The sequence below is a fragment of the Haemophilus parainfluenzae genome (assembly GCF_003252755.1).
Classification (GTDB): domain Bacteria; phylum Pseudomonadota; class Gammaproteobacteria; order Enterobacterales; family Pasteurellaceae; genus Haemophilus_D; species Haemophilus_D parainfluenzae_N.
In genome coordinates this window covers 173014-213877 of sequence record NZ_QEPT01000004.1, presented here as the reverse complement: position 1 = coordinate 213877, position 40864 = coordinate 173014, and the positions used below count along the sequence as shown (strand labels likewise).

At 40.6% G+C, this 40864-nt stretch carries 41 protein-coding genes and 1 riboswitch (1 of these 42 cut by a window edge); of the genes, 20 read left to right on the top strand and 21 right to left on the bottom strand.

What is annotated here, in order from left to right:
• The coding region (locus DPV95_RS07000) for a 50S ribosomal protein L19 (protein ID WP_114989575.1) at positions 1-105 on the top strand (105 nt) is incomplete at its 5' end.
• A gap of 59 nt (positions 106-164) precedes the next feature.
• Here the strand turns inward: DPV95_RS07000 and rho are convergent.
• The gene (rho, locus tag DPV95_RS06995) at positions 165-1427 is read right to left on the bottom strand and encodes a transcription termination factor Rho (protein ID WP_005695393.1); all 1263 of its coding nucleotides are present in this window, start codon (positions 1425-1427) and stop codon (positions 165-167) included.
• A 230-nt stretch (positions 1428-1657) separates the two neighbouring features.
• On the opposite strand from rho, the gene argH reads away from it, so the two are divergent.
• On the top strand, positions 1658-3031 hold the full coding sequence (gene argH / locus DPV95_RS06990; RefSeq protein ID WP_049367225.1) for an argininosuccinate lyase: 1374 nt from the start codon (positions 1658-1660) through the stop codon (positions 3029-3031).
• Between the two features lie 58 nt (positions 3032-3089).
• On the opposite strand, the gene DPV95_RS06985 is transcribed toward argH, so the two are convergent.
• The 3 genes from DPV95_RS06985 to serB form a co-directional block, all read right to left on the bottom strand.
• Positions 3090-3500: a hypothetical protein gene (locus tag DPV95_RS06985; protein WP_049367231.1), complete on the bottom strand. Its 411-nt coding sequence runs from the start codon at positions 3498-3500 to the stop codon at positions 3090-3092.
• A 70-nt stretch (positions 3501-3570) separates the two neighbouring features.
• A complete protein-coding gene (locus DPV95_RS06980) occupies positions 3571-4062 on the bottom strand; it encodes a YajQ family cyclic di-GMP-binding protein (protein WP_005695407.1) in 492 nt (163 codons plus the stop codon).
• Positions 4063-4082: 20 nt separating this feature from the next.
• On the bottom strand, positions 4083-5027 hold the full coding sequence (serB, locus tag DPV95_RS06975; protein WP_049367224.1) for a phosphoserine phosphatase: 945 nt from the start codon (positions 5025-5027) through the stop codon (positions 4083-4085).
• 68 nt (positions 5028-5095) lie between these two features.
• Here serB and DPV95_RS06970 point away from each other — a divergent pair, with 68 nt between their 5' ends.
• From DPV95_RS06970 to hpf, 4 genes are all read left to right on the top strand, one after another.
• Positions 5096-5773: a YtjB family periplasmic protein gene (locus tag DPV95_RS06970; protein WP_041918191.1), complete on the top strand. Its 678-nt coding sequence runs from the start codon at positions 5096-5098 to the stop codon at positions 5771-5773.
• 85 nt (positions 5774-5858) lie between these two features.
• Complete coding sequence (tkt, locus tag DPV95_RS06965) at positions 5859-7856, top strand: transketolase (RefSeq protein WP_049367223.1); 1998 nt, start codon at positions 5859-5861, stop codon at positions 7854-7856.
• A gap of 310 nt (positions 7857-8166) precedes the next feature.
• Positions 8167-8287: riboswitch (glycine riboswitch) on the top strand.
• 88 nt (positions 8288-8375) lie between these two features.
• Positions 8376-9746, top strand: coding sequence for an alanine/glycine:cation symporter family protein (locus tag DPV95_RS06960; protein ID WP_049367222.1), 1371 nt, complete (start codon positions 8376-8378; stop codon positions 9744-9746).
• A 241-nt stretch (positions 9747-9987) separates the two neighbouring features.
• The gene (gene hpf, locus DPV95_RS06955; RefSeq protein ID WP_005695412.1) at positions 9988-10311 is read left to right on the top strand and encodes a ribosome hibernation-promoting factor, HPF/YfiA family; all 324 of its coding nucleotides are present in this window, start codon (positions 9988-9990) and stop codon (positions 10309-10311) included.
• 46 nt (positions 10312-10357) lie between these two features.
• Here hpf and DPV95_RS10435 read toward each other — a convergent pair whose 3' ends face one another.
• The 5 genes from DPV95_RS10435 to pnp form a co-directional block, all read right to left on the bottom strand.
• The gene (locus DPV95_RS10435) at positions 10358-10501 is read right to left on the bottom strand and encodes a hypothetical protein (RefSeq protein WP_005695413.1); all 144 of its coding nucleotides are present in this window, start codon (positions 10499-10501) and stop codon (positions 10358-10360) included.
• A gap of 55 nt (positions 10502-10556) precedes the next feature.
• Entirely contained in the window at positions 10557-11951 is a 1395-nt protein-coding gene (mltF, locus tag DPV95_RS06950) for a membrane-bound lytic murein transglycosylase MltF (protein ID WP_049367220.1), read from the bottom strand.
• A gap of 95 nt (positions 11952-12046) precedes the next feature.
• On the bottom strand, positions 12047-13885 hold the full coding sequence (locus DPV95_RS06945) for a DEAD/DEAH box helicase (RefSeq protein ID WP_111406858.1): 1839 nt from the start codon (positions 13883-13885) through the stop codon (positions 12047-12049).
• Between the two features lie 75 nt (positions 13886-13960).
• On the bottom strand, positions 13961-14902 hold the full coding sequence (nlpI, locus tag DPV95_RS06940; RefSeq protein WP_049367218.1) for a protease adaptor lipoprotein NlpI: 942 nt from the start codon (positions 14900-14902) through the stop codon (positions 13961-13963).
• A 64-nt stretch (positions 14903-14966) separates the two neighbouring features.
• Positions 14967-17105: a polyribonucleotide nucleotidyltransferase gene (gene pnp, locus DPV95_RS06935; protein ID WP_049367217.1), complete on the bottom strand. Its 2139-nt coding sequence runs from the start codon at positions 17103-17105 to the stop codon at positions 14967-14969.
• Positions 17106-17347: 242 nt separating this feature from the next.
• On the opposite strand from pnp, the gene nanQ reads away from it, so the two are divergent.
• Entirely contained in the window at positions 17348-17815 is a 468-nt protein-coding gene (gene nanQ / locus DPV95_RS06930; RefSeq protein ID WP_049367216.1) for an N-acetylneuraminate anomerase, read from the top strand.
• Between the two features lie 67 nt (positions 17816-17882).
• Here nanQ and DPV95_RS06925 read toward each other — a convergent pair whose 3' ends face one another.
• The 5 genes from DPV95_RS06925 to polA all read right to left on the bottom strand — a co-directional run bounded on the left by DPV95_RS06925 (position 17883) and on the right by polA (position 23771).
• Positions 17883-18104 (bottom strand): sulfurtransferase TusA family protein, encoded by a 222-nt coding sequence (locus DPV95_RS06925; protein ID WP_005631077.1) that lies wholly within the window; start codon positions 18102-18104, stop codon positions 17883-17885.
• 9 nt (positions 18105-18113) lie between these two features.
• Positions 18114-19157 carry a YeeE/YedE family protein gene (locus tag DPV95_RS06920; RefSeq protein WP_111406857.1) on the bottom strand — a complete coding sequence of 348 codons (1044 nt, stop codon included), beginning with the start codon at positions 19155-19157 and terminating at the stop codon, positions 18114-18116.
• A 166-nt stretch (positions 19158-19323) separates the two neighbouring features.
• Complete coding sequence (locus DPV95_RS06915) at positions 19324-20628, bottom strand: L-cysteine desulfidase family protein (RefSeq protein WP_111406856.1); 1305 nt, start codon at positions 20626-20628, stop codon at positions 19324-19326.
• A gap of 18 nt (positions 20629-20646) precedes the next feature.
• Entirely contained in the window at positions 20647-20961 is a 315-nt protein-coding gene (locus DPV95_RS06910; RefSeq protein WP_065285547.1) for a cupin domain-containing protein, read from the bottom strand.
• Between the two features lie 11 nt (positions 20962-20972).
• Entirely contained in the window at positions 20973-23771 is a 2799-nt protein-coding gene (gene polA / locus DPV95_RS06905; RefSeq protein WP_111406855.1) for a DNA polymerase I, read from the bottom strand.
• Positions 23772-23931: 160 nt separating this feature from the next.
• Here polA and DPV95_RS06900 point away from each other — a divergent pair, with 160 nt between their 5' ends.
• Positions 23932-24237, top strand: a complete 306-nt coding sequence (locus DPV95_RS06900) for a cell division protein ZapA (protein WP_049362360.1) — start codon at positions 23932-23934, stop codon at positions 24235-24237.
• Positions 24238-24285: 48 nt separating this feature from the next.
• On the opposite strand, the gene DPV95_RS06895 is transcribed toward DPV95_RS06900, so the two are convergent.
• Both DPV95_RS06895 and ispB read right to left on the bottom strand, forming a co-directional pair.
• Entirely contained in the window at positions 24286-25026 is a 741-nt protein-coding gene (locus DPV95_RS06895; protein WP_049367211.1) for an epoxyqueuosine reductase QueH, read from the bottom strand.
• Between the two features lies 1 nt (position 25027).
• Positions 25028-26017 carry an octaprenyl diphosphate synthase gene (ispB, locus tag DPV95_RS06890; RefSeq protein WP_005697829.1) on the bottom strand — a complete coding sequence of 330 codons (990 nt, stop codon included), beginning with the start codon at positions 26015-26017 and terminating at the stop codon, positions 25028-25030.
• 229 nt (positions 26018-26246) lie between these two features.
• Between ispB and rplU the strand changes: the two genes are divergently transcribed.
• From rplU to cgtA, 4 genes are all read left to right on the top strand, one after another.
• Entirely contained in the window at positions 26247-26558 is a 312-nt protein-coding gene (gene rplU, locus DPV95_RS06885; RefSeq protein WP_111406854.1) for a 50S ribosomal protein L21, read from the top strand.
• A 20-nt stretch (positions 26559-26578) separates the two neighbouring features.
• Positions 26579-26836 carry a 50S ribosomal protein L27 gene (gene rpmA / locus DPV95_RS06880; RefSeq protein ID WP_005539872.1) on the top strand — a complete coding sequence of 86 codons (258 nt, stop codon included), beginning with the start codon at positions 26579-26581 and terminating at the stop codon, positions 26834-26836.
• Between the two features lie 186 nt (positions 26837-27022).
• Positions 27023-27940, top strand: a complete 918-nt coding sequence (locus DPV95_RS06875) for a DMT family transporter (RefSeq protein ID WP_049367210.1) — start codon at positions 27023-27025, stop codon at positions 27938-27940.
• 27 nt (positions 27941-27967) lie between these two features.
• Entirely contained in the window at positions 27968-29140 is a 1173-nt protein-coding gene (gene cgtA, locus DPV95_RS06870; RefSeq protein WP_049367209.1) for an Obg family GTPase CgtA, read from the top strand.
• Between the two features lie 50 nt (positions 29141-29190).
• Here the strand turns inward: cgtA and ykgO are convergent, their stop codons facing one another.
• The 4 genes from ykgO to arcA form a co-directional block, all read right to left on the bottom strand.
• Positions 29191-29328 (bottom strand): type B 50S ribosomal protein L36, encoded by a 138-nt coding sequence (gene ykgO, locus DPV95_RS06865; RefSeq protein ID WP_005695435.1) that lies wholly within the window; start codon positions 29326-29328, stop codon positions 29191-29193.
• Between the two features lie 9 nt (positions 29329-29337).
• Positions 29338-29604, bottom strand: a complete 267-nt coding sequence (locus DPV95_RS06860; RefSeq protein WP_005695437.1) for a type B 50S ribosomal protein L31 — start codon at positions 29602-29604, stop codon at positions 29338-29340.
• 161 nt (positions 29605-29765) lie between these two features.
• Entirely contained in the window at positions 29766-30248 is a 483-nt protein-coding gene (smpB, locus tag DPV95_RS06855) for an SsrA-binding protein SmpB (RefSeq protein ID WP_014064114.1), read from the bottom strand.
• 112 nt (positions 30249-30360) lie between these two features.
• Entirely contained in the window at positions 30361-31074 is a 714-nt protein-coding gene (arcA, locus tag DPV95_RS06850; protein ID WP_049367208.1) for a two-component system response regulator ArcA, read from the bottom strand.
• A 180-nt stretch (positions 31075-31254) separates the two neighbouring features.
• On the opposite strand from arcA, the gene DPV95_RS06845 reads away from it, so the two are divergent.
• The 8 genes from DPV95_RS06845 (at position 31255) to DPV95_RS06810 (ending at position 40281) form a co-directional block, all read left to right on the top strand.
• Positions 31255-33021, top strand: coding sequence for a protein-disulfide reductase DsbD (locus DPV95_RS06845; RefSeq protein WP_049367207.1), 1767 nt, complete (start codon positions 31255-31257; stop codon positions 33019-33021).
• A 115-nt stretch (positions 33022-33136) separates the two neighbouring features.
• A complete protein-coding gene (locus tag DPV95_RS06840; RefSeq protein ID WP_005695441.1) occupies positions 33137-33535 on the top strand; it encodes a DoxX family protein in 399 nt (132 codons plus the stop codon).
• A gap of 171 nt (positions 33536-33706) precedes the next feature.
• The gene (purH, locus tag DPV95_RS06835) at positions 33707-35305 is read left to right on the top strand and encodes a bifunctional phosphoribosylaminoimidazolecarboxamide formyltransferase/IMP cyclohydrolase (RefSeq protein ID WP_049367206.1); all 1599 of its coding nucleotides are present in this window, start codon (positions 33707-33709) and stop codon (positions 35303-35305) included.
• Positions 35306-35457: 152 nt separating this feature from the next.
• A complete protein-coding gene (purD, locus tag DPV95_RS06830) occupies positions 35458-36747 on the top strand; it encodes a phosphoribosylamine--glycine ligase (RefSeq protein ID WP_049367205.1) in 1290 nt (429 codons plus the stop codon).
• 24 nt (positions 36748-36771) lie between these two features.
• Entirely contained in the window at positions 36772-37995 is a 1224-nt protein-coding gene (locus DPV95_RS06825) for a DUF711 family protein (RefSeq protein ID WP_049367204.1), read from the top strand.
• A gap of 63 nt (positions 37996-38058) precedes the next feature.
• Positions 38059-38628 carry a hypothetical protein gene (locus tag DPV95_RS06820; RefSeq protein WP_049367203.1) on the top strand — a complete coding sequence of 190 codons (570 nt, stop codon included), beginning with the start codon at positions 38059-38061 and terminating at the stop codon, positions 38626-38628.
• 115 nt (positions 38629-38743) lie between these two features.
• On the top strand, positions 38744-40006 hold the full coding sequence (glyA, locus tag DPV95_RS06815) for a serine hydroxymethyltransferase (protein ID WP_049367202.1): 1263 nt from the start codon (positions 38744-38746) through the stop codon (positions 40004-40006).
• On the top strand, positions 40006-40281 hold the full coding sequence (locus DPV95_RS06810; protein ID WP_049367201.1) for a DUF1294 domain-containing protein: 276 nt from the start codon (positions 40006-40008) through the stop codon (positions 40279-40281). The genes glyA and DPV95_RS06810 overlap by 1 nt, the downstream gene beginning before the upstream one ends.
• 75 nt (positions 40282-40356) lie before the next feature.
• On the opposite strand, the gene dsbB is transcribed toward DPV95_RS06810, so the two are convergent.
• Positions 40357-40864, bottom strand: the 3' portion of a protein-coding gene (gene dsbB, locus DPV95_RS06805) for a disulfide bond formation protein DsbB (RefSeq protein ID WP_111406853.1). The gene runs 26 nt beyond the window's last position; the window shows 508 of its 534 coding nt (coding positions 27-534); its start codon lies off the right edge, out of view; it ends in the stop codon at positions 40357-40359.

Sequence of the window (40864 nt, the reverse complement as noted above, 5' to 3'; positions counted from 1 at the left end):
TCTATTGCTGTTAAACGTAAAGGTGCAGTACGTAAAGCTAAACTTTACTACTTACGTGAACGTTCAGGTAAATCTGCTCGTATTAAAGAGCGTTTGGGCGAATAATTTCGCAAAGAAAAAGGCTTGGTTTTCCAAGCCTTTTTTGTTTTTAAGTGCGGTCAGAATTAAGACCGCTTCATAATTTCAAAAAACTCATCGTTGGTTTTCGCCACCATAAGTTTGTCGATAAGGAATTCCATCGCTTCCACTTCACCCATTGGGTTAAGGATTTTGCGAAGAATCCACATTTTTTGTAATTCATCTGGTGTGGTAAGTAAGTCTTCTTTACGCGTACCTGAACGGTTGAAGTCGATTGCTGGGAACACACGTTTTTCAGCGATTTTGCGAGAAAGATGTAATTCCATATTACCGGTACCTTTAAATTCTTCAAAGATAACCTCATCCATTTTTGACCCGGTATCTACAAGTGCAGTAGCAATAATGGTTAAACTACCACCTTCTTCTACGTTACGTGCAGCACCAAAGAAACGTTTTGGACGATGCAACGCATTTGCATCCACACCACCGGAAAGAATTTTACCGGATGCTGGTGTAACGGTGTTATAAGCACGTGCTAAACGCGTGATAGAGTCGAGTAAAATCACCACGTCTTTTTTGTGCTCAACAGAACGTTTTGCTTTCTCGATAACCATTTCAGCCACTTGAACATGACGAGCAGCAGGTTCATCAAAGGTAGAGGCAATCACTTCACCTTTTACTGAACGTTGCATTTCCGTTACTTCTTCTGGACGCTCATCGATTAAAAGCACAATAAGTTCACATTCAGGGTAGTTGTGCGTGATGCTTTGTGCAATATTTTGTAGCAACATGGTTTTACCAGCTTTTGGTGGAGCCACGATAAGACCACGCTGACCTTTACCAATCGGAGAGGCTAAATCCAAAATACGCGCAGTTAAGTCTTCGGTTGAACCATTACCACGTTCCATTCTTAAACGAGAATTTGCGTGTAATGGGGTTAAGTTTTCGAAAAGAATTTTGCTGCGAGAGACTTCAGGTTTGTCATCGTTGACTTGGTCGACTTTTAAAAGTGCAAAATAGCGTTCGCCTTCTTTTGGTGGACGGATTTTACCTTCGATTTTATCACCAGTTTGAAGATTGAAGCGACGAATTTGACTTGGAGAAACGTAGATGTCATCAGGACCAGCAAGGTAGGAACTGTCTGCGGAGCGTAAGAAACCGAAACCATCGGGTAAAATCTCCAACACGCCGCCGCCAAAAATATCTTCACCGCTCTTGGCGTGTTGTTTCAAAATAGCAAAAACAATATCTTGTTTACGTAAACGGGCAAGATTTTCCAAACCCATTTGTTCTTCGCCAAGTTTCACAAGATCAGAAACAGGCGTATTTTTAAGTTCTGTAAGATGCATAATTAATAATGTTGGAACGAATAAGAGTTGATAATACTGAAATGTTTGAATGGTGGGCAATGCCCTTAAGAATGGTGCGTAAATTACCACTAAAATTTAATACTGTCTAGTTTTTATTAGAAAAAACAGGGTAAAATAGCAAACTATGAAGAGATTATTATTGCATGTTGATTAATTATGCTTGATAATTGAATAATTAATCAATTTTAGTATTAAGAGAAGGATAACTTATGGCTCTCTGGGGTGGTCGTTTTACACAAGCGGCAGATAAACGTTTTAAAGATTTTAATGATAGCCTGCGTTTTGATTATCGCTTGGCAGAGCAAGATATTGAAGGCTCCATTGGCTGGTCTAAAGCTTTAGTCAATGTTGGTGTATTAAGTGCTGAAGAGCAACAACAGCTAGAAGTTGCCTTAAATGAATTATTAATCGAAGTGCGATCAAATCCACAAGCGATTTTACAAGATGATGCAGAAGATATTCATAGCTGGGTAGAAAGTAAGCTTATCGATAAAGTGGGTAATTTAGGTAAAAAATTACACACAGGTCGTAGTCGTAATGACCAAGTTGCACTCGATATCAAAATGTGGTGCAAACAGCGTGTAATCGAGTTACAAGAGTCTGTTCGTAATCTTCAACGCCACTTGGTACAAACGGCGGAAAATACGCAAGATGCAGTGATGCCGGGTTATACCCATTTACAACGAGCACAACCAATCACTTTTGCCCATTGGTGTATGGCTTATGTAGAAATGTTTGAGCGTGATTATTCACGTCTCGCCGATGCTTATAAACGCATGAATAGCTGTCCATTAGGCAGTGGCGCACTAGCGGGGACAGCCTATGCAGTCGATCGTGAACAATTAGCATCAGATTTAGGTTTTGCTTTTGCGACGCGTAATAGCTTGGATAGCGTCTCTGATCGTGACCATATTGTGGAATTACTTTCAACGGCGTCTTTAAGTATGGCGCACCTTTCTCGTTTCGCAGAAGATATGATCATTTTTAACAGTGGTGAAGCGAATTTTGTGGAATTGTCAGATCGTGTAACTTCAGGTTCCTCTTTAATGCCACAAAAGAAAAATCCAGATGCTTGTGAATTGATTCGTGGTAAAGCGGGCCGTGTAATGGGTGCATTAACCGGTATGTTGATGACCTTAAAAGGTTTACCGTTAGCGTATAACAAAGATATGCAAGAAGACAAAGAAGGGATCTTTGATGCGTTAGATACCTGGCAAGATTGCGTAGATATGGCGACTTTCGTGTTAGATGAGTTAAAAGTGAATACCGATCGTACTCGTGAAGCTGCTTTAAAAGGCTACTCAAATGCAACAGAGCTAGCAGATTATCTTGTGGCAAAAGGTGTACCATTCCGTGATTCTCACCATATTGTCGGTGAAACCGTGGTTTATGCCATTGAAAAAGGCAAAGCCTTGGAAGACTTAACTATTCCTGAATTCCGTCAATTCAGTGATGTGGTAGGGGATGATGTATATGACATTCTTTCGTTACAATCTTGCTTAGATAAACGTTGTGCGAAAGGTGGGGTTTCACCACTTCGTGTAGCAGAAGCGATTGCAGAAGCAAAAGCGAGATTTGCTTAATTGACATAAATAAAAAGAGCGGTCAAAAATGTTGTGTTTTTTGACCGCTCTTTCGTTTTTATGGTGTAGGTGGATCCATTAATTCAAGGATTTTATCGGTAGGCTCTTTTATATCGAAACTCGATTCCATTAATAGTGAAAAGGTATTACCATTTCGTTTACAAGCAGCATGAGAAATTCGCTTGCCTTTCTCATCACGCAAATCGATAGTAACTTGATTGATACCTGTTTTATCAGCCGCGTTCTCTTTTATTATCGTCCAAAAGTGATGACTTTTCGTTGGTGAAAGGAAAAGCGTCGCTTCTGTCGCATAAGATTGAAAGTATGCCTTATCGATTGTTTGAGAAACCATATTCGCATCATTTTTCATGTAAGTAAATGTTTTTAGATTATTTAGCGCGATCCAAAGTTTTTCCCCTTTAGTGCTTTCACATTTTACAACATCAATGACGCTATCACCGAGATTCATGGCATTCTCATTTGCGAACGAACATAGTGGAACGGCAGCCAAAAATACCCATAGATATTTTTTCATTAAATTAATCTCTAAAGTTATTAAATTGGAATGGTTGGCCTAATTCAGCGCCTTTCACTAATTGAATAACGGCTTGTAAATCATCACGAGATTTGCCGGTTACGCGCACTTGTTCACCTTGAATTTGAGTTTGAACTTTGATTTTTGAATCTTTCACTAATTTAGTGATTTTTTTCGCCATCTCTGTTTCAATCCCTTGTTTTAATTTGATTTCTTTGGTGTAAAGTTTACCGTGATGTTCACTTTCTGTTGGAATATCCAATGAGCTATGCTCAATGCCACGTTTTACAAACGCACCAATTAAGATTTCAATTAATTGCTCTAATTGGAAATCGGATTCGGTCGTCACTTTTACGGTTTCGCTTTTTTCATTTAATTCAATGACGGCTTCCACGCCACGGAAATCATAACGTGTACTTAATACGCGGTTTGCATTTTCAACCGCATTACGCACTTCGTGCATAGTAATTTCAGATACGATGTCAAAAGATGGCATAAATTTTCTCCCAAAATGAATTAAATTCGATCATTTGCGCTTAAAAGACATAAAAGTGCGGTTAAGTCAGCAAAGTTTACCACAATTTGCGCTTGTTGTTGCACCTTCGGTTTGGCATGGAATGCTACGCCCAATCCGGCGACATTCATCATCGCCAAATCATTGGCGCCATCACCAATGGCGAGGGTGTTTTTGCGTGGAATATGGTATTCTTCAGCGAGTTTTTGCAAGGTATTCGCTTTGTATTGTGCATCGACTACGCTACCTTTTACATTGCCGGTGAGCATGCCATCAATAATTTCAAATTGATTAGACGCCGCGAAGTCGAGGTTTAATAAACTTTTTAGGTAATCGGCGAAATAGGTAAAACCACCGGAGGCAATAGCGGTTTTCCAACCATGTTGTTGTAATGTCTTAATGGTTTCAATTAAGCCTGGCATTAATGGTAATTTTTCACGTACTTGCTGCAAAATACTTTCTGGTGCACCTTTAAGAGTTCCCACTCGACGACGCAAACTTTGTTCAAAATCGAGCTCGCCACGCATTGCGCTTTCAGTAATGGCAGAAACTAATTCACCCGTGCCAGCCAGTTTAGCGATCTCATCGATACATTCAATTTGAATGGCAGTAGAGTCCATATCCATCACCAATAAACCTTTTTCTGATAATTTTGCATCAAAATCCAGTTTAGCGATGTCTAATTGCAGGTCGTGAGCATGGGCAATAAAATCGGCTAGCCATTTGCCTTTTAAAAGGACAACGGTATTTTTTTCAACGTTCCATGCATCAAAACACTGGAAAGCTTGACCGCACTTTTGTTGAAATTCGAGTAATTTCGCTAAATTCAGCGTGGTGCCGTATAAAATAAACGCATGTGTTTCATCGGAATGAGGTAAATCAGACGAAAGTGCGGTGGGAAATTTGGGATATTTTTGGGTAATGCTTGCAAGGTTTTGAATTTGCATAGAAAATCCTGTAAATTGTGAATACTCATCTATTCTAGCCGATCTTGGCGAAAAAATGGAAAAACAACGTGCAATTAATTAAAGAAAAACTTCAAAAATCATTGATGTTTGGGCTCATCGTGCTGCTTTGTATCGGTGCCATGGCCGTGATTTTGTTTGGAGTGAAACAATTTAAGATTGGTTCACAGCTTTCAAGTGTGAATCAAGTGGCAAATTTATCGCATACTTTGGTTCGTCAACAGGCCAATTTATTTTCGGTTTTATTAACTAATAATGCGAAATCCGATCAGCTCGTCGAAAATCTTGATAATTTAGTTAAAGAAAACTTTGTGCTCGATGCGACCATTTATGATTATAACGGCAAGGAATTAGCACAAAGTACCAATACGGGTAATCTTCGTGAGCAACTTGGTCTAGAACATAAAAATGAAGGTGAGTTTTCAACACAACAAATTGTTGAGCCAATTTATTCTGCTTCCAATAATGCCGTTCGTGGCTTTTTGCGTGTGACATTTGACGCCCAATATGCTCAAACGACGCAGAGCAAAATCAATCAAGTTTTTCACCGCTTATATGGTGAAATTGTCGTGGTCTTTTTATTAGGCGCATTATTCGCCAGTTCCATTCATTATTTTTTAAGTCATTATCGTCGAACATATCGAAAACCAGTGGAAACTAAAACAGTCGTCAATTTACAAGGTAAATCAAGTAGCCAACGTTTCCATCAACGTCGTCGAAGAATTTGATCAAGGTAAATAAAATTGCAGATATTGCTCAAGTCAATCAGTAAATAAGGTAGAATACTCAGAATTATTTAGACAGGAGAAAAACATGGCAACTCGTAGACAACTCGCCAACGCAATTCGTGCGCTATCAATGGATGCAGTACAAAAAGCAAAATCAGGCCACCCTGGCGCACCAATGGGAATGGCGGATATCGCTGAGGTATTATGGCGCGATTTCTTAAAACACAATCCAAACAACCCTAAATGGGCTGATCGCGACCGTTTTGTGCTTTCTAACGGCCACGGTTCAATGTTGATTTATAGCTTATTACATTTAACAGGCTATAATCTTTCTATCGAAGATTTAAAACAATTCCGTCAATTACATTCTAAAACGCCTGGCCACCCAGAATATGGTTATGCACCAGGTGTTGAAACCACAACTGGTCCGTTAGGTCAAGGTATCACCAATGCTGTAGGGATGGCGATTGCTGAGAAAACCTTAGCGGGTCAATTTAACCGTGAAGGCCATGAAATCGTAGACCACCACACTTATGTGTTCTTAGGCGATGGCTGTTTAATGGAAGGGATTTCTCACGAAGCTTGCTCTTTAGCGGGAACATTAGGCCTTGGTAAATTAATCGCATTCTACGATGACAACAACATTTCGATTGATGGTCATGTAGATGGTTGGTTCAGTGATGATACCGCAGCACGTTTTGAAGCTTATGGCTGGCAAGTAATCCGCAATGTGGATGGCCATGATGCAGAACAAATTCGTGCCGCAACCATTCTTGCTCAGGCAGAAAAAGAAAAACCAACGTTAATTATTTGTAAAACCATCATTGGCTTCGGTTCACCAAATAAATCAGGCTCTCATGATTGCCACGGTGCGCCACTAGGTGATGAAGAAATCGCCTTAACTCGTAAAGCACTAGGCTGGGAATATGGTCCATTTGAAATTCCGGCTGAGTACTATGCTGAATGGTCTGCAAAAGAAAAAGGCGCTGTAGCAGAAAAATCGTGGGAAGAAAAATTTGCCGCTTATGCAAAAGCATACCCAGAACTTGCGGTGGAATTTACACGTCGTGTAAACGGTGAATTACCAGCAAATTGGGCAGCAGAATCTAAAGCGTTCATCGAAAAATTACAAGCGAACCCTGCGAGCATCGCAAGCCGTAAAGCATCACAAAATGCAATCGAAGCTTATGCACATGTATTACCTGAATTCTTAGGTGGCTCTGCAGACTTAGCAAGCTCTAACTTAACGTTATGGAGCGGTTCTAAACCAATTCGTGCACACGAAAACGTAGGTGGTAACTACCTTAACTATGGTGTGCGTGAGTTCGGTATGTCAGCGATTATGAATGGTATTGCTTTACACGGAGGGTTCATTCCTTACGGCGCAACCTTCTTAATGTTCTACGAATATGCACACAATGCGGTGCGTATGGCGGCATTAATGAAACAACGTGCTTTATTCGTTTATACTCATGACTCGATCGGTTTAGGCGAAGATGGTCCAACTCACCAACCGGTTGAGCAAACCACCTCATTACGCTTAATTCCAAATCTTGAAACATGGCGTCCTTGTGACCAAGTGGAGTCAGCTATCGCATGGCAACAAGCGGTTGAACGTCAAGATGGCCCAAGTGCGTTGATTTTTACCCGTCAAAACTTAGCACAAATGGACCGCACTTCTGCACAATTAGATGCAGTTAAACGTGGTGCTTATGTATTAAAAGACTGTGAGGGAACACCTGAGTTAATCTTCATTGCGACAGGTTCTGAAGTGGAATTAGCAGTGAAAGCAGCAGATGTATTGACTGCTGAAGGTAAAAAAGTACGTGTCGTTTCTATGCCAAGCACTAACCGTTTCGACAAACAAGATGCAGCGTACCGTGAAAGCGTATTACCTGCAGCGGTAACCAAACGTGTTGCGATTGAAGCGGGCATTGCGGACTTCTGGTATAAATACGTTGGCTTTGAAGGTCGTGTAGTGGGCATGAATAGCTTCGGCGAATCAGCACCTGCGGATCAATTATTCAAACTCTTTGGTTTCACCGTAGATAACGTGGTGGCAAAAGCAAAAGAGATTTTATAATTATAAAAATAGATAAGGGCAGGCCATTACCTGCCTTTCTTTTTTGATTTAAAAAAAGTGCGGTCAAAAAATAAGAAAATTTTTGACCGCACTTTGTTTTTATCTGCTTTCACCTTGTTATCTAAGCCTTTTTTCGTCAATCCATTGAGTTAGCCTTTCAAGTTTGCTAAAATTCGCAACACTTTTTGCGATAAAAAATAAAACGTAAAAAATGAGTTCGGAAGAAGGTAGCTGGAGAGTAGGGAATTGCCCCTACGCCGACGAGGTAAAATCTTTCAGGCGCAATTGCAAGATTGCAGGGACTGTTACTGGACGAACCCTTGGAGAGATCCATTGCATTTATTGATGTAAATGGACGCCGAAGGCGCAAAAGAGCGGTCGACTTTTCGATTGTTTTCCAAACGCTCAGGCAAAAGGACAGGGGCAAAAGACAATCCGTATTATCAAAAATATTTCTATCGGGATTCTTCTTGTCTCCTTGTCGAGTTTATTTGTATTTTAAGCGACGAGGAATCATCAATGTCATTACAGACAACCTTATCTGCGATTAGCAGCTTTGTGTGGGGACCACCCCTACTCATTCTATTGTCCGGAACCGGACTTTATCTCACCCTTCGTTTAGGTTTCTTACAAATTCGTTATTTGCCTCGTGCATTGGGCTATTTATTTGCTCGTGGTGCGAATAAAGGTAAGGGGGATGTGTCTTCTTTTGCGGCACTTTGTACGGCATTAGCGGCAACTATTGGTACAGGGAATATCGTGGGTGTAGCGACCGCAGTACAAGCAGGCGGACCTGGTGCGATTTTTTGGATGTGGCTAGTTGCATTATTAGGCATGGCAACTAAATACGCTGAATGTTTACTTGCCGTGAAATATCGTGTGCGAGATAAATACGGTTTTATGGCTGGTGGACCGATGTACTACATCGAACTCGGTCTTGGTATTAAATGGCTAGCCAAATTATTTGCGCTCTTTGGGGTATTGGTAGCCTTTTTCGGTATTGGTACCTTCCCTCAAATAAATGCTATTACGCATGCGATGCAAGACACATTCAATGTACCCGTTATTATTACGGCAACAGTGGTGACGGTATTGGTCGCTATGATTATTCTAGGTGGTGTAAGACGTATTGCAACAGCTTCTTCAGTGATTGTGCCTTTTATGGCAATCGGCTATGTGGCAACCTCAATTATCATCTTAGTAGTTAATTACGATAAACTGCCCGCTGCGATCGCATTAATTATTCACAGTGCATTTAATCCACAAGCGGCTTTGGGCGGAGCGGTTGGGTTTACAGTGATGAAAGCCATTCAATCAGGTGTTGCACGTGGTATTTTCTCAAATGAATCAGGTTTAGGAAGTGCACCAATCGCAGCCGCAGCAGCGCAAACGAAAGAGCCTGTTCGCCAAGGTTTAATTTCGATGACAGGGACATTTTTAGATACCATCATCGTATGTACGATGACGGGCTTAGTGCTTGTGATTACGGGAGCATGGAGTAATCCTGAGCTTTCTGGTGCAAGTGTGACCAACTACGCTTTTGCACAGGGCTTAGGCACATCAATTGGTGCAACTATTGTAACCGTTGGTTTATTATTCTTTGCTTTCACCACAATTTTAGGGTGGTGTTACTACGGTGAGCGTTGCTTCCTTTACTTAGTTGGTATCCGTGGTATTAAATTTTATCGTTTTGTCTTTATTGTTTTGGTTGGAGCAGGCTCATTCCTCACCTTAGATTTAATCTGGATCTTAGCGGATATTGTGAATGGTTTAATGGCCTTCCCGAACTTGATAGCATTAATTGGTTTGCGTAAAGAAATTATTTCAGAAACTAAGGATTACTTCGAACGTTTAAAAGCAACGCAACATGATCAAGATGAATTAGCCTAATTTATCTCATAAAAAGAAAAGGGAAGCCAAGTGCCTCCCTTTGTTGTTTACAGCTTTACATCATAACAAGTTTATACAGAAAGAAAATCATATTTTTGCAGAAATGAGATCACGATCATATTTTTGAACATTTGTTTTTTTATTTGCCTAAAAGCACTTGAAAAAGCAGTGTAAGGTCGATATGTTGTTATTAAAGATAAACTGAACTGAAGGGTTCATTTAACTAAAAGAGGTAAATGCTATGACACTCAATATCACAAGCAAACAAATGGAAATCACCCCAGCAATCCGTGAACATGTGGAGGGAAGACTTGCAAAATTAGAGAAATGGCACACTCAACTGATTAGCCCACACTTTGTTTTAAGTAAAGTGCCAAACGGCTTTTCTGTAGAGGCTTCAATTGGAACTCCATTAGGTAATCTGTTAGCCACTGCAACAGCTGATGATATGTATAAAGCGATCAATGAAGTCGAAGAAAAATTAGAACGCCAATTAAATAAACTTCAACATAAAGGCGAATCCCGCCGAGCAGATGAGCGTTTGAAAGATTCTTTTGAAAAATAAAGGATAATGAATAAATAAAAAGGGCGAACATGATGTTCGCCTTTTTTTAGATATCTTGAATCACTAATTGTAATGCATGGCGTTGGAACTGTTTTGCTTTACGATGTTTTAAGCGTCTTAAACGCAAGTTGCGTGAGGCAGAGATATCTCTTGATGTTTTTTTCTTTAAAAAAGTTTTTCTTTTTAACATCTTTTTCTCCTTGTTTTCTTTGAGTTCAATAAAACGTTGCTTTTTCTGACCGCACTTACTCTGTTGAAGCCGCTTGGTTTTCTTGAACGCGATGATAATTCACAATACTATTCATGTAACGGCGAATATTTTCGACATATTGATAGGCTTCATAACCGCGAGCGTAGCCATATTTTAAGTTTGAATAATGACGCTTTTCCGATAATAGTTGAAGATTATTTTTTACATCTAACCAATTATCTGGGTTGCCACCCAATTTTTTTGTTAAACGACGAGCATCTAAAATATGCCCTAATCCCATGTTGTATGCTGCTAAAGAATACCAAATTCGATCCTCTTCTGGAATACTGTCAGGTATTTGAGCGAGTAGCCAATGCAGGTATTCAGATCCCGCTTTAATACTTTGTTCAGCATCTGTACGATTGTTAATATTCATACGTGCAGCCGTATCTTTGGTAAGCATCATCATCCCGCGAACACCAGTTGGAGAGGTGGCATAAGGGTCCCAATGCGATTCTTGATAGGCTACAGCGGCTAATAATCGCCAGTCTAAATTCCCTTTATATTTTTCAAAGAGCGGTTGATATTGAGGGAGAATTTTTTCAACTGCCTCTAAATAAGCCTGAGTATCCACATAATCAAAGGCAGTAATATGGCGGAAATATTTCTCCTCAATGCGATCAATTAACCCTGTTTCAATGGCATTATTCATAAAATCTAACAAGCCTGCTTGTAGCTCATTATAGGATTTATTGGAAAGATACCAATGCACAGTCATTTCATCTGTTAGGTCAAATGCAATCGCTAAGTTAGGACGAATTTGTTGTGCCGCAGCCACGTCAATACTATTTGCAATGGTGTAAGGAATTTTCCCTTCTGCCACTTGAATCAGTAATTCTTCTTGAGTCAGCTGCTTATTGTTTTGCCATTTGAGTGCAGGGAGTTTTTTCTGTGCTTGGGATAATAATTTTTCTAAGTCTTCTCCCGCAGAAATAATAATTTCTTGCTGTACTTGCGCTAAATCTTTCGGACGATTTTCACCTTTTTTATACACAAGCTGCCAAGAGGCAGAAGTATAAGAGGGCCCTAACTGAAATTTTTCTGCACGTTGAGGCTGGAATAAAAGATTCGCAGCTGCAATATCAATATTGTTGTTCTCTAATTCGTTAAAAAGTTGATCGTTATTTTCTAAGGTTTTAATTTGTAAGCGAACCCCTAAGTAATCAGCAAAGTTTTTTGCTAATTCGTATTCCAAGCCAGATTCGCCCTCATTCCCAATAAAATAGTAAATGGGATTGTTAATGGTGCCGACAATCAGGCTACCGCGATTTTTGATCGCAGTGTAAGGGTTTTGCTCCGATTGCATAATTTTTTGCCAAGGGAAGACCATATCAATTGCCCAAAGTAATAATGCAAAAGCAGCAATAATACGTAAAAATAGACCTTTCAATAGATAAACCTTATAAATTGAGATAAGAGACGATTGTAACGAGAATTAAGACAATAAAAAAGCCCCTTTTACTTCAAGGGGCTGTTAAATAAGGATTAACGTTGGCGATCTCGGCGACCTCGTTCATTAAAAGTGCGGTCGTTTTTATCGTTAAATTTACGCTGACGACGTTCACCATTACGTTCACTACGGAAGCGATCTTGACCTCGGTCTCCACGTTCATTACGGCGACCTTTTCCACCAAAGTCATTGCCTCCACGTCTGTTGTCTGACTGCGCAGCACCCATAAAGCTCATTTGCATTTGTTTATTTAAAACGCGAGTTTTACCGAACTGTTGAAGCAATTCTTTTGGCATGCCTTGTGGTAATTCAACGGTAGAGTAGTCATCATAAAGTTTGATATGGCCAATATAACGGCTGTTAATATCACCTTCATTTGCGATAGCGCCTACGATATGACGCACTTCTACGCCATCTGCACGGCCAACTTCGATACGATATAAATCCATCGGTTGTGGTGTGCCATAGCCTTTACGTTCACCACGACGTTCAGCCGAACGTGGATTTTCACGGCGATCACCGCGATCATTACGGTCACGACGGCGTTTATCCACCGGAGGATCAGGTGGAAGAATGAGCTTTTGTTTACCTTGAAGCAACATCAACATGGCTGCTGCAATATCTTCTTGATCTTGATCTGCAGTGAATAAATCTTCCAATAGGCTACGATACATTTCGAGATCGTGATGTTCCAATTGTTTGGTAATCTTGTCTTGGAATTTCTTACGACGACAGGCTTGTAACACTTCATGATTTGGCAATTCAACTTCATTGATTGGTTTTTTCATCAAGTGTTCGATATTGCGAAGTAAACGGCGTTCACGTGGTTCAACGAATAATAATGCGCGACCAGAACGACCAGCACGACCGGTACGGCCGATACGGTGAACGTAAGACTCTGCATCAAGCGGTATGTCATAGTTCACTACAAGGCTTATTCGTTCAATATCAATACCGCGCGCAGCCACATCGGTTGCAACGACGATATCAAGACTGCCATTACGTAAGCGATCTAAGGTTTGCTCACGTAATTGTTGAGTCATATCACCGTTTAATGCCGCAGCACGGAAACCGTGTTTTTCTAATAATTCAGTCACATCAAGTGTGCCCGTTTTAGTGCGAGTAAAAATGATTGCCGCATCAAACTCTTCTACTTCCAAGAAACGTAATAACGCATCATTTTTACGGAAACCTTGAACATACCAACAATTTTGTTCAATATCAGGTGCATTATCGTTATTTACTTTGATTTTCACTTCTTGTGGATTATTCATGAAGCGTTTTGTGATGCGACGAATTGGCTCAGGCATAGTTGCTGAGAAAAGCGCAGTTTGGTGCTCTTCCGGTAATTCAGCCATAACGGTTTCTACATCATCAATAAAGCCCATACGAAGCATCTCATCGGCTTCATCAAGTACGATAGCTTTTAATTCAGATAGATTTAATGTGTTACGACGGATGTGATCCAAAATACGACCCGGTGTACCCACAACAACTTGTGCACCTTGTTTTAATGCACGTAATTGAATGTCATAACGTTGGCCACCATAAAGGGTCACGATATTGATGCCTTTGGCATATTTCATGAAGTGTTCGCAAGCATCGGCAACTTGAATTGCAAGTTCACGTGTTGGTGCCATCACCAATAATTGTGGATGTTTTGCGGCAGGATCAATTTTTGCCAAAATAGGTAAAGAGAATGCGGCAGTTTTACCACTACCGGTTTGCGCCATACCAAGTACATCTCTGCCTTCTAAAAGAGCAGGAATACAAGCTTGTTGGATTGGCGAAGGTGTTTCAAAACCAAGGTCAGAAACGGCTTTTAGAATGAATTCAGGCAAGCCTAAATCATTAAAAGTGATTTTGTCTGTCATTAAAATGCTCGAATATAAGTAAGGAAAGCTCAATTTCGCTTTCAGGTTTATTTGTTACAAAAGAAAGAGGCAAGTCTAAAAAACAGCAGTTTTTGTGACCGCACTTTTTTCTTCTTTTTCGTCTTCAGTTTGAGCCGGTTTCAATTTCATCAGCTCTAACACGGCAAAACGATACTCAACAAAGTTATACACCTGATTCGCAATAGCAAGTTTGAATAAAGCCGCAGCTTCATCAATTTGCCCCAAATTGAGTTTTTGTTTTGCTAGATAAAAGTAGGTTTCGGTTAATATTTCTGCATATTGTTGCGAGTTTTCTGCAAATTTGGTTGCCCGCTCTTGCAAGTCACTCACGGAAATATTACCTAAATAGTATTGAACGATATTTGTTCCCCAGAAGTCCTTAGATAGCCCTTTAGCTCGTTCAACAAGGTTGGCATGGGCTTCTTGTGGTTTTAATTTTTGTTCGTTCAAATAGAGCCAGAGTACGCGATAGGGATCTTTAGTATCGGCTTCGTAAAACTTCATCAAATCGTCTTCAGCAAGATTATAGCGTTCGACGTAATAAAAATTTAAACCACGATTAAGGTGGGTATAATCATAACTTGGGTCCAATTCAAACACCGCATTAAAGGTTTCTAATGCGCTGTCGTAATCTTCCTCAAGAAGTAAGTAAAGCCCTAAATAATTGTAAACGGAAGCCATCTTTGGCTGTAACGCGAGGGCTTGTGTAAAGTCATAACGTGCGAGACCCCATAAACCGAGGGAATCGTATAATACGCCACGTTCAAAGTGAAGCGTCGCCCGTTCTTCATTACTCATTTTACCAACTAATAAAACTTGGCTGATTCGGGTAATCATCACTTCTTGTTCGAAGTGTGTATTCGGAGTTTGATCCGCGAGTACGACTTTATTTGGTGCGACAAACACGTTTCCCGATTGTACACAACCGGAAATAAATAAAGTCAGACTTAGGCTAGATAATGAAACTAGAAAACGGAATAACCGAAAATATTGCATTGTTCTATAAGTTAGTTTGATAATCAAAACGGGTGTGTAAATCGAATTCACACACCCTGTGAGATTATTCTTGTTCTTCTGAAATGTCTTCTGCTGGTGCAGATTCTGCTTCAGTTTCTTGTTTTGGTGCAAGATCTTTCATGGTTAAGCGGATACGACCTTGACGATCGATTTCAACCACTTTAACAGTTACTTCTTGACCAACTTGAAGATAATCACTCACTTTCTCTACACGCTCTTCAGCGATTTGAGAAATATGAACTAAACCTTCTTTATTTCCTACGATAGCGACGAATGCACCGAAGTCAGCAAGACGAGTCACTTTACCTTTGTAAATTGCGCCTGCTTCAACTTCAGCAACGATTTCTTCAATACGTGCCATCACATTTTTCGCTGCACTGCTATCTACTGCAGCAATTTTCACTGTACCATCATCATCGATATCGATAGAAGTACCAGTTTCTTCAGTTAATGCACGGATAGTTGCACCACCTTTACCGATAACATCTTTGATTTTCTTCGGATCAATTTTCATGGTGTGAATACGCGGCGCGTAGTCAGAAATATCTGCACGTGGTGCAGGGATTGCTTGTTCCATTACGCCAAGAATGTGCATACGTGCACCTTTTGCTTGGTTTAATGCAATTTGCATAATTTCAGGGGTGATACCTTCAATTTTGATGTCCATTTGAAGTGCGGTGACACCTTCACGTGTACCTGCTACTTTAAAGTCCATATCACCTAAGTGGTCTTCATCACCTAAGATATCTGAAAGAACCACAAATTTTTCTTCTTCTTTCACTAAGCCCATTGCAATACCAGCAACAGCGGCTTTGATTGGAACGCCCGCATCCATTAATGCTAAAGACGCACCACATACAGAGGCCATAGAAGAAGAACCGTTAGATTCAGTGATTTCAGATACGACACGCACCACATACGGGAACTCTGCAAGGCTTGGCATAACCGCAGCGACACCGCGTTTTGCTAAACGACCGTGACCGATTTCACGACGTTTTGGCGAGCCGATCATACCGGTTTCACCTACAGAGTATGGAGGGAAGTTGTAGTGGAATAAGAAGTGATCTTGACGTTCACCTGTTAATTCATCAATGATTTGTGCATCACGTTCAGTCCCTAAAGTGGCAACAGCCAACGCTTGGGTTTCACCACGGGTGAAAATCGCAGAACCGTGAGTACGCGGTAATACGCCGGTGCAAATATCTAATGCACGAACGGTATCAACGGTACGGCCGTCAATACGTGGTTCACCTGCAATGATACGGCCACGAACGATTTGGCTTTCAAGTGCGGTGAAAATATCCACGATTTTACCTTCGCTGATTTCTTCATCTTCAGCAGTGATTTGTGCAATCACATCCGCTTTAATCGCATCAATTTGTTCGTAACGTGCTTGTTTTTCAGTAATACGGTATGCATCGCCTAAACGTGCTTCAGCAATCGCTTTTACTTTGTTGATTAAATCTGTATTTGGTTGTGGCGCAACCCAATCCCAACGTGGTTTGCCTGCTTCTTTTGCAAATTCTTTGATCGCTTCGATTACAACTTGTTGTTGTTGATGACCGAATACTACTGCCGCTAACATTTGTTCTTCAGTTAAAATGTCAGCTTCAGATTCAACCATTAATACGGCTTTGTCAGTACCTGCAACCACTAAGTCCAAACGGCTTTGTTTTTGCTCAGCCATAGTTGGGTTTAATACGAATTGGTTGTCGATAAAACCAACGCGCGCTGCACCGATAGGGCCATTGAAAGGCACGCCAGATAAGGTTAATGCTGCAGAAGCACCGATCATTGCCACTAAGTCAGGGCTAATTTGTGGGTTTACAGAAACTACAGTTGCCACAACTTGGATTTCGTTGAAGAAACCTTCAGGGAATAATGGGCGAATTGGACGGTCGATTAAACGAGCAATTAAGGTTTCGCCTTCAGATGGACGACCTTCACGCTTGAAGAAACCACCAGGGATTTTACCCGCCGCATAAGTACGCTCTTGGTAGTTTACGGTTAATGGGAAGAAGTCTTGACCTTCTTTCACATCTTTTTTAGCCACAACAGTCACGAATACCGTGGTATCGTCCATGCTTGCCATAACCGCAGCCGTTGCTTGACGTGCAATTGCGCCGGTTTCTAGAGTAACGGTATGTTGACCGTATTTAAATTGTTTAACAATTGGATTCACAATGTTTTCCTTCAAAATAATATTTAAAACAAAGCTTTATTTTCCAGATTGCGACTAGCAAAAGAAATCTTTCGAAAAAATGACCGCACTTTGGGCGTTTAAAAATCTCTTTTGATAGCCGCACGCTAATGCAGAAAATAAAGCTCGCTTATTATACAGAGTTTTAAATTTATTGGTAACTTTATTTAATATAAGCAACTTGTTATCATATTCTCATACAAATACATACGTAAGGAGACACTATGATTATCAGTGCATTAAATAACCCAAATTTCAAAGTGGGTTTACCAAAAGTTATCGCGGACATTTGCGATCATCTCAACACCTTAAATCTTGAAGCATTAGAAAATGGCCGTCATGATTTAAGTGATCAAGTTTATATGAATGTCATGGAGTTTGATACGGTTGACGCGGATAGCAAACAAGCTGAACTTCATCATAAATATCTAGATATTCAATTACTTATTCGTGGTGAAGAAAATGTTGAAGTAAGCGCAACTTATCCAAATCTCAGCTTATACGATGAATATCGTGATGCAGATGATTACCAACTTACTCCACAAATTGAAGATAAAAGCACCGTAACACTTTTACCAAAAATGTTCGCCGTCTTTTTCCCTTATGAACCCCATAAACCAGGTTGCACCGTAAACGGCAAATCAAGTTTTGTGAAAAAATTAGTGGTGAAAGTACCAGTCGAATTGATTTAATTATTTCGATTCATTAAAGCAAAAGTGCGGTCAGAAATTTATATATTTTTCTGACCGCACTTTTTTATTATTTAATTACGGTAATTGACCATTTCGCATCATCAATTTGCTCGAAGTTTGTCACTTCATAACCTTCTTCAGCCGCCCAAGCGGGAATGGCTTCAGTGGCTTGTGTGCAGTCGAATTCAATTTCTAGGCCATCGCCTTTGTTTAACTTAGCCATAGCTTCCTTTGCTTCAACGAGAGGAAATGGGCAAACAAGGCCGAGTGTTGGTAATTTAACGATCATATAAACTCCTTATGATGCTTTTGCTAGTTTTAAACGTTGTGGACGGATAATGGTGAAGTAGGCGGCCACCCAAGTGCCGAAAATCATCAATGGCAATGAGACCCAGCCTTGCCAAGAGAAAAAGGCAGTTTCGACTAAACCGTTACCGATAGAACAGCCACCTGCAAGGGTTGCGCCAATACCCATGAGAATACCGCCGAGTCCGCTGCGTAGAATCGTGGTGGCATCTGGTACGCGGACACGAAATTCATTGCTCGCTTTCGCACCGATGAATGACCCAATAAAAATCCCTAAAACTAAGAATACGCCCCAGTTAATAAATTTACCGTCGCCAGTAACGAGGAATTGCATGATATTGGCTGAGGGACCAGTGATCCCAAGTCCAAATTCACGACCTGTAGCGACACTGAGTGGCCAAGCCGCAAGCGCGATTAATCCGATTAACACAGCAGAGAAAAATGGGTGCCAGCGTTTTTCAAATAATAAATGAGCAAGCCCAGTTTTTTTCGGTTTTAATGCCGCGACTTTTACGCTTGGTTTGCTGAGATGTTTGTACACATAGAAAGCTGTCACTAAAGTTAATAATGCGACTAACCACCAAGGTGAGATACCGAATGTGTCGTAAATATTGCGTTGTTCAATATTGATGCTACGTAAAGTTTTATTGAATTCCCCTAATGGACCAGTACGCATGATGGCACTTAATAACATATAAGTGAATAATGCGACCCAACTGCCGACTAAGCCTTCCGCAGCACGGTACCACGTACCTGTCGCACAACCGCCAGCAAGAACAATACCGATGCCAAACACAAAGGCACCGATAATTACCGCTAAAAAGGCAAAATTTTCAGCCGGATCAACATTTAATACACCGATTTCTTTTAAGAGAAAGAAACCGATGGATTGCACGGTAATCGCCAATAAAAGGGCAACAAACATTTTGTTATTTTTGGTGACATACATATCGCGAAATGCGCCAGTAATACAAAAGCGCCCACGCTGCATCACAAATCCGAGTAAGATTCCGCAAAGTAATCCGGTTAAAAGCATAAATATTCCTTCTCTTTTAGAACTAAGTAGGTCGGTATTTTCTAAAAAAAGAAGAAGATAACGCCAATAACTTTTAGCTAGAAAATATGTTTTTTTGATATAAAAAAAGTGCGGTCAGAAATTTGTGTGTTTTTCTGACCGCACTTTATCGTAAGTTATTTCGATGTTAAGGGCAGGGTTTACTCACCATAATTTCAATCACTTGGCGATCGATGTGATGCATACTCTTAGAAGCAATTGAGCATAGATTGTCGATAGTGCGATCGAGATCGTGTTCAACGATACCTTCATTACCCGTAACATGGGTTTCATCCATTGCCATGAGAACTGATTTATAGCCGGAAGCCACACTGGTGGACACTTTCATTGCACAGCTATTGGATGCGCCATCGCAGATGATTCCGCTGATGTCACCAATCATGCTGCAAATCCCCATGCTCACGGTTTCGAATTTACCCGTAAGTAAATAGGCGATACCCGCACAGCTTCCCATCGATGCGGTTGTTACCGCACAAAGGGCTGACAGTTTGGGTAATTTACTGTGGATATAAATGGCCATTAAGTGTGATAAGAAGAGGGCACGGAGACGTTTTTCTTCACTCACGTTTAAATAATCGGCGACCACAACCACGGGCATAGTGGCGGCAATACCTTGGTTAGCTGAACCTGAATTACTCATCGCTGGTAATGTGGCTCCTCCCATACGCGCATCGGAGGCTGCGGTGGTTTCGATCATAATTTTGCTGAGCAAATCGTCTGACATTAAGCCACTACCAACTTGTTTGCGTAACGTTCTGCCAATATGTAAACCATAATTTTCGCGCAATCCTTCGTTAGACAGAGCGCGGTTGAGTGCGGCAGCTTGTCCTATAAAGCGGATTTTATCGAGTTCGACTTCACAAGAAAATTCAAAGATTTCACGTGCGCTCACCTGATTGAAAATATTATAAGGATCGCAATCAGTGCCTTCATCGTGTTCTTTCTCAAAAATAACTTCACCATTTTTTTCAATCAAAATGATGTTTGTGTGTTGATCTTGAATAGCGACTTTCACTCGGTCATTATCGGCAAGCAACACCGCTTCTGAATATAAAATATGCTCAGTTTGATGAATATCGACATTAACGAGTTTTTTATCAAGCATTGCCTTGGCTTGGGATACTTGTTCTGGTGTGATGTATTTTAATACTTCTAATTCCCCCTCAGGATCACCGCCTAAAGCACCAATTGCGGCAGCAATAGGCAAGCCCACCATGCCCGTTCCCGGTACTGCAACGCCCAATCCATTTTTCATTAAGTTTGGTGATACTTTAGCTTCAATGCGTTCAGGTGTTTTGCCTAAATATTTAGCCGCTGTTGCTGCTGCAAGCGCCAAAGAGATGGGTTCAGTACAGCCAAGTGCCGGAACCACATCGCGTTCTACAATTTGAATTAATGATTTTTCGATTTCGTTGAGTCTTTCTTGATTCATAAAATTCTTTTTAATCTGTTAAATGCTGTCTTCTTTCTCTATGACTAATATGCGCGCTTCACCTTGTGGATGAGCAACATGTTCGGTACCGATACCCGCATAAAAAATATCACCTGTATGGAGCAATACGGTTTTCTCTTGGCCATCTTCTTTGTAGCGCATTTCCACCGTACCATCCATGACAGCAAAGACTTCTTCACCGTCATTGATATGCCATTTGTAAGGCTTATCTGTCCAGTGAAGACGCACCGAAATACCATTCATATTGGTAATATCAAGTGCTCCCCAAGCACGTTCTGCTTTAAAGTGCTGACTTTGAATAACTTTATTCATGACTATATTCCTTAGTGAGCCTCATCCCAGTTAGTGCCTTGCCCCACATCTACAATCAATGGCACCACCAAATCAGCCGCGCTTTCCATTTGTGTTTTGATGAGCTCGCTATAAAACGCGATTTTTTCTGACCGCACTTCAAACACTAATTCATCGTGCACCTGCATAATCATCGCAATATCGGGATCGTTTTGTAGTTTTTGATCCAATTGAATCATGGCACGTTTGATAATGTCTGCGGCGGTGCCTTGCATTGGCGCATTGATTGCTACACGTTCGGCAGCTTTACGGCGCATACCATTAGAAGAGTTGATGTCCGGCAGATATAAACGACGGCCGAATAGGGTTTCCACATAGCCTTGGGCTTTGGCTTTTTCGCGAATATCGTGCATGAAGGTTTGTACGCCAGGATAGCGTTTGAAATACAAATCCATATAGTTCTGGGCATCGGCACGGCCAATACCAAGTTGGCGAGATAAGCCAAAAGCTGACATACCGTAAATTAAACCGAAGTTAATTGCCTTGGCATTGCGGCGTTGCTCGGAAGTTACTTCATCCAGTGCCACTCCAAAGATTTCAGCCGCGGTAGAGCGGTGAATATCTTTGCCTTGGGTAAAAGCATTAATTAAGCCCTGATCCTGCGATAGGTGTGCCATAATGCGTAGCTCGATTTGAGAATAGTCGGCTGCGACGACGGTAAAGCCTTCTCGCGCAATGAAGGCTTGACGAATACGGCGACCTTCTTCATTACGAATCGGAATGTTTTGCAGATTCGGATCACTTGATGAAAGACGACCGGTAGCTGTCACCGCTTGATGATAGGAAGTATGCACTCTACCCGTTTGCGGATTTACCATTTGTGGTAATTTGTCGGTGTAGGTGGATTTTAGTTTGCTGAGACCACGATGTTCTACCAACACTTTCGGTAATTCATGACTAAATGCGAGTTCTTCCAACACTTCCTCGTTAGTGGATGGTGCACCTTTTGGTGTTTTTTGAATGACTGGTAAACCTAATTTATCAAACAAAATTTCCTGTAATTGTTTGGTTGAGGCTAAATTAAATGGCTGCCCTGCCAAGACATAAGCTTGTTCTTCTAATTCACTTAAACGGTTAGCGATTTCATTAGATTGTAGGAATAGTGCATCGCTATCAATTAAGACACCACGACGTTCCATACGGGAAAGTACGCCTAACAATGGCAATTCCATTTCTTTAAAGAGTTTTTCAAGAGTGGGTTCTTTAGAGAGTTTTTCCCATAGTACTTGTTGCAGTTTCATTGTCACATCAGCATCTTCCGCAGCGTACTCGGCGGCTTGGTCTAATGGAATTTGGTTAAAGGTCAGCTGATTTTTACCTTTGCCTGCAATTTCTTCAAAACTAATGGTTTGATGCCCTAAATAACGTTTCGCTAGATCATCCATATTATGACGACCAGTGCTATTGAGCACATAGGACTCCAACATGGTATCGAAAGCCACACCTTGCACATCAATGCCATTACGGGCGAAAATAGTGAGGTCATATTTGAAGTTTTGCCCGACTTTTTGAATAGCGGGATTTTCTAAAACGGGTTTTAATAACGTAAGTGCGGTTGTTTTTTCAAGGGTTTTCGGTGCACCTAAATAATCTAATTGCAGCGGTAAGTAAGCTGCTTCACCGTTTTCTAACGCAAAGGAAATCCCCACTAAGTTGGCGGCCATATAATCTAAATTATCGGTTTCTGTATCTAGGGCAAAAAGTTTGGCCTGATTGAGTTTTTTCACCCAACGAGTTAAATCTGCTTCGGTGAGCAAGGTTTCATAACGGCTACGATCAATTTGAATTGCCGGCAATGCTTCATCGCTATTGTCTTGAGCAAGCGCAGGCGTGGCTTGATAGTGATTAATCTTAGTCGGTTGTTCATTATTATTGGTGATGGAATCAGCACCATTCATCACTTCATTGAGCCAACGTTTAAATTCATAACGGCCGAAATATTCAGTGAGTTGATCGTTATTGCTTGCACCAAGGGTGAGTTGCTCTGGCGTAATATCGAGGGCTACATCGGTTTTGATCGTAGCAAGACGATAGGATAAATCGGCCATTTCTTTTTCAGCCAATAATTTATTCCCTAATTTTTTTGCCCCACGAATTGGCAGTTCAGCCACTTTGTCTAAGTTGGCATAAATTTCTGCCATACTTCCGATACCCTGCAAGAGACCAAGTGCGGTTTTTTCACCGACACCCGCTACGCCTGGAATATTATCGGCGCTATCGCCCATTAGTGCTAAGTAATCAATGATGAGTTCCGGTGGAATACCGTATTTTTCAATCACGGCATCGCGATCCAATAAGGTATTATTCATGGTGTTGATCAACATAATGTTGTCGTCCACTAGCTGAGCCATGTCTTTATCGCCGGTGCTGATCAAGACTTTTTGATTCGCTTTGGAAGCCGCTACTGCTAAGGTACCAATGACATCGTCAGCCTCCACGCCTTCAATGACTAAAAGAGGAATGCCAAGGGCTCGGATAATATCGTGTAACGGCTGAATTTGTTTGCGCAGATCGTCGGGCATCGGTGGACGATGGGATTTATATTGTTCAAACATTTCATCACGGAAAGTTTTGCCCTTTGCATCAAAGACTACCGCAATATGGCTCGGTTGCACTTGCGAAATCAGGCTTTTGAGCATGTTTAATACACCGTACATGGCACCAGTCGGCTCGCCAGCAGAATTGGTGAGTGGCGGAAAAGCATGAAAAGCACGATATAAATAAGATGAACCGTCCACTAGGACTAATGGATTAGGAGCAATAGTTGGCATAAATATTCCGTTCAAAAATAATGAAAAGTGTCGCATTATAGCGTAAATTGCGAAATGGGGCGAACGGATAAAGTGCGGTCAATTAAACGTAAAAATTATGACGAAGGCATTTGGCTGTGGCATAATAGGAGCACTTGAGCATTCAACATAAGGGAATAACATGTCATTAAAACTGGTTGAAGTTGTTGTATTAGGGCAAGTGCTGCGCTTGAATGTCCCTGCCGAACAAGAAGAGATTTTGCGTCAAGCGGCGCGTAATTTAGATCTTCAAGTGTCTGAGATGAAAGAGCGTACAGGTTTATTGCAATTAGACCGTGTGCTTTCTATTGTTGCCTTGAATTTAAGTTTTGAATTAACCCAAGAAAAGAATAAAAATGCCCAGATTGAAAACGTGTTATGTACGCGAATTCAGCAGTTAGATCATTCTTTAGAGAATGCATTAGGTGGGCGTCTTATCGTCGATTAAATAAAAAAGAACCGCATGTTGAAAGTGCGGTTCTTTTTTTATGTATTTTTAATCGGGCGTGTAATAGAGTTGACCAATTTCAATTTTTTGTCGCCCTGTTTCTTCACGCCATTTATTGCTGTCTCGTAAAGAATAAACGCAGCCACAATATTCTTGCTGATAAAAACGTTCACGCTTACTGATTTCGATCATGCGTTGTGATCCGCCAGCTTTACGCCAGTTGTAATCCCAATAAATTACATCATCATATTTTTCAGCTGCACGGTGCCCACAACCATTAATTTGATCCATGTCTTTCCAGCGAGAAATACCAAGGCAACTAGTAAACACAGGGAAACCATGTTTATGAGCATATTCAGCGGCTTTTTCAAAACGCATATCAAAACACATAGTGCAACGGATGCCACGTTCAGGCTCCCACTCCATGCCTTTTGCGCGATCAAACCATTGTTGGCGATCGTAGTCAGCATCAATAAACGGAATCCCAAATTTTTGGGCAAAGCGGATATTTTCTTCTTTACGAATTAAATATTCTTTTAATGGATGAATATTCGGATTGTAAAAATAAATTGTAAACTCAATACCAGAGGCCAAAATGGCTTCCATCACTTCACCTGAGCAAGGCGCACAGCAGGAGTGGAGAAGTAACTTATTATGTCCTTCAGGTAATTCGAGTTTTTCACGAATAAAAGGCGCATTGGGATCCTTGCGTACTTTTTGTTTACGTGGTTTTTGCAATTTAGGTTGAGAATCGACCGCACTTTGCGGTTGAATTTGTTCTTCAGTCATATTAATAAGTTCGATCTACCGATAAATAAGCCAGTGAAATTAAGGCTTTTTTGTATTCGCTTTCTGGTAATAAGGCAATGGCATCAACTGCTTTTTTGGCTTCTTGTTTTGCACGATCCATTGCGTAATCGAGGGATTTATGTTCTGCCATAATCGCAAGCACTTCATCGATTGCATCACGTTTTCCGCCTTGTTCAATGGCTTCGCGAATAAGTGCGGCTTGTTGTGGATTACCATGACGCATTGCGTGTAATAAAGGAAGAGTCGGTTTACCTTCGGCGAGGTCATCACCCACATTTTTGCCTAATGCGGCAGCGTTAGCGCTGTAATCTAACACATCATCTACTAATTGGAATGCGGTACCGAGATAGCGACCATATTCTTGAAATGCTGTTTCAATTGATTTTTCAGCACCTGCAACAATCGCAACAGATTGTGCCGCCACTTCAAATAAGCGTGCTGTTTTACTATAAATCACACGCATATAGCTTTCTTCCGTGGTATCGGGATCGTTCACATTCATCAATTGTTGAACTTCACCTTCAGCCAATACGTTGGTGGCATCTGCCATAATGCGAAGAATATCTAGCGATTGTAACTGTGCCACTAACTGGAATGCACGAGTATAAATGAAGTCGCCTACTAATACGCTAGCCGCATTACCAAAGGCAGAGTTTGCCGTTGCGCGACCACGACGCATATCAGATTCATCTACCACATCATCATGTAATAAAGACGCGGTGTGAATAAATTCTACAAAGGTCGCACAAGTGGCTACTTTATCGCTTTCATAGCCTAATGCACGCGCAGCTAAGACCGCAATAAGTGGTCGAATACGTTTCCCGCCACCTTGTACAATATAAAAACCAAGTTGATTAACCATCGGCACATCGGAGTTAATTTGTGCTAGAATGGCTTGGTTGACTTTCTGCATATCCGCATCGGTTAATGCTTGGATTGCGTGCATATCCATTAAATCTTGTTTGTTCATCTTCATTTGGTTCGATGGTTGTGTATATAAAAGAAAGTGCGGTGAATTTTACCCGATTTTTCAAGGTTTCTGAAATTAAACTCGAGGAAAAGCGCTTTTTTTTATTTTATTGCAAATAAGTGCTTGCGATCGAGTTGTTTTTTCCGTAGAATTTGCGACCTATTTATATGAATTTTGAAGTGCGGACCGAAAATAGTAACGGAGAAGCACAATTTATAGCGGAGTATTTATGTACGCAGTTTTCCAAAGTGGCGGTAAACAACACCGTGTGAGCGAAGGTCAAGTAGTTCGTTTAGAAAAACTTGAACTTGCAACTGGCTCAACAGTTGAGTTCGACTCAGTGTTGATGGTCGTTAATGGTGAAGATGTTAAAATTGGTGCACCAGTAGTAGCTGGCGCAAAAGTAGTGGCTGAAGTTGTGGCACAAGGTCGTGGCGATAAAGTTAAAATCGTTAAGTTCCGTCGTCGTAAACACAGCCGTAAACAACAAGGTCATCGTCAGTGGTTCACAGAAGTGAAAATCACTGGGATTCAAGCATAATTTCAGAGGAGATCAAGTAGATGGCAACTAAAAAAGCTGGTGGTTCAACTCGTAACGGTCGTGATTCTGAAGCTAAACGCCTTGGTGTTAAACGTTTCGGTGGCGAATCTGTATTAGCAGGTAGCATCATTGTACGTCAACGTGGTACTAAATTCCACGCAGGTAACAACGTGGGTATGGGTCGTGACCACACCTTATTTGCTACCGCTGACGGTAAAGTAAAATTTGAAGTGAAAGGCGAGAAAAGCCGTAAATACGTAAGTATTGTAACTGAATAATTTTACATCTGATTTGATAAACGCCCCGCATTATCTGTGGGGCGTTTTCTTTGTTTTCTTACCTTTGATTTACAATCATTAATCAAATCTGTTATCTTGGCACTGTCATTCATTCTCTTCAATATTTCTTAGAATGAAATTTACCTGAATTCCTAACTGTGCTTTAGCCAAATAAAGGAAGACATCATGAAACAACAACCTCTTTTGGGATTTCTATTTGCTTTAATTACAGCGATGGCATGGGGATCTTTACCTATTGCGTTAAAACAGGTTCTATCAGTGATGACACCACAAACGATCGTCTGGTATCGATTTACGGTAGCTTCTCTTGCACTATTGATTTTGCTTGGTTACAAGAAAAAATTGCCACAAATTTTGAAAGGTGGTCGTTTCATTTGGCTTGTGCTTATTGGTGTTGCAGGATTAGCAGGTAATTTCTTTTTATTCAATAGCTCACTTAAGTTTATCGATCCTTCTTCAGCTCAAATTTTTATTCATTTTTCTTCTTTTGGCATGTTGATTTGCGGTCTTTTTGTCTTTAAAGAAAAGCTCGGATTGCATCAAAAGATTGGTTTAGGTTTGTTGTTGGCTGGATTAGTACTTTTCTTCAATGATAAGATTGACGTATTTAAAGGAGAGAGTGGCTATTTAACAGGTGTATTGTTAAGCCTAACGGCTTCATTAGTTTGGGTTGCTTATGGTATGGCGCAAAAGCTCATGCTTCGTCGTTTTAGTTCGCAACAGATTTTATTAATGATGTATTTCGGCTGCCTTTTAGTATTTACGCCTGTTGCTGAATTTTCACAAGTAAGAGAACTTAGCCTGTTAGCATTTGGTTGTTTAGCTTATTGTTGCTTAAATACCTTATTTGGTTATGGTGCCTATGCTGAAGCCCTTAATCGCTGGGAGGTTTCTAAAGTAAGCGTTGTGATAACCTTGGTGCCACTATTTACAATTTTCTTTGCTCATCTTGCGCATTATGTGAGCCCTGATAATTTTGCCGCGCCAGAATTAAATATGATTAGCTATATTGGGGCGTTTGTTGTAGTATGCGGAGCAATTTTGTCGGCAATCGGACATAAGTTATTACCGCAATCAAAGTAAAGTGCGGTTAAATATTGGAGAGTTTTTATGAAATTTATTGATGAAGCCCTGATTCGAGTGGAAGCAGGGGATGGCGGAAACGGTTGTGTGAGTTTCCGCCGTGAAAAATTTATCCCTAAAGGCGGCCCAGATGGCGGCGATGGCGGTGATGGCGGTGATGTTTATTTGGTTGCAGACGAAAACTTAAATACCTTAATCGATTATCGCTTTACGAAACGTTTCGCCGCAGAACGTGGTGAGAATGGCCACAGCTCAGATTGTACCGGTCGCCGCGGTAAAGATATTACGTTACGTGTGCCGGTGGGAACGCGTGCAATTGATAATGACACCAAAGAAGTACTTGGCGATTTAACGAAGCATGGTGCCAAAATGTTAGTGGCGAAAGGTGGTTATCATGGTTTAGGTAATACGCGTTTTAAATCTTCAGTGAACCGCGCACCTCGCCAAAAAACTATGGGTACTCCAGGTGAAAAACGCGATTTATTATTAGAATTAATGCTTCTTGCGGATGTCGGGATGCTTGGTTTACCGAATGCAGGTAAATCTACTTTTATCCGTGCGGTTTCAGCTGCAAAACCAAAAGTTGCAGATTATCCATTTACTACTTTAGTACCAAGTTTAGGCGTAGTGAAAGTGGATGAGAGCCATAGCTTTGTGGTGGCAGATATTCCTGGATTGATTGAAGGTGCATCGGATGGTGCGGGTTTAGGGATTCGTTTCTTAAAACACTTAGAACGTTGTCGTGTGTTAATTCATTTAGTAGATATTAACCCAATTGATGAATCCGATCCTGCTGATAATATTGCGATCATCGAGTCAGAATTATTCCAATATAGCGAAAAATTGGCAGATAAACCGCGTTGGTTAGTCTTCAACAAAATTGATACGATGACTGAAGAAGAGGCGCATGAACGAGCACAAGAGATTACCGAACGTCTTGGTTGGGAAGATGGCTATCACCTCATTTCTGCCGCAACCGGTAAAAATGTGCCACCACTTTGTCGTGATATTATGGATTTCATTGAAGCGAATCCACGAGATGCGGAAGTAGAAGAAAATAAACCAGAAGAAGTGAAATTCAAATGGGAAGACTACCATCAAGAACAGCTTGCTGAACATCAATTTGATGATGAAGATGATGACTGGGATGATTGGGACGAAGAAGATGAAGAAGGCGTTGAGTTTATTTACAAACCTTAATGCCTAAATGAAAAAAAGAGCGGAAATTTGACCGCTCTTTTTTATTTCCTTTAACCTTTCTTTTTTCCACCTTGGCGAGCTTTAAAGCGAGGGTTGGTTTTCGAAATGACATAGACGACACCGTGGCGGCGAACAATTTTGCAGCCAGGACGATTTTTTGCACTTTTTAGCGAAGATAATACTTTCATTGAATATTCCTATTTTGATTTAAATGCACCAAATTTACCATAGCGGTTTGCAAATTCACTTGCACGACCTTCATTCCCAATTTGACGGGTTTTACCGGTATAAAACGGGTGAGATGCAGATGAGGTATCACACATAAATACAGGGTATTCGTTACCATCTTCCCATTTCATGGTGTTGTTAGTTTTAGCGCAAGAACGGATGAGAAAGCCTTGTTTCGCATTGGAATCGTAAAATAAAACGGTACGATAATTTTCAGGATGAATGCCTTTTTTCATTAGAACTCCTTATATGACGGAAATAATTGGGTGAAGATACTAATTTAAAAGAGAATGATTATCAATATACTTTTATTCATAACCATGAGAATTTTTTTCATATTGAGAAAAAGAAAAATGCCTTTCGGTTGAAAGGCATTTTGTCTGTTTGGAGGGGGGAGTTATCCACGATGCGCGTTTTTCATAATACGCTCTTTCGCCACTTTCCATTCACGTTCTTTAATATCATCACGTTTATCATGTTGTTTTTTACCTTTCGCAAGACCGATTTTGATCTTCGCCCAAGGACCTTTCCAATAAAGAGAAAGGGCAACAATAGTAAAACCATCACGGCTTGATTTACCGAAAAGATTATCTAGTTCACGTTTATTCAATAAAAGCTTACGTGTACGCGTCGGATCGCAAACCACGTGAGTAGAGGCCAAGCTTAATGGTTGAATGGTCGCACCAAATAAATAGGCTTCACCGTTTTTAAAAATGATATAGCTGTCGCTGATATTGGCTTTACCTGCGCGCATTGATTTCACTTCCCAACCTTGTAATTCAAGGCCGGCTTCAATTTCATCTTCAATAAAATATTCATGTCGAGCTCGTTTGTTTAACGCAATGGTATTGGAGCCGACTTTGACTTTTTTCTTGGTCATTGTTATCCGTTGTTCATTAATCGTAAATTGGCGTTGATTTTACCGAATCTCGCCGTGGATAGCAAAAAACAAAAGGCTGATTTGACTCAGCCTTTTATTACTTAATGATAGATTACTCTTCTAATTCACCACAGAAACGATAGCCTTCACCATGCACGGTAGCAATGATTTCTGGTGTATTAGGATGATCTTCAAAATGCTTACGAATACGACGAATTGTTACATCTACAGTACGATCTTGTGGTTTTAATTCACGCCCTGTCATTTTTTGCAATAATTCTTCACGTGTTTGCAATTTGCCTGGGTTTTCACAGAAATGCAACATGGCACGAAATTCACTACGAGGCAATTTAAATTCAACGCCTTCTGGTGTAATTAAATTATGGCTATTTAAATCCAGCGTCCAACCATTAAAACGATAGTTCTCACGTTGTAAATGGGCTTCTTTACCATTTAATGTCATCGTGCGATGTAATAAATTTCGTGCACGAATAGTAAGTTCTCTAGGGTTAAATGGCTTTGTAAGATAATCATCGGCTCCGATTTCTAAACCTAAAATTTTATCGACCTCATTATCTCGTCCAGTGAGGAAAATCAAAGGGATAGGTGTTTTTTCACGTAATTCACGACCTAGTAATAAACCATTCTTACCAGGTAAGTTGATATCTAATACAATGAGATTAACCGTTTCTGAATTTAGCTGACGATACATTTCTGCACCATCTTGTGCTTGTAATACCTCATAACCTTCAGCTTCAAAAATTCCTTTTAATGTATTACGGGTTACCGCTTCATCTTCCACGATGAGGATTTTTGGGGTAGCCATTCATTGCTCCTTGTTATACTTTATTATGAGTATATTCTATAATTGTAACATTGCTGTAACAACAGAAAAGTATGGTCATTTTTTTAAATTACATTTAATTTTATGATCTAAGTCATAAATTCTTAACATTCTGTTCATCTATGCTAGAATTTTAACAGGAACAACAAATGGAACTTTATGATGAAACGAATTCTTCTTTTTTTATTTTTTATTTTTACCGCACTTTCCACTCAAGCTGGTCTTTTTGATAAAAAATCAGCTTTCTTACCTGTGGATGACGCTTTTCAATTTTCAGCTGCGAAAAGCGATAATCAAGAAAATGTGATCGTCAATTGGTCAATTGCAGAAGGGTATTATCTCTATCAAGAGAAAATTTCCGTGAAACTTAACCAAGCGGAAACCTCATCCTTTGATGTGCCGACATTTTCTATTTCACCTGAAGATTATAACGATCCTTATTTTGGCTTAATGAAGATTTTCAAAAAGCCGGTACAAGCTATTTTTAAAGCAAGCCAGCCGCCATTAAAAGCAGAAGATGTGATTGAAATTGCTTACCAAGGTTGTACTGAGGGCTTTTGTTATCCTCCTGAAGTGAAAGAAATTAAAGTGGCGGATTTGCCTATTGTCCAGGTTACCGATACTAAAAAAACATCGGAAAAATCGACCGCACTTTCAGAACAACCTAAAGCAGAGCAAGATCGTTTAGCGGAAAGTTTATTTAATAGCAAATATGCCGTATTTGGTTTTTTCTTATTGGGCTTAGGTTTGGCTTTTACCCCCTGTGTGCTGCCAATGCTACCGTTGCTTTCAGCAATAGTAATTGGTCAAAATCAACGCCCTAATATGTGGCGCGCTTTCGCATTAAGTTTTGTATATGTGCAAGGGATGGCGCTGACTTATACCTTACTAGGCTTGATAGTGGCAGCAATTGGTTTGCCATTCCAAGTCGCTTTACAACATCCTTATGTGATGATTGGCTTATCAATCATCTTTGTTTTGTTAGCTTTGTCGATGTTCGGGGTATTTACCTTACAGCTTCCAAGCTCATTACAAACAAAACTATCTTTACTTAGCCAACAGCAAAAAGCCGGTGCCTTTGGTGGCGTGTTTTTAATGGGGATGATTGCGGGACTTGTCGCTTCACCTTGTACATCAGCACCGCTTTCAGGAGCCTTGCTTTATGTGGCGCAGAGTGGCGATTTATTCACTGGTGCGATTACGCTTTATTTGCTTGCATTAGGGATGGGCGTACCACTTATTTTAATCACTTTATTCGGTAATAAAATCCTGCCTAAATCAGGTATGTGGATGGAAACGGTCAAAAAGCTCTTTGGCTTTGTGATGCTCGCATTACCGGTATTCTTAATTTCTCGTATTTTACCAGATGAATGGACACCAAGATTATGGGCGATGCTCGGTACTGCATTTTTCATTTGGTTTGCTTTCCAAATGCCGAAGAATGGTACAGGTTGGTTATTCCGAATTCTATTTTTAGTGGCAGCGATGATTAGTGTAAAACCGCTTCAAGCATGGGTTTGGGGTGAAGGCTCTGCACAAAGTGCAGTCGAAAATAAATTGGTTTCTCACGTTGAATTTAAACAAGTGAAAAGTGAAGCTGAATTGCAACAAGCACTGGCGGGAAATAACAAATCGCTGGTGATGCTCGATCTTTATGCGGATTGGTGTGTGGCTTGTAAAGAGTTTGAAAAAGAAACATTTAGCGATCCTCGTGTACAAAAAACCTTTGGCGATATGTTGCTCCTTCAAGTTGATATGACAAAAAACTCTGAAGAAAACCGTGCTTTAATGACAAAATATAAAGTGCTAGGTTTACCGACTATTTTGTTCTTTAATCAAGATGGAAAAGAAATCGAGGGGAGTCGTGTTAACGGATTCATGCCGCCTGTTGAGTTTCTACAATGGATTGAGAAAATCAGTAAACCATAAAATTATTTCTTAATCGTAAAAAGTCCTTTTCGATTTAAGGTATTGTTTAGTGTTAAGTTAATCATTAATATAAACCCGTTCTCAAATCACTTTTTATTTTTATGAGGTAAACTTTATGAAAAACTTAGAAAAATATTCTCCGTATGTTTTAGCTTTATTACGTATTATCGCTGCCTATATGTTTATCTTGCACGGTACAGCGAAATTCTGGGAATTCCCAGTGTCAATGACTGGTGGTAATGGTGCGGTGGGTGATCCACTAATGATCGTTGGTGGGATAATTGAGATTGTCGGTTCAATCTTATTAATTTTAGGTTTATTTGTTCGCCCAGCGGCATTTATCCTTTCAGGTCAAATGGCTTATGCATATTTCTTCATGCATGTAGCAGGTAAAGGGAATTTGTTCTTCCCAATCGCGAACGGTGGTGAACTTGCTTTATTTTATTCTTTAGTGTTCTTCTATTTTGTGTTTGCTGGTGCCGGCGCATTTTCTCTAGACAACCGCAAACGTTAATCAATAATCTCATTAATTTATTGCCCGCATTTTGCGGGCTTTTTTTAATCAATTAAATAAATCACACACTTTTAAGTGTGCTTACCAATAAAATTTTTTCTACATAAACGCAAACGTTTGCGTTATAATTCCCCGCGCTTATTTTTAACCATTTAATTAAAGGAAAATGTAATGACAGATCGTCCAATTCGTCAGGCTTTACTGAGTGTTTCTGATAAAACCGGTATCGTAGAATTTGCTCAAGGCTTAGTACAGCGTGGTGTAAAACTACTTTCCACAGGCGGTACTGCAAAATTGTTGGAGCAACATGGTTTGCCGGTGACTGAAGTGTCTGATTATACGGGGTTCCCAGAAATGATGGACGGTCGTGTGAAAACCTTGCATCCAAAAGTACATGGTGGGATTCTTGGTCGTCGTGGTACAGATGATGCGATCATGCAGCAACATGGCATTGAAGGCATTGATATGGTTGTCGTGAATTTATATCCGTTTGCAGCCACTGTGGCTAAACCAGATTGTACCTTGGCTGATGCGGTAGAAAATATCGATATCGGTGGCCCAACTATGGTGCGTTCTGCAGCGAAAAACCATAAGGATGTAGCGATCGTGGTAAATAATGGTGATTTCAATGCAATTCTTGCAGAGATGGATAAACATCAAAACAGCCTAACGCTTGAAACCCGTTTTGATCTTGCGATTAAAGCATTTGAACATACTGCTCAATATGACTCCATGATTGCCAACTACTTTGGACAAATGGTGAAACCATATCATGTGGCAGAGGAAGAAGATGCCAATGCGAAGTGCGGTCAATTCCCACGGACTTTAAACCTTAACTTCGTGCGTAAACAACCCATGCGTTACGGCGAAAACGCCCATCAAAATGCTGCCTTCTATGTTGATTTGAATGTGAAAGAGGCGAGCGTGGCTACGGCTAATCAACTCCAAGGTAAAGCCTTGTCTTACAATAATATTGCAGACACCGATGCGGCACTTGAATGCGTGAAAGAATTTGATGAGCCAGCTTGTGTGATTGTGAAACACGCTAATCCATGCGGTGTGGCTTTAGGTAAAGATATTTTAGACGCCTATAATCGTGCTTACCAAACCGATCCAACTTCTGCATTTGGCGGCATTATTGCGTTCAACCGTGAATTAGACGAAAAAACTGCGAATGAAATTGTGGAGCGCCAATTCGTTGAAGTGATTATTGCGCCGAAAGTTTCTGCTGAAGCACAAGAAGTCGTGAAACGTAAGAAAAATGTTCGTTTGCTTGAATGTGGTGAATGGACGTCACGTTCCGAACGTTTGGATTTCAAACGTGTAAACGGCGGTTTATTAGTACAAGATGCGGATTTAGGCATGGTTGGTTTGGGTGATTTAAAAGTAGTAAGTAAACGTCAGCCAACTGAACAAGAATTAAAAGACTTATTATTCTGCTGGAAAGTGGCAAAATTCGTGAAATCCAATGCGATTGTTTACGCCAAAGATAATCAAACCATCGGCATTGGTGCAGGTCAAATGAGCCGTGTGTATTCGGCCAAAATTGCAGGTATCAAAGCGCAGGACGAAGGCTTAACCGTAGCTGGTTGTGTAATGGCATCTGATGCATTCTTCCCATTCCGTGATGGTATTGATGCAGCGGCGAAAGTAGGGATCCAATGTGTGATCCATCCAGGTGGCTCAATGCGCGATCAAGAAGTCATTGATGCAGCGGATGAACATAATATGGTGATGGTATTAACAGGAATGAGACATTTCCGTCATTAATTTATCTAACCATCCCCCTCTTTCGTAAAGAGGGGACCTGGGGGAGATTTAAACGATGCTAATATACTATGAGGTTGAAATAATTTCTGCCAAATCTCCCCTCCCCTCTTTGCTAAAGAGGGGATTAAATTCAAAAAGATACAAGGAGCATTATGAATATCCTCATCATCGGAAATGGCGGGCGTGAACACGCCTTGGCTTGGAAAGCTGCACAATCTCCATTAGCGGACAAAGTTTTCGTCGCACCGGGCAATGCGGGGACAGCATTAGAACAAAAAGTTGAAAACGTAAACATTTCTGCGACTGATGTTCCCGCATTAGTGAAATTTGCTCAAGATAAGCAAATTGGATTAACCATTGTTGGCCCTGAAGCCCCGCTAGTAATTGGTGTGGTTGATGCATTTCGTGCGGCTGGATTAAAAATTTTTGGCCCAACTCAAGCGGCTGCACAATTGGAAGGTTCAAAAGCATTTACCAAAGATTTCCTCGCGCGTCATAAAATCCCAACGGCAGAATATCAAAACTTCACCGAAGTTGAGCCTGCATTAGCGTACTTGCGTGAGAAAGGCGCGCCAATTGTCGTTAAAGCGGATGGTTTAGCGGCGGGGAAAGGCGTAATCGTTGCAATGACATTGCAAGAAGCGGAAGACGCTGTACGTGATATGCTTTCGGGCAATGCCTTTGGCAAAGCGGGTAGCCGAGTGGTGATTGAAGAGTTTCTAGATGGTGAGGAAGCCAGTTTTATTGTCATCGTGGACGGTAAAAACGTTGAACCTATGGCTACCAGCCAAGATCATAAACGCGTGGGCGAAAATGATACAGGTTTGAATACTGGCGGTATGGGGGCTTATTCTCCTGCGCCAGTGGTGACACCAGAAATTCATGATCGCATTATGCGTGAAGTGATTTATCCAACCGTTAATGGTATGGCGGCAGAAGGCAATGTTTACACCGGTTTCTTGTATGCTGGATTAATGATTATGCCAAATGGTCAGCCGAAAGTGATTGAATTTAACTGTCGTTTCGGTGATCCGGAAACGCAGCCAATTATGCTTCGTCTTGAATCAGATCTCGTTGAGCTTTGTCTTAAAGCTTGCGAGGGAAAATTGGATGAAGTGAAATCCCAGTGGAATCCAAAAGCGTCCTTAGGCATTGTATTAGCCGCGGAAGGATATCCTGGAGATTATCGTAAAGGCGATGTGATTAGTGGTTTACCACAAAGTGCGGTCGAAAATGAGAAGGTTTTCTTAGCGGGTGTTTCAGAACAAGAAGGCAAATTAGTCACGAACGGCGGTCGCGTACTTTGTGCTACTGCATTAGGCGGAAGCGTATTGGAAGCACAACAAAAAGCCTTAAAACTCGCTGAGCAAATTCAATGGACTGGACGTTTTTATCGTCGAGATATTGGCTATCGTGCTGTTGAACGTGAGCAGCAAAAATAATTACATTTAATGTTAAGGAATCGTATGGATTATAAAAATAAGGAATTATGTCGCATTCGCACAATTAGTTTTTTTCTGACATTACATAAAGATAAAACTCAATGGGAAGCCGCTCTTCATTCGGTAAAACGTGATGTCGATTTATTATTGCCAGCAGTGCAGAAAGCCGGTTATACCTTGCAATCGATTCGAGTGATTACCAATCCTTTTGGTGAATATTTAGATTTAACCAATTTGCAGACAGCAAAAGCAGATTTGCAATATTTAACGGAGTTATTGAATAAATTTAATGAGAGTGGGATTCGTATTCGATTTGCAATTGGTGCGGCCAGAAATACAGAGGAAATTGCTTTATTGCCTGAGTTAATCGCGGCTTATGGCGATTTGTGTAATGCCTGTGTTAATGTGCCATTAGATGAAAATGGCGTGTTAGATAATGAACTTATTGAGCAATCTGTTTATGCCGTACAACAAATTGCGAACATCACACCTCGTGGCGAAGGTAATTTTAACTTTACTGTGAATTTTAACTGCAAGCCATTTATTCCTTATTTCCCGGCCGGTTATCATCTAAGTCATTTGCCGAACAGTTTTGTCATTGGTTTAGAAACACCGGATCTATTAGTCGAAGTATTAAAATCTGTACCAAAATCGCCTCATAATCAATTTTATGCTGATTGCTATCGAGCTATGTTGCAGGCTCTGCAATATCATGTAGATCAAGTATTAGATATGTTAAGTGCGGTCAAATTATCAGGTGAATTTGAATTTGCAGGCATTGATAGTTCGGCAGCGCCATCAAAAAATTGTTCATCTATGACAAAAGTTTATGAATTAATGGGATTGCCCTATTTTGGTGCGGCTGGTTCAGTAGAGGTTTCTGCTTTACTGACAAAAGTCTTTAAATCAATCAAGCGTGTACCATTGGTTGGATTTTCTGGATTAATGTTGGCGGTGACGGAAGATTTAGGTTTAGCCGAAGGGACACAAAAACAATATTTTGATATTCGCGCTTTACTGACTTATAGCGCCGTATGTGGTATCGGTTTAGATACGGTTCCTGTGGCGGGAAATGTTAAGGCTGAAACCATCGCAGCTATTATGCGTGATACTGGAACGATGGCATTTCGCTTAAATAAACCACTCACTGTGCGTTTATTCCCAATTCCGAATAAGGTTGCAGGTGAAATATCCGAATTTGAGAGTGATGATTTATGTAACTGCCGTCTTTTACATATTCCGGATTAAATAAAATTTTCCCTACTTTGTACTGATGAATGTTATCTCTACTGTCAATAAAAGGAATATCTCATGAGAAAATTAATATTGTGTGGTCTTGTTGCTGTATTATTCTCAGGGTGTACGGTAGCTCATCAGCAAACTGAACAAGAACAAGCCTTAGTCGGCGATTGGATTTGCCATGTAAAACCTGCAGCCAAATCCCCTTTACCTGTTGAGCATTTTGATTACGTCACTTATCGAGCGGATCAAACTGTGCTTCTACGCGGCATTTCACAGATTGATACAAAAGAAGGCTGGATGCGTTATTTATTGCAAGCTAAAGCCAAATGGCAGGCGAATGATGGTAAGTTAAGTTATGATTTTACCGATCGTCTATTTAAAACCGCCCATTCCCCACAAGTCGCGAAAATTATTGAACAATCTCCAGAATTTAAAGAATTAGATAAGGAATTTGTTTCACCTTGTAATAGCTGTGGTAATCATTTGGATATGAAGATTAAAATGAAAAGCCCAACAAGGATGGCCAATTTTAATACTTATACGAAAGAAACCAGCCAATGCCGTAAACTGGGTGTTGGCGAGAAAACAGAAGAAGTTAAACTAATTGAGAAATTAGTGAAAGAAAAAGGCTCGATTTAGATAAATGAATGTTTTTCATTGTAATAATGAAAAATATGATCGAAATTTTTGATTAAGTTTTTACTTGGAAACAGGTAAACTATACGCAAATAATTCAAACAACGAGGAAAACACAATGTTTAAAAAAAGTATGAACATCGCTGATTACGATCCGGTTCTATGGCAAGCCATTCAGGACGAAAATCGTCGTCAAGAAGAGCATATCGAGCTTATTGCATCTGAAAACTATGCGAGTCCACGCGTAATGGAGGCGCAAGGTTCACAGTTTACTAACAAGTATGCTGAAGGCTATCCTGGTAAACGTTACTACGGCGGTTGTGAGTACGCAGACATTGTGGAGCAGTTGGCAATTGATCGTGCTAAAGAGTTGTTTGGTGCTGATTATGTGAATGTACAACCACATTCAGGTTCACAAGCGAATGCGGCAGTATATGGTGCATTAATCAATGCTGGTGATACCATTTTAGGGATGGATTTAGCACATGGTGGTCACTTAACCCATGGGGCAAAAGTGAGTTTCTCCGGTAAAATCTATAATTCTGTACTTTATGGTATCACTGCTGATGGTTTAATCGACTATGAAGATGTGCGTCAAAAAGCATTAGAAAACAAACCAAAAATGATCGTGGCAGGTTTCTCTGCTTATTCTCAAGTGGTAGATTGGAAAAAAATGCGTGAAATCGCCGATGAAGTAGGCGCGTATTTATTTGTGGATATGGCTCACGTTGCAGGCTTAATTGCAGCAGGTTTATATCCAAACCCATTACCATACGCACACGTTGTGACAACGACCACTCATAAAACCTTAGGTGGTCCACGTGGTGGTTTAATCCTTTCTTCTTGCGGTGATGAAGAGCTTTATAAACGCTTACAATCTTCTGTTTTCCCTGCAAACCAAGGTGGTCCATTAGTTCACATTATTGCGGCGAAAGCGGTATGTTTCAAAGAAGCGTTAGAACCAGCTTATAAAGAATATCAAGCAAACGTGATTAAAAATGCGAAAGCAATGGTGGAAGTGTTTAAACAACGTGGTTATGACGTGGTTTCAAACGGCACTGAAAACCACTTATTCTTAGTAAGTTTCATCAAACAAGGCTTAACCGGTAAAGCAGCAGATGCCGCGTTAGGTAAAGCGAATATCACGGTGAATAAAAACTCCGTACCAAATGACCCACAAAAACCATTTGTGACCTCTGGTATTCGTGTTGGTACACCAGCGGTGACTCGTCGTGGTTTTAACGAACAAGACTGTCGTGAATTAGCTGGCTGGATGTGTGATGTATTAGATGCATTAGGCAAAGAAAACGAAGAGCAAGTGATTGCAGCAACCAAAGAAAAAGTATTGGCAATCTGCAAACGTCTTCCTGTTTACGCATAATGCTGATTCAGCTTTTATTTGTGATGTTAGCGGCGGTAAATATCGCCGCTTATTTTTTAATGTGGAAAGATAAAGTCCGCGCGGTTCGTCACGGCTGGCGGATTTCTGAAAATACTTTCTTTCTATTAAGCCTTCTTGGTGGGTTTATTGGCGTTTATTGCGGCATGAAACGATTTCGTCATAAAACCAAACACTTTAGTTTCAAATTTGTCGTTGTGTTTAGTGCGTTTATTTGGTTGATTTTAATGCCTTATTGGTATTTCTTTCTTGAGTAACGTTGAGCGCAGAATGACTTTCAGTAATAAAAAAGCCTAGAGGAATATCTCTAGGCTTTTTAGTATGTGATTAGACTACTTAAAAATAAGGCGTCGATTTCGACTTTTCTTCACTTGTGAAAGTGTAATAAATCCCAACACAATGACATAGACAGCAAAAATAAATACCAACCATTGCACCATCGTGATGCCGAAAAGTGACCATTGGCTTTCATTACAACTGCCTGTTGGATTGAAGACTGTTGGTAGCCATTTATGGAATGGTAACGTTTCCGGAAAGTTTGGTATAAATTCACATTGTTTCCACGGTGCAGGGTTCATTTGTAAATCAAGGTGACGGATAGATATCATTAATCCTTTAATTGCACTAAATAAACCCACAATAAGAGCAAGAATGCGGATAATAAGCGAACTTGGGGCTAGGGTGCCGATAAGACCAGCGACGAATAAACCCACAACAGCTAAACGTTCATAAACACAAAGTACGCAAGGTTGCAAACTCATGCCGTATTGAAAATAAAGTGCGGTCGATTCTAGGGCAAATGCGGTAAATGCCAAAAAGATCCACGCTGAACGTTTAAGG

Excerpts from the sequence above, each read along its gene's own strand:
- rho (WP_005695393.1), bottom strand. The coding sequence starts at position 1,427 with ATGCATCTTACAGAACTTAAAAATACGCCTGTTTCTGATCTTGTGAAA.
- argH (WP_049367225.1), top strand. The coding sequence starts at position 1,658 with ATGGCTCTCTGGGGTGGTCGTTTTACACAAGCGGCAGATAAACGTTTT.
- DPV95_RS06985 (WP_049367231.1), bottom strand. The coding sequence starts at position 3,500 with ATGAATCTCGGTGATAGCGTCATTGATGTTGTAAAATGTGAAAGCACT.
- DPV95_RS06980 (WP_005695407.1), bottom strand. The coding sequence starts at position 4,062 with ATGCCATCTTTTGACATCGTATCTGAAATTACTATGCACGAAGTGCGT.
- serB (WP_049367224.1), bottom strand. The coding sequence starts at position 5,027 with ATGCAAATTCAAAACCTTGCAAGCATTACCCAAAAATATCCCAAATTT.
- tkt (WP_049367223.1), top strand. The coding sequence starts at position 5,859 with ATGGCAACTCGTAGACAACTCGCCAACGCAATTCGTGCGCTATCAATG.
- DPV95_RS06960 (WP_049367222.1), top strand. The coding sequence starts at position 8,376 with ATGTCATTACAGACAACCTTATCTGCGATTAGCAGCTTTGTGTGGGGA.
- hpf (WP_005695412.1), top strand. The coding sequence starts at position 9,988 with ATGACACTCAATATCACAAGCAAACAAATGGAAATCACCCCAGCAATC.
- DPV95_RS10435 (WP_005695413.1), bottom strand. The coding sequence starts at position 10,501 with ATGTTAAAAAGAAAAACTTTTTTAAAGAAAAAAACATCAAGAGATATC.
- DPV95_RS06945 (WP_111406858.1), bottom strand. The coding sequence starts at position 13,885 with ATGACAGACAAAATCACTTTTAATGATTTAGGCTTGCCTGAATTCATT.
- nlpI (WP_049367218.1), bottom strand. The coding sequence starts at position 14,902 with ATGCAATATTTTCGGTTATTCCGTTTTCTAGTTTCATTATCTAGCCTA.
- nanQ (WP_049367216.1), top strand. The coding sequence starts at position 17,348 with ATGATTATCAGTGCATTAAATAACCCAAATTTCAAAGTGGGTTTACCA.
- DPV95_RS06925 (WP_005631077.1), bottom strand. The coding sequence starts at position 18,104 with ATGATCGTTAAATTACCAACACTCGGCCTTGTTTGCCCATTTCCTCTC.
- DPV95_RS06920 (WP_111406857.1), bottom strand. The coding sequence starts at position 19,157 with ATGCTTTTAACCGGATTACTTTGCGGAATCTTACTCGGATTTGTGATG.
- DPV95_RS06915 (WP_111406856.1), bottom strand. The coding sequence starts at position 20,628 with ATGAATCAAGAAAGACTCAACGAAATCGAAAAATCATTAATTCAAATT.
- DPV95_RS06910 (WP_065285547.1), bottom strand. The coding sequence starts at position 20,961 with ATGAATAAAGTTATTCAAAGTCAGCACTTTAAAGCAGAACGTGCTTGG.
- polA (WP_111406855.1), bottom strand. The coding sequence starts at position 23,771 with ATGCCAACTATTGCTCCTAATCCATTAGTCCTAGTGGACGGTTCATCT.
- DPV95_RS06900 (WP_049362360.1), top strand. The coding sequence starts at position 23,932 with ATGTCATTAAAACTGGTTGAAGTTGTTGTATTAGGGCAAGTGCTGCGC.
- DPV95_RS06895 (WP_049367211.1), bottom strand. The coding sequence starts at position 25,026 with ATGACTGAAGAACAAATTCAACCGCAAAGTGCGGTCGATTCTCAACCT.
- ispB (WP_005697829.1), bottom strand. The coding sequence starts at position 26,017 with ATGAACAAACAAGATTTAATGGATATGCACGCAATCCAAGCATTAACC.
- rplU (WP_111406854.1), top strand. The coding sequence starts at position 26,247 with ATGTACGCAGTTTTCCAAAGTGGCGGTAAACAACACCGTGTGAGCGAA.
- rpmA (WP_005539872.1), top strand. The coding sequence starts at position 26,579 with ATGGCAACTAAAAAAGCTGGTGGTTCAACTCGTAACGGTCGTGATTCT.
- DPV95_RS06875 (WP_049367210.1), top strand. The coding sequence starts at position 27,023 with ATGAAACAACAACCTCTTTTGGGATTTCTATTTGCTTTAATTACAGCG.
- cgtA (WP_049367209.1), top strand. The coding sequence starts at position 27,968 with ATGAAATTTATTGATGAAGCCCTGATTCGAGTGGAAGCAGGGGATGGC.
- ykgO (WP_005695435.1), bottom strand. The coding sequence starts at position 29,328 with ATGAAAGTATTATCTTCGCTAAAAAGTGCAAAAAATCGTCCTGGCTGC.
- DPV95_RS06860 (WP_005695437.1), bottom strand. The coding sequence starts at position 29,604 with ATGAAAAAAGGCATTCATCCTGAAAATTATCGTACCGTTTTATTTTAC.
- smpB (WP_014064114.1), bottom strand. The coding sequence starts at position 30,248 with ATGACCAAGAAAAAAGTCAAAGTCGGCTCCAATACCATTGCGTTAAAC.
- arcA (WP_049367208.1), bottom strand. The coding sequence starts at position 31,074 with ATGGCTACCCCAAAAATCCTCATCGTGGAAGATGAAGCGGTAACCCGT.
- DPV95_RS06845 (WP_049367207.1), top strand. The coding sequence starts at position 31,255 with ATGAAACGAATTCTTCTTTTTTTATTTTTTATTTTTACCGCACTTTCC.
- DPV95_RS06840 (WP_005695441.1), top strand. The coding sequence starts at position 33,137 with ATGAAAAACTTAGAAAAATATTCTCCGTATGTTTTAGCTTTATTACGT.
- purH (WP_049367206.1), top strand. The coding sequence starts at position 33,707 with ATGACAGATCGTCCAATTCGTCAGGCTTTACTGAGTGTTTCTGATAAA.
- purD (WP_049367205.1), top strand. The coding sequence starts at position 35,458 with ATGAATATCCTCATCATCGGAAATGGCGGGCGTGAACACGCCTTGGCT.
- DPV95_RS06825 (WP_049367204.1), top strand. The coding sequence starts at position 36,772 with ATGGATTATAAAAATAAGGAATTATGTCGCATTCGCACAATTAGTTTT.
- DPV95_RS06820 (WP_049367203.1), top strand. The coding sequence starts at position 38,059 with ATGAGAAAATTAATATTGTGTGGTCTTGTTGCTGTATTATTCTCAGGG.
- glyA (WP_049367202.1), top strand. The coding sequence starts at position 38,744 with ATGTTTAAAAAAAGTATGAACATCGCTGATTACGATCCGGTTCTATGG.
- DPV95_RS06810 (WP_049367201.1), top strand. The coding sequence starts at position 40,006 with ATGCTGATTCAGCTTTTATTTGTGATGTTAGCGGCGGTAAATATCGCC.